General features: G+C 68.5%; 50 protein-coding genes and 1 riboswitch (2 of these 51 only partly in view). Of the genes, 19 read left to right on the top strand and 31 right to left on the bottom strand.

Going from position 1 to position 56,460, the window contains the following annotated elements:
- From ACZ6DL_RS08830 to ACZ6DL_RS08855, 6 genes are all read right to left on the bottom strand, one after another.
- A protein-coding gene (locus tag ACZ6DL_RS08830; RefSeq protein WP_466050009.1) for a fumarate reductase/succinate dehydrogenase flavoprotein subunit crosses the window boundary here: on the bottom strand, positions 1-230 show its start. The gene continues 1,711 nt to the left of window position 1, outside the view; 230 of the gene's 1,941 nt are visible here — the first part of the coding sequence; the start codon lies at positions 228-230; the stop codon falls past the left edge of the window.
- Between the two features lie 25 nt (positions 231-255).
- Positions 256-1,086 carry a hypothetical protein gene (locus ACZ6DL_RS08835; RefSeq protein ID WP_393231756.1) on the bottom strand — a complete coding sequence of 277 codons (831 nt, stop codon included), beginning with the start codon at positions 1,084-1,086 and terminating at the stop codon, positions 256-258.
- Between the two features lie 1,127 nt (positions 1,087-2,213).
- Positions 2,214-2,501, bottom strand: a complete 288-nt coding sequence (locus ACZ6DL_RS08840; RefSeq protein ID WP_040871251.1) for a hypothetical protein — start codon at positions 2,499-2,501, stop codon at positions 2,214-2,216.
- A 197-nt stretch (positions 2,502-2,698) separates the two neighbouring features.
- The gene (locus ACZ6DL_RS08845) at positions 2,699-3,661 is read right to left on the bottom strand and encodes an alpha/beta fold hydrolase (RefSeq protein WP_466050010.1); all 963 of its coding nucleotides are present in this window, start codon (positions 3,659-3,661) and stop codon (positions 2,699-2,701) included.
- 336 nt (positions 3,662-3,997) lie between these two features.
- Positions 3,998-5,953 (bottom strand): acyl-CoA dehydrogenase family protein, encoded by a 1,956-nt coding sequence (locus ACZ6DL_RS08850; protein WP_466050011.1) that lies wholly within the window; start codon positions 5,951-5,953, stop codon positions 3,998-4,000.
- A gap of 149 nt (positions 5,954-6,102) precedes the next feature.
- Entirely contained in the window at positions 6,103-7,284 is a 1,182-nt protein-coding gene (locus ACZ6DL_RS08855; protein WP_466050012.1) for an AAA family ATPase, read from the bottom strand.
- Positions 7,285-7,453: 169 nt separating this feature from the next.
- Between ACZ6DL_RS08855 and ACZ6DL_RS08860 the strand changes: the two genes are divergently transcribed.
- The 3 genes from ACZ6DL_RS08860 (at position 7,454) to ACZ6DL_RS08870 (ending at position 9,176) form a co-directional block, all read left to right on the top strand.
- On the top strand, positions 7,454-7,711 hold the full coding sequence (locus ACZ6DL_RS08860) for a hypothetical protein (RefSeq protein WP_466050013.1): 258 nt from the start codon (positions 7,454-7,456) through the stop codon (positions 7,709-7,711).
- 218 nt (positions 7,712-7,929) lie between these two features.
- Positions 7,930-8,099: riboswitch (cyclic di-AMP (ydaO/yuaA leader) on the top strand.
- A 78-nt stretch (positions 8,100-8,177) separates the two neighbouring features.
- A complete protein-coding gene (locus ACZ6DL_RS08865; RefSeq protein ID WP_040871243.1) occupies positions 8,178-8,768 on the top strand; it encodes a C40 family peptidase in 591 nt (196 codons plus the stop codon).
- Between the two features lie 3 nt (positions 8,769-8,771).
- Complete coding sequence (locus ACZ6DL_RS08870; RefSeq protein WP_245549225.1) at positions 8,772-9,176, top strand: RNA-binding S4 domain-containing protein; 405 nt, start codon at positions 8,772-8,774, stop codon at positions 9,174-9,176.
- A 49-nt stretch (positions 9,177-9,225) separates the two neighbouring features.
- Here the strand turns inward: ACZ6DL_RS08870 and ACZ6DL_RS08875 are convergent, their stop codons facing one another.
- From ACZ6DL_RS08875 to ACZ6DL_RS08885, 3 genes are read right to left on the bottom strand one after another with little or no spacing between them, the layout of a single operon-like run.
- Positions 9,226-11,106, bottom strand: coding sequence for a fatty acyl-AMP ligase (locus tag ACZ6DL_RS08875; protein ID WP_466050014.1), 1,881 nt, complete (start codon positions 11,104-11,106; stop codon positions 9,226-9,228).
- Complete coding sequence (locus ACZ6DL_RS08880; protein ID WP_466050015.1) at positions 11,103-16,175, bottom strand: SDR family NAD(P)-dependent oxidoreductase; 5,073 nt, start codon at positions 16,173-16,175, stop codon at positions 11,103-11,105. Before ACZ6DL_RS08880 ends, ACZ6DL_RS08875 begins: the two co-directional genes overlap by 4 nt.
- The gene (locus ACZ6DL_RS08885) at positions 16,172-16,468 is read right to left on the bottom strand and encodes an acyl carrier protein (protein ID WP_051175699.1); all 297 of its coding nucleotides are present in this window, start codon (positions 16,466-16,468) and stop codon (positions 16,172-16,174) included. Before ACZ6DL_RS08885 ends, ACZ6DL_RS08880 begins: the two co-directional genes overlap by 4 nt.
- A gap of 152 nt (positions 16,469-16,620) precedes the next feature.
- Here ACZ6DL_RS08885 and ACZ6DL_RS08890 point away from each other — a divergent pair, with 152 nt between their 5' ends.
- Positions 16,621-17,592, top strand: a complete 972-nt coding sequence (locus ACZ6DL_RS08890) for an MBL fold metallo-hydrolase (RefSeq protein ID WP_466050016.1) — start codon at positions 16,621-16,623, stop codon at positions 17,590-17,592.
- A 6-nt stretch (positions 17,593-17,598) separates the two neighbouring features.
- On the opposite strand, the gene ACZ6DL_RS08895 is transcribed toward ACZ6DL_RS08890, so the two are convergent.
- The gene (locus ACZ6DL_RS08895) at positions 17,599-18,576 is read right to left on the bottom strand and encodes an NAD(P)H-dependent flavin oxidoreductase (protein WP_466050017.1); all 978 of its coding nucleotides are present in this window, start codon (positions 18,574-18,576) and stop codon (positions 17,599-17,601) included.
- A 342-nt stretch (positions 18,577-18,918) separates the two neighbouring features.
- On the opposite strand from ACZ6DL_RS08895, the gene fadD5 reads away from it, so the two are divergent.
- Complete coding sequence (fadD5, locus tag ACZ6DL_RS08900; protein ID WP_466050018.1) at positions 18,919-20,490, top strand: fatty-acid--CoA ligase FadD5; 1,572 nt, start codon at positions 18,919-18,921, stop codon at positions 20,488-20,490.
- A 67-nt stretch (positions 20,491-20,557) separates the two neighbouring features.
- Positions 20,558-21,160, top strand: a complete 603-nt coding sequence (locus ACZ6DL_RS08905; RefSeq protein ID WP_466050019.1) for a cysteine hydrolase family protein — start codon at positions 20,558-20,560, stop codon at positions 21,158-21,160.
- A gap of 201 nt (positions 21,161-21,361) precedes the next feature.
- Here the strand turns inward: ACZ6DL_RS08905 and ACZ6DL_RS08910 are convergent, their stop codons facing one another.
- Complete coding sequence (locus tag ACZ6DL_RS08910; protein WP_466050020.1) at positions 21,362-21,937, bottom strand: TetR/AcrR family transcriptional regulator; 576 nt, start codon at positions 21,935-21,937, stop codon at positions 21,362-21,364.
- Positions 21,938-22,036: 99 nt separating this feature from the next.
- On the opposite strand from ACZ6DL_RS08910, the gene ACZ6DL_RS08915 reads away from it, so the two are divergent.
- Entirely contained in the window at positions 22,037-22,720 is a 684-nt protein-coding gene (locus ACZ6DL_RS08915; protein ID WP_466050021.1) for a class I SAM-dependent methyltransferase, read from the top strand.
- 27 nt (positions 22,721-22,747) lie between these two features.
- Here ACZ6DL_RS08915 and ACZ6DL_RS08920 read toward each other — a convergent pair whose 3' ends face one another.
- Positions 22,748-25,120 (bottom strand): lysylphosphatidylglycerol synthase transmembrane domain-containing protein, encoded by a 2,373-nt coding sequence (locus tag ACZ6DL_RS08920; RefSeq protein ID WP_466050022.1) that lies wholly within the window; start codon positions 25,118-25,120, stop codon positions 22,748-22,750.
- A gap of 276 nt (positions 25,121-25,396) precedes the next feature.
- Between ACZ6DL_RS08920 and ACZ6DL_RS08925 the strand changes: the two genes are divergently transcribed.
- The gene (locus ACZ6DL_RS08925; RefSeq protein ID WP_466050023.1) at positions 25,397-26,296 is read left to right on the top strand and encodes a polysaccharide deacetylase family protein; all 900 of its coding nucleotides are present in this window, start codon (positions 25,397-25,399) and stop codon (positions 26,294-26,296) included.
- A 20-nt stretch (positions 26,297-26,316) separates the two neighbouring features.
- The gene (locus ACZ6DL_RS08930; RefSeq protein ID WP_466050024.1) at positions 26,317-27,186 is read left to right on the top strand and encodes an SDR family NAD(P)-dependent oxidoreductase; all 870 of its coding nucleotides are present in this window, start codon (positions 26,317-26,319) and stop codon (positions 27,184-27,186) included.
- A gap of 8 nt (positions 27,187-27,194) precedes the next feature.
- On the opposite strand, the gene ACZ6DL_RS08935 is transcribed toward ACZ6DL_RS08930, so the two are convergent.
- Together ACZ6DL_RS08935 and ACZ6DL_RS08940 are read right to left on the bottom strand one after the other, a co-directional pair.
- Positions 27,195-27,965 carry an SDR family NAD(P)-dependent oxidoreductase gene (locus ACZ6DL_RS08935; protein ID WP_466050025.1) on the bottom strand — a complete coding sequence of 257 codons (771 nt, stop codon included), beginning with the start codon at positions 27,963-27,965 and terminating at the stop codon, positions 27,195-27,197.
- Positions 27,952-28,746: a 2OG-Fe(II) oxygenase family protein gene (locus ACZ6DL_RS08940; RefSeq protein WP_466050026.1), complete on the bottom strand. Its 795-nt coding sequence runs from the start codon at positions 28,744-28,746 to the stop codon at positions 27,952-27,954. The genes ACZ6DL_RS08935 and ACZ6DL_RS08940 overlap by 14 nt, the downstream gene beginning before the upstream one ends.
- Before the next feature lie 84 nt (positions 28,747-28,830).
- Here ACZ6DL_RS08940 and ACZ6DL_RS08945 point away from each other — a divergent pair, with 84 nt between their 5' ends.
- Entirely contained in the window at positions 28,831-29,430 is a 600-nt protein-coding gene (locus tag ACZ6DL_RS08945) for a DUF459 domain-containing protein (RefSeq protein ID WP_466050027.1), read from the top strand.
- Between the two features lie 95 nt (positions 29,431-29,525).
- Here the strand turns inward: ACZ6DL_RS08945 and ACZ6DL_RS08950 are convergent, their stop codons facing one another.
- Positions 29,526-31,016: an ABC1 kinase family protein gene (locus ACZ6DL_RS08950; protein ID WP_466050028.1), complete on the bottom strand. Its 1,491-nt coding sequence runs from the start codon at positions 31,014-31,016 to the stop codon at positions 29,526-29,528.
- 105 nt (positions 31,017-31,121) lie between these two features.
- Here ACZ6DL_RS08950 and ACZ6DL_RS08955 point away from each other — a divergent pair, with 105 nt between their 5' ends.
- Positions 31,122-31,898 (top strand): GntR family transcriptional regulator, encoded by a 777-nt coding sequence (locus ACZ6DL_RS08955; protein WP_466050029.1) that lies wholly within the window; start codon positions 31,122-31,124, stop codon positions 31,896-31,898.
- Between the two features lie 418 nt (positions 31,899-32,316).
- On the opposite strand, the gene ACZ6DL_RS08960 is transcribed toward ACZ6DL_RS08955, so the two are convergent.
- From ACZ6DL_RS08960 to ACZ6DL_RS08980, 5 genes are all read right to left on the bottom strand, one after another.
- Positions 32,317-33,441, bottom strand: a complete 1,125-nt coding sequence (locus ACZ6DL_RS08960; protein WP_466050030.1) for an NAD(P)H-dependent flavin oxidoreductase — start codon at positions 33,439-33,441, stop codon at positions 32,317-32,319.
- Between the two features lie 216 nt (positions 33,442-33,657).
- Positions 33,658-35,001 carry a WS/DGAT/MGAT family O-acyltransferase gene (locus ACZ6DL_RS08965; protein ID WP_466050031.1) on the bottom strand — a complete coding sequence of 448 codons (1,344 nt, stop codon included), beginning with the start codon at positions 34,999-35,001 and terminating at the stop codon, positions 33,658-33,660.
- Positions 35,002-35,135: 134 nt separating this feature from the next.
- On the bottom strand, positions 35,136-35,801 hold the full coding sequence (locus tag ACZ6DL_RS08970) for a class I SAM-dependent DNA methyltransferase (RefSeq protein ID WP_466050032.1): 666 nt from the start codon (positions 35,799-35,801) through the stop codon (positions 35,136-35,138).
- Positions 35,802-35,814: 13 nt separating this feature from the next.
- Complete coding sequence (locus tag ACZ6DL_RS08975; protein ID WP_466050033.1) at positions 35,815-36,261, bottom strand: nuclear transport factor 2 family protein; 447 nt, start codon at positions 36,259-36,261, stop codon at positions 35,815-35,817.
- 76 nt (positions 36,262-36,337) lie between these two features.
- Entirely contained in the window at positions 36,338-37,255 is a 918-nt protein-coding gene (locus ACZ6DL_RS08980; protein ID WP_391461232.1) for a DMT family transporter, read from the bottom strand.
- Positions 37,256-37,503: 248 nt separating this feature from the next.
- On the opposite strand from ACZ6DL_RS08980, the gene ACZ6DL_RS08985 reads away from it, so the two are divergent.
- Both ACZ6DL_RS08985 and ACZ6DL_RS08990 read left to right on the top strand, forming a co-directional pair.
- Positions 37,504-38,736 carry a phthiocerol/phthiodiolone dimycocerosyl transferase family protein gene (locus ACZ6DL_RS08985; protein ID WP_466050034.1) on the top strand — a complete coding sequence of 411 codons (1,233 nt, stop codon included), beginning with the start codon at positions 37,504-37,506 and terminating at the stop codon, positions 38,734-38,736.
- Positions 38,737-38,951: 215 nt separating this feature from the next.
- The gene (locus tag ACZ6DL_RS08990; RefSeq protein ID WP_466050035.1) at positions 38,952-39,701 is read left to right on the top strand and encodes an SDR family oxidoreductase; all 750 of its coding nucleotides are present in this window, start codon (positions 38,952-38,954) and stop codon (positions 39,699-39,701) included.
- A 57-nt stretch (positions 39,702-39,758) separates the two neighbouring features.
- Here the strand turns inward: ACZ6DL_RS08990 and ACZ6DL_RS08995 are convergent, their stop codons facing one another.
- Both ACZ6DL_RS08995 and ACZ6DL_RS09000 read right to left on the bottom strand, forming a co-directional pair.
- A complete protein-coding gene (locus ACZ6DL_RS08995) occupies positions 39,759-41,426 on the bottom strand; it encodes a cutinase family protein (RefSeq protein ID WP_466050036.1) in 1,668 nt (555 codons plus the stop codon).
- A gap of 273 nt (positions 41,427-41,699) precedes the next feature.
- Positions 41,700-42,434, bottom strand: a complete 735-nt coding sequence (locus ACZ6DL_RS09000; protein ID WP_466050037.1) for a TetR/AcrR family transcriptional regulator — start codon at positions 42,432-42,434, stop codon at positions 41,700-41,702.
- 120 nt (positions 42,435-42,554) lie between these two features.
- Here ACZ6DL_RS09000 and ACZ6DL_RS09005 point away from each other — a divergent pair, with 120 nt between their 5' ends.
- Positions 42,555-43,820 (top strand): serine hydrolase domain-containing protein, encoded by a 1,266-nt coding sequence (locus ACZ6DL_RS09005; protein ID WP_466050038.1) that lies wholly within the window; start codon positions 42,555-42,557, stop codon positions 43,818-43,820.
- Between the two features lie 158 nt (positions 43,821-43,978).
- Here the strand turns inward: ACZ6DL_RS09005 and dnaB are convergent, their stop codons facing one another.
- The 5 genes from dnaB to rpsF all read right to left on the bottom strand — a co-directional run bounded on the left by dnaB (position 43,979) and on the right by rpsF (position 47,681).
- Positions 43,979-45,361 (bottom strand): replicative DNA helicase, encoded by a 1,383-nt coding sequence (gene dnaB / locus ACZ6DL_RS09010; protein ID WP_084466690.1) that lies wholly within the window; start codon positions 45,359-45,361, stop codon positions 43,979-43,981.
- A gap of 627 nt (positions 45,362-45,988) precedes the next feature.
- Positions 45,989-46,441 (bottom strand): 50S ribosomal protein L9, encoded by a 453-nt coding sequence (gene rplI / locus ACZ6DL_RS09015; protein WP_040871222.1) that lies wholly within the window; start codon positions 46,439-46,441, stop codon positions 45,989-45,991.
- A gap of 17 nt (positions 46,442-46,458) precedes the next feature.
- Positions 46,459-46,710 carry a 30S ribosomal protein S18 gene (gene rpsR, locus ACZ6DL_RS09020; RefSeq protein WP_040871322.1) on the bottom strand — a complete coding sequence of 84 codons (252 nt, stop codon included), beginning with the start codon at positions 46,708-46,710 and terminating at the stop codon, positions 46,459-46,461.
- Between the two features lie 58 nt (positions 46,711-46,768).
- Complete coding sequence (locus ACZ6DL_RS09025; RefSeq protein WP_040871221.1) at positions 46,769-47,305, bottom strand: single-stranded DNA-binding protein; 537 nt, start codon at positions 47,303-47,305, stop codon at positions 46,769-46,771.
- Positions 47,306-47,393: 88 nt separating this feature from the next.
- Positions 47,394-47,681 (bottom strand): 30S ribosomal protein S6, encoded by a 288-nt coding sequence (rpsF, locus tag ACZ6DL_RS09030; protein ID WP_040871220.1) that lies wholly within the window; start codon positions 47,679-47,681, stop codon positions 47,394-47,396.
- 214 nt (positions 47,682-47,895) lie between these two features.
- On the opposite strand from rpsF, the gene ACZ6DL_RS09035 reads away from it, so the two are divergent.
- The gene (locus tag ACZ6DL_RS09035; RefSeq protein ID WP_466050039.1) at positions 47,896-49,287 is read left to right on the top strand and encodes a hypothetical protein; all 1,392 of its coding nucleotides are present in this window, start codon (positions 47,896-47,898) and stop codon (positions 49,285-49,287) included.
- Here ACZ6DL_RS09035 and ACZ6DL_RS09040 read toward each other — a convergent pair.
- Positions 49,284-49,817 (bottom strand): CGNR zinc finger domain-containing protein, encoded by a 534-nt coding sequence (locus ACZ6DL_RS09040; RefSeq protein ID WP_466050040.1) that lies wholly within the window; start codon positions 49,815-49,817, stop codon positions 49,284-49,286. The genes ACZ6DL_RS09035 and ACZ6DL_RS09040 overlap by 4 nt on opposite strands.
- Positions 49,818-49,902: 85 nt before the next feature.
- Between ACZ6DL_RS09040 and ACZ6DL_RS09045 the strand changes: the two genes are divergently transcribed.
- Positions 49,903-50,802: a DMT family transporter gene (locus tag ACZ6DL_RS09045; RefSeq protein ID WP_466050041.1), complete on the top strand. Its 900-nt coding sequence runs from the start codon at positions 49,903-49,905 to the stop codon at positions 50,800-50,802.
- 1 nt (position 50,803) lies between these two features.
- Here the strand turns inward: ACZ6DL_RS09045 and ACZ6DL_RS09050 are convergent, their stop codons facing one another.
- The 3 genes from ACZ6DL_RS09050 to ACZ6DL_RS09060 form a co-directional block, all read right to left on the bottom strand.
- Positions 50,804-51,427, bottom strand: coding sequence for a TerD family protein (locus tag ACZ6DL_RS09050; protein WP_062966718.1), 624 nt, complete (start codon positions 51,425-51,427; stop codon positions 50,804-50,806).
- Between the two features lie 94 nt (positions 51,428-51,521).
- Positions 51,522-52,622, bottom strand: coding sequence for a DUF475 domain-containing protein (locus ACZ6DL_RS09055; RefSeq protein ID WP_466050042.1), 1,101 nt, complete (start codon positions 52,620-52,622; stop codon positions 51,522-51,524).
- Between the two features lie 158 nt (positions 52,623-52,780).
- On the bottom strand, positions 52,781-53,356 hold the full coding sequence (locus ACZ6DL_RS09060) for a TerD family protein (RefSeq protein WP_040871215.1): 576 nt from the start codon (positions 53,354-53,356) through the stop codon (positions 52,781-52,783).
- A 145-nt stretch (positions 53,357-53,501) separates the two neighbouring features.
- On the opposite strand from ACZ6DL_RS09060, the gene ACZ6DL_RS09065 reads away from it, so the two are divergent.
- From ACZ6DL_RS09065 to ACZ6DL_RS09075, 3 genes are all read left to right on the top strand, one after another.
- On the top strand, positions 53,502-54,719 hold the full coding sequence (locus ACZ6DL_RS09065; RefSeq protein WP_466050043.1) for a hypothetical protein: 1,218 nt from the start codon (positions 53,502-53,504) through the stop codon (positions 54,717-54,719).
- Between the two features lie 13 nt (positions 54,720-54,732).
- Positions 54,733-55,947, top strand: coding sequence for an HpcH/HpaI aldolase/citrate lyase family protein (locus ACZ6DL_RS09070; protein WP_466050044.1), 1,215 nt, complete (start codon positions 54,733-54,735; stop codon positions 55,945-55,947).
- An 80-nt stretch (positions 55,948-56,027) separates the two neighbouring features.
- Positions 56,028-56,460, top strand: partial view of a phosphoribosyltransferase domain-containing protein gene (locus tag ACZ6DL_RS09075; RefSeq protein WP_466050045.1) — the beginning only. The gene runs 953 nt beyond the window's last position; the window shows 433 of its 1,386 coding nt (coding positions 1-433); it begins with the start codon at positions 56,028-56,030; the stop codon falls past the right edge of the window.

Consider the following 56,460-nt stretch of genomic DNA (forward strand, 5'->3'; position numbering starts at 1 on the left):
CCGCGCATCGTGTCCCGGAAATGGACCTGCCAATTGTCCTTTTCGTTGGCGTTGCCCATCGAAGCCGCGCAGCCGCCTTCGGCCATCACGGTGTGGGCCTTGCCGAACAGCGATTTGCACACCACCGCGACCGACAGCCCGTGCTCTCTGGCTTCGATGACCGCTCGCAATCCGGCGCCGCCCGCTCCGATCACGACGACGTCGTAGTTGTGCCGTTCCACTTCTGCCATGCAGAAAAACTCCTCGATGAGGCGGTCAGTCGATGAACCGCAGATCCGAAATCGTTTGGCTGGCAACCAACATGACGTAGAAGTCGGTCAGCACGAGCGTGCCGAGAGTGGTCCAGGCCAGCGCCATGTGCCGGGTGTTCAACTTGGAGACCTGCGTCCAGAACCAGTAGCGCACCGGATGGCCGGAGAAGTGCTTGAGCCGTCCGCCCGCGATATGCCTGCACGAGTGACACGACAGCGTGTACGCCCAGAGCAGGATCACGTTGACCAGCAGCACGATATTGCCGAGGCCGAAACCGAAGCCGCCGGATTTGCCGTGGAACGCGACGATGGCGTCATAGGTATTGATCACCGAAACGATCAGGGCCACATAGAAGAAGTAGCGGTGCGCGTTCTGGATGATCAGCGGCAGCCTGGTCTCGCCGGTGTACTTGGCGTGCGGCTCGGCCACAGCGCAGGCGGGCGGCGAGAACCACACCGACCGGTAGTAGGCCTTGCGGTAGTAGTAGCAGGTCAGGCGGAAGCCGAGCAGGAAGGGCAGCACCACGAAGCCCAGCGGCAACAACACCGGCAGTTCGCCGAACGGGGTGCCGAAATGGCTGGAACCCTCGACGCAGGAAGTGCTCAGGCACGGTGAGTAGAACGGGGTCAGATAGTGGTAGTCCGGAACCCAATACGCCGTGCGCACATACGATCTGACCGTCGCGTAGATGACGAACGCGGCGAGTCCGAGCACCGTGACGAGTGGGGGGATCCACCATCGGTCGGTGCGCAATGTGCGTTCCGAGATCCGGGCCCTTGTTCTGCTGAAAACGCCGGTGCCCGCTTCCGGGGCGGCGGTCGGTGCGGCACTCACAGGTGGATGCCTCGCTGATCTTGTGTGCGGGTGGTCATCGTTACCTCCGCAATCGAATGTGATGCTGAGCACCATACGACACGTGCGCTATGGATCGAGCGGGGTCTCGACAAACCAAGCGCGCCGTCAACCGTATGATTTGCGCCACATTCCGCGTGCCGCTTGATTGCTTACGCCGCGTAGCGGGCTAACCGGACTTTTCGAACTCGACTCGCGCGAAACAAGTTTCGGGCGAGGTGGTCGCCGATACCGGATGGGGTGATCGCGCCGGGCGCTTCGAGCTCGCGGCAACGATGCGGGTCGGCTGTGGTATCGGCTCCGATCGAGGAACTCGCCCTCACCGATTTGCGACCCGGTCGGCGGCGCGGGTGATTCCAGTGCCTGCGGCCCTGGGCGTCGCGTCCGCCGTCTCGATTGCCGGTCGAACCGGCCCGGCATAAATTTGCCGGTCGAACCGGCGCCGCACCTTGGTTACCCGTCGAACCGGCGGAGCGCTCGATTGGCCTGTTGAAGCGGGCTCGCGCTGGTCGAACTGGGTCGCGCTGGGTGGCCGTTCGAACCGGCCCGGCATAAATTTGCCGGTCGAACCGGCGCCGCACCTTGGTTGCCGGTCGAACCGGCGGCGCGCTCGATTGCCCCGTTGAAGCGGGGTCGCGCTGGGTAGCTGGTTGAAGCGCGGTTGCGCTGGGTGGCTGGCTGAAGCGCGGTTGCGCTGGGTGGGTGGTTGAACCAGCGTCGCGCTTGATGGCCCCATTCAACCGGCTTGGCACTCGGTGACCCGGATCTACGCAGGCCGTGCGGGGGAAGTGCCGCCTCAGGCCATCGGTATGACATTCGACCCCGGGATCGATGTGAGCGGCGATGGTGAGTCGAGCGGTCACGGGACACACGCCGGTCGAGCGGGTGTCAACGACGGCGGTCGATCGCGCTCGAGAGCGGCCCAGCCCCCGCAACGTGCCGATGTCGTGCCCGAGCTATGGCGCACGCAGACACCGCGCACCGAGGGCCGTGGATTTCGGCCATGATCGGCGCCCTGTTCGAACGCGGCCCCCGCTGACACGCGGGGCCCGGCCGCCGCCGGGCCGCAACGCACCGTGCTGGGCGGCGTCGCGCCGCCCAGCACGGGATTACTTCGTCCGCGGACGGGAGTGGAAGCCGAGCCCCTCGTCCTGCGCGCCCATCCAGGCGGCCTCGTCGGACTTGCTGTCCGGCACGTAGATGACGTCCTGGGCGCTGCGCCGCACCTCCGGCGGCGGTGACTTCTCGAACTCGTCGGCGTCGATGACGAGCCGCTCGAGGTCGTTCTCCAGCCTGCGTACCGTGCTGGCGTCGCCGTACTGGTTGCGCAGTACGCCGATGGATTGCCGGAGCTGGCCGACCGCGTAGCGTAGTTCCGCAAGTTCGCTGCGTGTCATCGAGACCTCCTGAATTCCCTGGCGGATATGCGAACTCGATGCCGTGGTGCACGGTTGCCCCTTTGCCTCGGACCGCGCGACATCGAGTTGTGTGACCCACCACACAACGTGATCTACAACACAGTACAGAAAGATTTTGTTCCTGGCTCGTGCTGGGCCGAAATCAGATGATTGCCCCTCGGTTGCCATAGGTCATGTCAGCAGGCGGCGGCGTACCCGGTGGCCGAGCATGCCGCGGCGAAGGCTCGTTCCACGAGTCCGGCGATGGACAGTGCGACTTCTTCGGCCCGTTCGAGCATCACGCTGTGGCCGGCGCCCTCCAGGCGGACCAGCTCGGCGCCGGCCAGTTGAGAGGCCAGTGCCACCGAGTGCGCGAAGGGGAAGATGATGTCCGCAGACCCTGCCAGCACCAGCGCGGGGATGACACCGAGGCGGTGCAGGGTCGCGGTCTCGTCGAAGGTGATCAGCGAGTGCAGGAACCCGGCCATGGTCAGCAGCGGCGTTTCGTTCAGCATCGCGGTGGCCAGCGCGGTCATGCGCGGACTCGCCTTCTTGGTGCCGAATTCCGCCTCGCGCAGGATCGGCGTGCACAGGCGACGAGTCAGGCGCCTGGACGCCTGCATCACGCGGGGGGCGCGGGTGACGGCCACTTGCAGCGAGTTCACCGCCCGCCGGTTCAAAAGGCGCGCCAGCCCGACCTCGGTGATTCCGGCGGCCGCGGCCGCGAGCAGTCCGACGCCGGTGATCCGCGTGCCGATGGCCTCGGGATGAAGCCGGGCGTAGGCGAGCACCACCATGGCGCCCATCGAATGGCCGACCAGTATCACCGGCCCGGTCGGCGCGACCGCGCGCAGCACGGCGTCCAGGTCGTGGCCGAGCTGCTCGATGGTGTAGGTCGATGGGTGCGCCGCCCCGGATTCGCCGTGGCCGCGGTGGTCGTAGAACACCATCCTGGTGTCGCTCCCCCACTGGCGCAGCAGCAGATCACGCAGGTAGGACCAGGATTCGGTGCGCAAGCAGTGGCCGTGGACGAAGACGACGGTGGCGGTGGCGTCGTCGGCGCCGAAGACGCGGACCGCGAGGGGAATGCCGTCATCGGCCGACACCATGACGCGGTGGCCGTCGTGATCGGCGGCGCTGCGGGCGATGCTCGTGGACATGGCACTCTCCTGTGAGCGAGGCGCATGATCGGCGCTCCTGCCCAGTTGTCGGACTGGATTTCCGCGCCGTTAGCGGCCCACACCTGCCGTTACGCACACGTTGCGCAATTGAGGCTGCCGGTCGATCGGGCAGCCGTCAGGCGGGCTCACAGGAAAATCTACGAATCAATAGCTCAGAAACTAGATTCCTTTAGATTGTGCTGCGCACCTGCGGGCTTCCGCGGCGAGCGGCAAGGGGAATCTGCGTCTTTCTAGGAGAAATCCGAGACTTGCGAATATTGGGCGAGCGACCGCCCGCCGCGGCCCACGTCGGGCGCCGCGACGGGCGGTCGGCGATCAGGACCCCGCGCGGGGGCGCGTAGACGGCAGGAACGGGCGCAGGAGGTTTTCCTCCGTCGACGGACCCATCTGCCACTCCGCGATCCACGGTCCGGTTCCCTCGCTCGGGTCCAGCACGCCCTCCTCCAGCCACTCGTAGCGGCCGTCGAGCACGCCGCGGGTGAGGGTGCGGTCGTCATCGTCGGTGTTCTCCCACAGCGAGTCGAACAGCCTGCGCACGCGCACACGGGACTGCCTGCAGAAGGCGTCCGCCAGTTCTTCGGCCGCCTTGCTCTCCGGCGCGTCGGCGGCGCGCAGTGCCTCGGCCCGTACGCAGGCCGCCGACATGGCGAACAGCTCGGCGCCGATGTCGACGATCCGGCCGAGGAAGTTCTGCCGGTATTCCAGGCCCGCCTGCCAGCGGCCCATCGCGTACATCAGCGACCTCGCCTGCTTGCGCGCACTGCGCTCGACGAACCGCAGGTGCCGGGCCAGTACGCCGAATTCGGTGTACGCCGCGGGCACCGTCCCCGCTCCGACCGCCAGCTGCGGGAACCACTTGGCGTAGAAACCCGTCGCTCCGACCGCCGCCTTCGCCTTGTCCTTGAGCTCGGCCTTGCGGTCGACCAGCGCGCCCGCGGCGGCCATGTGCGCGTCGGCCATCTCCCTGGCGATCAGCAGTCGCATGATCTCGCTGGAGCCCTCGAAGATGCGGTTGATCCGCAGATCGCGCACCAATTGCTCGGCCGGAACGGCCCGCTCGCCCCGCGCGGCGAGCGAAGCCGCCGTCTCGTAGCCGCGTCCGCCGCGGATCTGCACCAGTTCGTCGGCGATCTGACAGCTCATCTCGCTGGCCCACAGCTTGGCCAGCGCGGCCTCGATCCGGATGTCGTTGCGGCCCTCGTCGGACATGGTCGCCGACAGATCCAGCGCCGCCTCCAACGCGAACGTGGTGGCCGCGATGAAGGCGATCTTCTGCCCCACGGCCGCGTGCTCGCCGACCGGCCTGCCCCACTGCACGCGCTGGGTGCTCCACTCGCGCGCGATCTTCAACGACCACTTGGCGGCGGCGGTGCACAGGGCGGGGATGGCGAGCCTGCCCGCGTTCAGCGTGGTGAGCGCGATCTTCAGGCCGTCGCCCTCCCGGCCGATCAGGTTGCGCTTGGGTACCCGGACGTTGTGCATCCGGGTCAAGCCGTTCTCGATGCCGCGCAAGCCCATGAAGGAGTTGCGCCGCTCCACGGTGATGCCCGGTGAGTCGGCCTCGACCACGAAGGCCGAGATGCCGCCGCGATGCCCCTCGCTCTTGGGCACCCGGGCCATCACCACCAGCAGTTCGGCGACCACGCCGTTGGTGGTCCACAGCTTCACGCCGTTGAGCACGTAGGCCTCGCCGTCTTCGGTCGGCGTCGCGGTGCTGGCCATCCTGGCCGGGTCGGAGCCCACATCGGGCTCGGTGAGCAGGAACGCGCTGACCGCCCCGGCCGCGCAGCGGGGCAGGAATTCGGCCTTCTGCTCGTCGGTGCCCGCCAGCTTGAGCGGCTCGGGCACACCGATGGACTGGTGCGCCGAGAGCAGGACGCCGAGACTCGGGTGCGTCGAGCCGACCAGCATCAGCGCGCGGTTGTAGCCGAGTTGGGAAAGACCCTGGCCGCCATACGATTGTGGAATCTTCAGACCGAAGCAGCCGAGCTCGGCCAGGCCCTTGACGTACTCGTCCGGGATCCGGCTCTCCGCTTCGATCACCGATCCGTCGATGGACTCGCACAGCGTGCGCAGCCGGGACAGGAACGCCTCCGTGCGCTCGGCGTCCTCGGGGCCGGGCTGCGGATACGGGTGGATCAGGTCGAGCCGGAACCGTCCCAGGAACATCTCCTTGGCGAACGACGGCTTGGCCCAGCTCGTTTCGCGGGACTCCTCGACCAGTGCGCGGGCCTGTTCTTCGGTGGCGTCGACTTTCGCGGCTGTCGCCATGATGTCCTCCCTCGGACGTGATCAGGATCACATCCGAGTGTAGGAGGGTTTGTTACCCATCGGTAGGGCTGCTGGTCGAGATAAATCTACGAATATCTATTGATCTTGGAAGATATGGCCATAGTCGGCAATGCGCCGCCGGACGACCCTCAGACCGAGCGCAGGTACCGGCCGAAGTGCGGGACCGTGAAGCCGATCGTGCCGCGTTCGGCGGAGTAGATCAGCCCTTTCTTGATCAGGCCGTCGCGGGCGGGGGAAAGGGAAGCCGGTTTGCGGCCGAGTTCGTTGGCCACCGCCGCGGTCGCCACCGGGCCGTCGTCGCCGGCCAGGTCGGCCATAGCGCGCATGTATTCGCGTTCGGCTGGTGTAGCCCGCTCGTAACGGGACCCGAAGAACCCGACCGCCAGCTCCTCCTCGGCGGCGGGTGAGGCCACCTCGACGTCCTCGGCCGTGATCGGACTCTCGGGCGCCTGATCCCAGGCGGCCTTCCCGTAGGCCTGCACGAAATACGGGTAGCCATCGGCCTTGCGGTACAACGCGTCCAGCGCTTCGTCGGTGAACTTCACGTCTTCGCGCTGGGCCGGCGCGATCAGCGCTTGGTCGGCGGATTCCCGGTCCAAGCGGTCGATGCGGTGGTAGCTGAACAGTCGCTCCGAGTAGCTCTTCGAGGCGGAGAGCACTGCGGGCAAGTGTGGCAGGCCCGCGCCGACCACGATCAGCGGCGCGGCGTCCTGGCTCAGTTCGTGGCACGCGCCGCAGATCGCGGAGACGTCCGCGGGCCCCAGATCCTGCATCTCGTCGATGAAGATCGCGATGCCGACGCCGATGTCGCCGGCCAGCGCCGCCGCCTCGACCAGCAGTTCCACCAGATCGATCTCGATGTCGCCGGAATCGGCCCGACCGCTGACCGCCGGTACGTCGATGCCGGGTTGCCAGCGTTCCCGCATGCCCTTGTCCGCGGTGGCCCGCAACGCGAAAGCCTTGAGGATGCCGAGGAAGTCGTCCACCCGCTCCGGATTCCGGTGCGACGTGGCGATCGCTCGCGCCGCCATGTGCAGCGCCGAGGACAGCGGGCGGCGCAGTTCCTGGTCCGGTCGCGCCTCGATCTTGCCGGTGCCCCAGCCGCGGGATATCGCCGCGGAGCGAAGCTGGTTGAGCAGCACCGTCTTTCCGACCCCGCGCAAGCCGGTGAGCACCACGCTGCGTTCCGGGCGCCCACGCGCGACGCGTTCGAGCACGATGTCGAAAGCAGTGAGTTGCTTGTCGCGCCCGGCTAATTCGGGTGGGCGCTGTCCCGCTCCGGGGGCATACGGATTCCGCACGGGGTCCATGCCCTGACACCGTAGCGCGTTTCGTCCGGATAATCTGGGCGCGTCTACGGCGTGTCCTAGAGAGCCCTAGCGGTCCGTATTGCACTATTGCTCTCGTCGCCGGTTCCCTAGGCTGGTGGCGGTTCGCCAGAATGGTCGCGCGGTATCGACGCGCGGGAACGGAGGGGGCATGTCCGACGAACCGAACCCGCCCGGCCTCGCCGAAGTGGTCAGGTCCTGGAATGTTCCGGCGGGGGCCACGGTGGCCCAGCGCATCCGGTCCAACATCCTCGTCGCGATCGAACGCGGCTACGACGATCCCCAACTGGTCGCCGATCTCGCGGTCGGGCCGCTGGTCATGGCGCTCGGCGGGCTCGAGGTCGAACTGGCCGAGGCGCGCCGCAGGATCGACGAGCTCGAGCGCGCGGTGCACGGCTCGCGGTCCTGACCCGGTGCCCGTACGGGGCGAGGTTGTCCTTTCGGTGACCGGCCCCGCCCACCGAGATCCGGTCGTGACCCGAGTCCCTATGGCCGTTTTCCGCCTATGGTGTCGCGGCCCCGGCGGTGATGGAAAAGTCGCAGCTCTGTGCGCTGGACAACATCGCGTCCGCACCGTAATCTTCTCGTGACTTAGTGGAACAAGTCGCTTCGTAAGTGAAACGGCGCCACTAGTTACCGCCTTAACGGCTGTCGGGGCCAACTGGTCTCGGCTGTCGTGCCGGGGACCCACAGGTTCGTCTGGGGTGAATCCTTGCGGCCATTTTCGGTTGCGAGGTAGGGCCGCTCTCCCGGTCCGAACCCGTCAGCTAACCCGGTCGGCGGGAGAGCAGCAAGATCGGAGACGTAGCTCGGTGGGTAAACACAGCTTGCAACGGGATTCTCGGGTTCCGAATTCCGTCAAGGGTGCGATTGTCATGGGTGCGGTGGCCGCGACCGGCGCCATGCCCGCGATTCCGGCCATGGCCGCGACCATCAACGTTCCCGGTGTCGGCAATTTCGACGTTCCGCAAGAATGGGAACAGCCGGTCCAGCAGCTCAATCAGCAGATCCAGCAGGCGCTCGCGGCTGCCCCCGCCGCTCCCCAGGCGCAGCAGCAGGTCGCTCCGCAGGCTCCCAATTTCGCGCCGATGCTGCCGGGCCTGTTCGGCCAGCAGCAGAACTCCCCGGGCGATATCGCCCTCGACGCCGCCAAGACCAAGGTCGGCGCCCAGTACTCCTGGGGCGCCGCGGGTCCCAGGGCCTTCGACTGCTCCGGCCTCGTCCAGTGGGCGTTCCGCCAGGCGGGCGTCGAACTGCCCCGCACCAGCTTCGAGCAGTCGCACGTCGGCGCACCGGTCGCCTACCACGACCTGCAGCCGGGCGACATCGTCATCACCAACGGCGGCGGTCACGTCGGCATCTATGCGGGCGACAACAAGCTGCTGAACGCGGTGCAGTCGGGTACGCCGGTGTCCTACACACCGCTGCGCCCCGACATGGTGGTCACCGCACGCCGTATCGTCTGACGAGTGGCCCGCGCCGAATCCGGCATCCAGAGCACTGCGACCCAGGCCCGCGTCGACTCGTGGACCTGGGCGGTGCGCCTGTTCAAAACCAGATCCGCTGCCGCGGAGGCATGTCGCGGTGGGCACGTCCGGGTGAACGGCGCGACGGCCAAGCCCGCCCAACCCGTACGCCCCGGTGACGAGGTCCGCATCCGGGCCGGCGGCATCGAACGCATCGTCATCGTGGAGCGGATCGTCACCAAGCGTGTCGGCGCTCCGATCGCCGCGCAATGCTTGATCGATCGCAGTCCGCCTCCTCCTCCGCGCGAGATCGTGGCGAGCCTGCCCCGTCGCGACCGCGGCGCTGGGCGGCCCACGAAGCGTGAGCGGCGCGAGACCGATCGCCTCATGGGCCGAGCCGATTCCTGAACGAGCGCGTCCTCGTCAGGACCGTTCGCTCCGCGGAGATTCGCTGGCTTCAGATCATGGCGACCGGCTGCAGCCGGCCCGCGAGGTAGCGGGCCCTGCACTCGCCGCGGCGGAGCTTGCCGCTGCTGGTCTTGGGAATCCGTCCCGGCTCCACGAGCAGCACCGCACCGGGCATCACCTCGTGGATGGACGCGACCGCGGTGCGGATGCGCCGGGCCAAGGCGAACAGTTCGATGGTCTCGCAGCCGCCGAGCGTGACGAGTTCGGCGACCACGACCAGGTCTTCGCGAAGCCCGTCGTCGTGCCCGAACGCCGTCACGTGGCCCGGCCGGACCTCCCGGGCGCATGCCTGCACCGTCGCCTCGATATCGGCGGGATAGTGATTTCGACCGTCGACCACGATGACATCTTTGCGGCGGCCCGCGATGTAGAGCTGCCCCTCGTGCTGGAATCCGAGGTCGCCGGTGCGCAGCCAGCGGGCGGCGCTCCCCGGCACGGTGGCGCGGAAGGTCTCCTCGGTGGCATCCGGCCTGCCGAAATACCCGTCGCACACATTGTCTCCGGCTACCCAGATCTCGCCGACGCGCCCGGCCGGCAGCACGGTCCCGGCCACCGGATCGACGATTCGCAGCTCCTGCCCGACGGGTGCGCCGCACCCGACCAGCGGCACGCCGTCCCGGTATCCCGGCGCTGCCTCGGGTAGCGCGACCACGTGTCCTTCGGCCAGCGCGGCACGGTCGAAGTGCTGCCACACCGGGTCCGCGTGCTGGTCGCAGACGGTGACCGTGAGGGTGGCTTCGGCCAACCCGAAGCCAGGGGTGTGCGCGTGATGGCGGAAGCCGTATGGGCCGAAGGTCTCGGTGAATTCGGTGAGCGCGTCGGCGCGGACCGGTTCCGATCCGTTGAGCACGAGGTCGAGCCCGGACAGATCCAGCCCGGCCCGCTCGGCGGGGGTAGTGCCCGAGACCGCGAGCTTCAGGCCGAAATTGGGACACCCCGTGGTACCGGCGCGGTAGTCGGAGATCGCGCGCAGCCAGCGGACGGGGCGCTTCACGAACTCCGCGGGCGCAAGCGTGATGCCGTGCACGCCCAGGAACAGCGGCAGCGAAAGGCCGAGAATCAACCCCATGTCGTGGAAGAACGGCAGCCAGGACACGACAGGCCGATCGTCCGCGACCGACACGGCATGCCCGAGCTGCGTCAACGCCGTGGCGAGGTTCTCGTGGGTGACCCGGACACCGGCGGGAGACTTGGTCGAGCCGGAGGTGTACTGCAAGTAAGCGAGTTCGTCGCCCACCGGGTCGATGACGGGCGCGGCCGCGAAGTCCACCGCGGCCGAACCCGTGATCGAAGCGGCTGCACGCATGCCCGGCGTACCGGAAGGTGCCTGCGCTGATTCCGTCTGCCGCGCGACCGCATCCGCCGTCGCGAGCACCGGATGGGTGCTCGACTGAATCTGATCGGCCGGATCCCACTCCGCTACCGAGAGGGTCGCGGGCAAGGTGAGTATCCGGCCCAGCGCGGGACCGAGGATCGGCGCGGTGATCTCGTCCCGCGCCGAGAGCAGGCTGAGTGCGGGCCGGGCGTCGGCCAGGACGGCGTGCAGGCGGTCGCGGTTGCGCGCGCCCGTGGCCGGGAACAGGGGCACCGCGACTCGATTGCTGTACAGGCAGGCGAGGAACGCCACCGCGTAGTCGATGCCGTGGGCGCAGAGAAGGGCCACTCGGTCGCCGGGCGCGCTCTCCTGCCGTAGTCGTGCGGACAGCGCGCCCGCCGCGGCGTGCAGCCGGGCGTAGGTCAGCGTGAGGGGCACCCGTTCCTGCACGCGGAAGCGCAGTTCGGTGAACGCCGGCTCGTCCGGCCGGATGGCGGCCCACGCGGCCACCGACGTCGCGAGGCCATTGCCTGCCGGGTGCGCGTCGCTGCTCACGAGGCGTCTCCGGTGTGCGTGGCGACACGCTCGAGCAGGGCCGCGCCGAGGGCGGTGATGGTGGGGTGCTTGAACAACTCCGCGGTGGCGATCCGGACGCGCAGCCGCGATTCCAGATTCCGTCGCATCTCGATCGCGAGCAGCGAGCTGAGCCCCAGCTCGTTGAAGTCGGCAGCGGGGTCGATGTGCTCGGCGGACAGATCGAGCGTGCTCGCCAGCACCCGGCGGATGATCGTGGTCAGCGGTTCGGTCGGCTCCGCGGGCGCGGGCTCGGTCGCGGTGTGCCGGGCGGAAACGATGCTCGAATCCGGCGTCGGCGCCAGCAAATTCGCCAAGCGCACCGCGACCGGGGACGCGTCGGTCGTCGGGGTGTACTCCAGGGCGAGCAGGTACGGGCCGTCGTAGCGCAGGGCCTGGGACAGTACGGCGCTTCCGCGCCGCAGGTCGAACGCCCCGATGCCCGCGCGCCGCAGATGGGCCGCCCCGCCGGCGGCCGCGGCGAGGCCGGAATCCCACAGCCCCCAGCCGACGCTCAGAATCCCCCTGCCCGGATCACGCTGTGCCAGGGCGTCCATCGCCGCGTTGGCGGCGGCGTAGGCGGCTTGCCCCGGCGCCCCGAGCGCACCGGTGGCCGAGGAGAACAACAGGACGAAATCCGTGGCGTCGGGCGCGGTGAGCTCGATCAGATTGCCCGCCGCGGTGGATTTGGGCAGGAACGTCCTGGCCACCTGGCCGGTGGTGACCGCGTCGAATCCGGCGTCCTCCAGCACGCCCGCCGCGTGCACGACGCCGCGAATCGCGGAGTCGGAGGCCCGGATATCGCTGAGCGCGTTAGCCAGATCGTCCCGGTCTGCGGCGTCGCAACGCACCACGACGATGCGGTCCTCCAAGCCGTCGAGCAGCGCGGGCACCGGGCGGGGCGCGCGGGTCAGCACCACCACGTCGCGCGCGCCTGCGTCGAGCAACCAGCGCACGGCGACCGAACCGAGCGTGCCGAGCCCGCCGGTGACGACGTAGGTTCCGTTCGCGTCGATGCCGGCGACCGGCAGGGCGCGCGCTCGCGCGGGCGCGAAGCACCGTACCGCGACCTCGCCCGCCGACAGGCGCAGCTCGCCGGGAATCGCGCTGCCGGTAGCCGTCACCAGACGGGTGAGCGGCGGCAAGTTCCTGAGGTCGGGGTCGGCCCAGATCAGCCGTACCGTCCGGCCCGTCTCGAGTTGGAGCGAGCGAACCAGCCCGGCGATCGCGGCGGGGACGATCGAGATCGGCGCGCCGGGCTCGTCGGGCCGCGAGAGTGCGCGCGCCGCCTCCAGCAGCGGCAGTACGACCGTCACGGACGCGGTAGCGGCGTGGGCGCAAACCAGTTGCAGCAGTTCGAGGACGCGACTCGTCGCCGCGGCGGCGTCCTGGTCCTCGCTCCCGCCGGAGTCCGCGGGCCAGACGGCCACTACGGCGTGGCCGCCGCCGCGCCCGGTGAGAACCGCGGCGACGAGCGGGCACGCGTCGTCCGGTTCGCGTGCGATCCGCTCGGTCGGCAGTTCGGCGTCCAACGCGTGGGCGAGCCGTACCGCGAGATCCGAAGCGCCCACCACCACCGCGCGCCGCACGAGGCTCTCGGCCGCGTCGCCGATCCCGAGCGAGCCGGGATCGCGAGCTTGCCAAACCTCGTGACGGAAGGGCGCGATCTGCGTTTCGTCGGCACGTACCGTGCGAAGTGGGTCGAGCCCCTCCTCCGTACCGGGGTCGGCGTAACGGATGCGCACGCCCGAGAAGGCGAGACAGGGCACGCCGTGCTGGTCGGTCGCGATGACGTCCCCGACCAGTCCGGTGTCGCCGCGCTCCCGCACCAGCGCGTGCACCTCGAGCACGTGGCGATTCGGCTCGTGCGACAGCCAGGCCGAGTCGATGCCGATCGGCAGCGGAATCGATGCGGTGGGCAACTCGTCGAACACCGTCGCGGCGAGCACGTGCAAGCAGCCGTCCAGCGTTGCGGTGCGATGCAATTCAGCGGCGTCGAACAGGCCGAGCGCGCGTCCGGTACCCGCCGCGATACCGCGCAGCGTGCGAAACCGGGGACCGTACTCCAGCCGCCTGCGGCGCAATTCCTGGTAGAAAGCGCCGGTGGTGATGACGCGCATGTGGTGCCGGGCGGCCCGGTTTGCGTCGACCACCCGCATCCATGCGACGATATCCGCGGGTGTGGGGTCACCGGCGGGCCGGGCCGAAGCCAGCGTCCCGGTGCCCGTGACCTCCGCCCGCACGCTTTCCTCCGCTCCCGGCCCGCGGTAGACGACCTCGGCCAGCACGGCCGGATCGGTTCGCTCGTGCACGGCGAAGTCGGCCAGGGCGGCCGTCCCGGCGGTGTCCCGGGCGAGTCGCAGCAGCCTGCGCAGCCAGAAGACGGCGGGGACGATGCCCTCGCCCTGCACCACGTGATGAGCGAGATCCTCGGCGGCGAACGCGGATTCGGGAACGTGCGCGCTCGCCGGCCCGGCCACCAGCAGCGGGAACTTCCGCTTGCGCCACTGCCGCGGTGCGAGCGGGCCGAAGGGGCCGAGCGCGGACCAATCGACCGGCCGCCCCTCCAGGTACAGCCGCGCCAAGCCGGTGAGAAAGCCGCTCGCCTCGTCATCGCGCAGCGCCACGGCATGCGTGCCGTCGCGGAAGTCCGGATACTCCCGCACCGCGGGAAGCAGCAACGGATGCGGGCCGATCTCGACCACGGTCGAGATGCCGTCGCCCGCCGCGCGTTCCAAGGCGGCCGCCAATTCCACCGTGCCCGCCGCGTTCTCGGACCAGTAGTCGCGGTCCATCGCCGCCGTGGTGAGTTTCATGCCGCGCCGCGCCGTCGAGTACACCGGTACGCGCGGTGTCCGGGCGGTGATCTCGGTCAACGCCGCGACGAAAGGCGCGAGCACGGTAACGACCTGCGGGCTGTGCGCGGCGAAGTCGACCGCGAGCTTGCGCGCGAACATGTTGCGGCGCGTGGCCCGCCGCACCAGTGTGTCGACATAGCGTGGCGTGCCGGACACGACCACCGATCTCGGGCCGTTGACCGCGGCGATGGCCACCTCCGCCCGCATCGGCTCCACGAGTTTGGCCGCTTCGTCCGGGTGCGCCTCCAGCACCGCCATCGCGCCGTGCCCGTCCAGATGCGCCAGGGTCGCGCTGCGCAGCACCACCACGCGCGCCGCGTCCGCGACCGACAGCGCACCGCTCACCGCCGCCGCCGCGATCTCACCCAGGCTGTGCCCCGCCACCGCGTCGGGCCGAACTCCCCACGCCGCCAGCAGCTTCACCAGCGCCATCTGGAACACGAACAACGCGGGCTGCACGAGATCCGTGGCTTGCGTCTCGCCCGAGGAGGCGAAACCGTGGCGCGGTGTCCACACTCGCGGCCCGCCCGCCGCCACGATAGCGTCGGTCGTCTCGGCGAGCGCGGCGGCGAAGACCGGATACCGCGCCGCCAGCGCGCGGCCCATCTTCGGATGCTGGCCGCCTTGTCCGGAGAACAGGAACAACAGCCCGCCGCGGCGGCGGTTCGCCACGGGGCCGAGCGCCGCGCCTGCGTCGCCGCCTCCGAAAGCGCGCAGCCGGTGCACCGCGTCGGCGTGATCGTGCGCGAGGACCGCTGCCCGGGCCTGCTCGGGAAGCGATCGCGCCGCCGCCGAGGCGAACTCGCGCAGCGGCGGCCGCGCCTCGTCCAGTTCGACGGCCAGCCGCTGTGCGCGTTCGCGCAATTCCTCCTCGTCGCGTGCGGTGAGCGTCAGCAGAATCGGGAAGTGCTCGGCACGGTCGGACCGGGCCGGGTCGACGCCGCGGAGCACGATGTGCGCGATCGTGCCGCCGAATCCGAACGAGCTGACGCCCGCCACGCGCTCCGGAGCGGCCACCCGGCTCCAGTCCACCGGCTCGGTCGGCACACGCAGGCCGCGCTCGGCCAAGTGCAGCAGTGGGTGTTCGGTGTTGACGTTGATCGTCGGGGCGATCATCCCGTGGTGGATGGACAGTGTGGTCTTCACCATCCCGGTCACTCCGGCGGCGGCCTCCAGATGCCCGATGTTCGACTTCACCGAACCGATCCAGATCGGCTCCCCGGCGCTGTCGCCGAGCGCGGCGGCGAGCGCGCCGACTTCCACCGCGTCGCCCAACGGAGTACCGGTGCCGTGACATTCGATGTAGCCGGCGCGGCTCGGCGCGCTCCCGGCCCGCGACCAGGCGGTACGCAACGTCTCCTGCTGCGCACGGCCGTTCGGCGCGTACAGGCCGTTCGAGCGCCCGTCCGACCCGACAGCGCTTCCGACGATCTCCGCGTAGACCCGGTTGCCCTCGCGTACCGCGTCCGAACTGCGTTGCAGCACCACCACGGCGCAGCCGTCGCCGCGGGTGTAGCCGTCGGCGGTGACGTCGAACGGCGCCGACCGCCCGCCGGGTGACAGGAACCCGCCCTCGGCCAGGTAGTTCGAGGTGTGCTCCAGCAAGACGAGATTGACGCCGCCCACGATGGCGAACGGGACCGTGCCGTCGGCGAGCAGCCGGACGGCGAGGTCCACCGCGGCGAGCGAGGACGAGCAGGCGCTGTCGAGCACCAGGCTCGGCCCGTGCAGATCGAGCACGTACGACAGCCGGTTGGCGATGATGCTGAGCGCGGACCCGGTCACCGCGTAGGGCGCGTCGTGGCCCGGGCGGCCGAGTACCGCGATGCCGTGGTCGTATCCCGAAGCGCCGAAGACGACGGCTGCCCCGGAACCCCGTACGCGATAGCCGATCCCGGCGTCGTCGAGCGCCTCGACCGCGACCTCCAGCGCGAGCCGCTGCTGCGGGTCCATGAGCGCGGCCTCGCGGTCGGAGATGGCGAACCAGTCGTTGTCGAAGGACTCGACGTCGTCGAGGTACCCGCCGTGGCGGGAGCCGAGCCGCCCGGCGGGCGGGGTGGACGTGGCGTCCCGGCCCTCGATCAGCAGCTGCCAGAACTCGGCGGCGCTCGCCGCTCCGGGCAGTCGGCAGCCGATGCCGATGACGGAGACGGGTGGATGCGAGCAGGCGGGGTCGGTGGGCGCGCCGCTCATCGCATCGCGAGATACTCGACAAGCTGTTCGATGTCCGGATGGTCGTAGATCGCGGTCAGCGGAACCTCGACTCCCATGGCGTCTTCGAGATGGGCGGTCAGCCTCGCGAGTTGACTGGAACCGAGGCCGAGATCGGTGAAGGGCGAACTGGTCGACACCGCGGCGGCGTCGACGCCTAGTAGATCCGCGACAGCCAGGACGGCGGCGCACGTGAGCGCGGTGCGCCGGCTATAGCCGAGCGAACCCTCGTTCTCCTGTGCGCCACTGTGCCCGTCCGGAAGACTGGGCCGCATCGCGTCCTCCCTCCCCGTCTCCCCGGCTGCTGTTACCCACTCGAGATCGGTACCCCCGCGATTATGCCGGAGAAATCGTCCTGAGCAAGGTCGCATATCCGCTGCCAGCCCGGCTCTTTCGCGAACCGGCGGTGATCGCATACCGTGGCATCGTGACCGAACCGGACAGCGGTGCCGCCACCCGCGCCGAGCGCACACCGACTCTGCCCGTCCTGCTGCGCTGCTGCGCCGCGCTGGCGGCCACGCCGGGCCGGTTGTTGCGGCCGCGCCGCCCCGACACCACCCTGCTGGCGAACCTCGAGGTGCTGCCGCCGCCCCCCGCGAGCGCCACGGTCGAGCTGACCGTGCTGACCCAGGCCACCATGTCCGCGCCGACCACCATCGTGGCCGAGGGCGTGCGCAGCCTGCGGGAGATGCGGCTGTCCATGGCGGCGTTCCTGGTCGAGCATCCGAAGGCGCGTTTCCTGGTCGATCCGGCCCTGTGCGCGGGCGTGCACGAACGCGTGCTGCCCGAACTTCCCTTCCCGGTGCCGCTGCTCGTCGCGCCGGACAAGCCGGTGCTCGGTCTGGCCGACGCGCTCGCCGCGCACGACGTGGCGGGCGAGGACATCGATTTCGTGGTGCCGACCCACCTGCACTGGGACCATGTCTCGGGCCTGCTCGAGTTGCCCGCATCGGTCGAGATCCGGTTGCCGGGAGCCGAGTACGACTGGGCTATGGGCGGCCCGCACGCGCCTGCCGGTGTGGCGCGCGGCCCGCTGCGTGGACGCGGCTTCGATCGCTTCGACCTCGACGGCCCGCCGGTGCTGACCTTCCCGCGCAGCAAGGACCTGTTCGGCGACGGTTCGGTGCTATTGGTCGATCTCGCGGGCCACACGCCGGGCAGCATCGGTGTGCTGCTGGCGGTGGACGACGGCAGCAGGGTGCTGCTCGCGGGCGACGCCGTCTGGAGCAAATTGCAGGTCGATCTGCTGCGGGAGAAGGCGCCGATGCCCGGCAAGCTGTTCGACGCCGACCGGGACGCCGCCTTCGCCACCATCCACCGCCTGCACGCGCTGCCCGACGGCATCGAACTCGTCGCGAGCCACGACTACGCGGCCGTCACCGCCCGCGCGGCCAGGTAACTCCGGTCAGCCGACCACCACGGTTTCGGCGAGGCGCGCGGTGATCAGCTGCTCGGCCTCGGTGACCATCCGGCCGATCAGTTCGGCGCAGGTCGGTATGTCGTGGATCAAGCCCTGGCACAGGCCGACCGACCAGATGCCCGCGTCCAGATCGCCCTCTTCGAACACCCGGCGGCCGCGCGCTCCCGCGACCAGATCCCGCACGTCGTCGAAGGTGCCGCCGGACTTCTCGATCTCGACGACCTTGCGGCTGATCTCGTTGTCCGCGACCCGCGCCGTGTTGCGCATGGTGCGGAAGATGAGCTGGGTGTCGCGCTCGGAGTTCGCGACGATCTTCTCCTTGACCTTCTGATCGATCGAGGACTCCCGCGTGCACAGGAACCGGGTGCCCATGTTGACGCCGTCCGCGCCGAGGGCGAGCGCGGCGACCAGGCCGCGGGCGTCGGCGATCCCGCCGGAGGCGATCATCGGGATGGTCAGTTCGCGGGCGGCGGCGGGGATGAGCACGAGGCCGGGAACGTCGTCCTCGCCGGGATGGCCCGCGCACTCGAAGCCGTCGATGCTCACCCCGTCCACACCGATCCGCTCGGCCTTCAGCGCGTGCCGCACGCTGGTGCACTTGTGCAGCACCTTGATGCCCGCGTCCTTGTAGTAGGGCAGGAACGGCTCCGGGTTGCTGCCCGCCGTCTCGACGATCTTGATGCCGCTGTCGATGATCGCCTGCACGTATTCCGCGTACGGCGGCGGGTTGATCGACGGCAGGATGGTGACGTTCACGCCGAACGGTTTGTCGGTCAGCTCCTTGGTGCGCGCGATCTCGCGGCGCAGGTCGTCGGGGGTCGGCTGGGTCAGGGCCGTGATGAAGCCGAGCCCGCCCGCGTTGGCGACCGCCGCGACGAGTTCGGCCCGCCCCACCCACATCATGCCGCCCTGCACGATCGGGTGCTCCACTCCGAACTTCTCGGTGAACCTGGTCCGCAGCATTGCGCTTCTCCTATACCTCGCGCGGGCGTGCCGGTTCGCCCGTTGGGGTCGATGGTGACACGAGGATCGCCTCGCATTCAACTCATAAGTGAGCCGAGGTTCGCATATTTGATGATCTTTCCCGGCATTGTCCGCACGGTGTCACGACTTGCGATGAGTCCGTATAGCCTGCTAGAAGGCGTGCCGCCGGGCTCGAACCCCGAACCGGTCTGATTAACCCAGATTCATCCCGCTATCCCTTGCCGGTCGTTTAAGTTAGTTGCTATTCTGCACGCGATTCAGCCCGTCGCCGCCGTCGGACAACCCGGCGGGCCGATGACGGTCCGAGAGGAGTTCGTGGCAATGACCACCGGGGCAGCAGCGCTCGACGAACCGATCAGGTCGCGGCGCAACCACTGGAACAACCAGCTCGCCGTGCACGCGCAGATGCGCCCGGACGCGGTCGCGCTGCGATTCCGTGGCGTGGACACCACCTGGCGGCAGTTGCACGAGCGGTCACTGAAGTTCGCCGACGGATTGGCCCGCCGGGGCGTCGGGTTCGGCGACCGAGTGCTGATCCTGGCGCTGAACTACCCGGAGTACCTCGAAGCCGTGTTCGGCATCAACGCGCTCGGCGCGATCGCGGTGCCGGTCAACTTCCGCCTGACGCCGCCGGAGGTCGCCTACATCGTCAGCGACAGTGGAGCCAAGGCGGTCGTCACCGACACCGTGTTGCAGCCGCTGGCCACCGCCGTGCAGGCGCAGGCGCCCGCGCTGGAGACCTGCGTGGTGATCGGCGGCGCGTCCGGCGACGGTGTGATCGGCTTCGACGACCTGCTCGCCGAGCCGGGTGAGCCGCACACCCCGCTGGACATCCTCGAGGACACCCCCAGCCTCATCATGTACACCTCGGGCACCACCGGAAGCCCGAAAGGCGCGGTGCTGACCCACGCGAACATGAACGCCCAGGCGCTGACCTGCATCCGGGCGCTGGCGATGCAACCGGAGTCGATCGGGCTGTGCACCTCGCCGCTGTTCCACATCGCGGGCCTCGGCAGTCTCGCCCCGGCTTTCCTGCTCGGCGCGAAGACGGTGCTGCATCCGCTCGGCGCCTTCGACGCCGGTGAGTTCCTGGACGCGCTGGAGCAGGAGCAGGCCACCTCCGCCTTCTGCGTGCCCGCCCAGTGGCAGCTGGTCTGCGACCACCCGACGGTGAAGGATCGCAAGCTCGCGCTGGAGGCGCTCAGCTGGGGCGCGGCGCCGGCCTCGGACACCGTGCTGCGCGCGATGGCGGAGTGCTTCCCGAACGCGTTCAACGTCGCGGTGTTCGGGCAGACGGAGATGTCGCCGATCACCTGCGTGCTGGAGGGCAAGGACGCGATCCGCAAGCTCGGCTCGGTCGGCAAGCCCATCCCGACCATTCAGGCGCGCATCGTCGACGACGAGATGAACGACGTCGCACCCGGTGAGGTCGGCGAGATCGTCTACCGCGGCCCGACGCTCATGCAGGGTTACTGGAACAAGCCGGAGGCCACCGCCGAGGCGTTCGCTGGCGGCTGGTTCCACTCCGGTGACCTGGTCCGTCAGGACGAAGAGGGCTTCATCTACGTGGTCGACCGTAAGAAGGACATGATCATCTCCGGCGGAGAGAACATCTACTGCGCAGAGGTGGAGAACGTCCTGTTCGCGCACCCGAAGATCCGTGAGGCGGCGGTGGTCGGCCGCACGCACGAGAAGTGGGGCGAGGTGCCGGTCGCGGTGGTCGCGCTGCACAACCCGGACGACGAGTTGACCCTGGCCGAGCTGGAGCCGTTCCTCAACGAGAACCTGGCGCGCTACAAGCACCCCAAGGACCTGGTGCTGCTGGCCGAGCTGCCGCGCAACGCGAGCGGCAAGGTGGTGAAAGTCCAGCTGCGCAAGGAGTATTCGTCCTGAGCGCGCGGTGCGTTCGTTTCACGTGAATCGGACGATTTACCCGGGCGCGGATGCGTAAGGTCGTCGTATGGCGACCCGACGCATCCGCGCCGCCGTGCTGGCGCTGCACTGGCAGGTGAATGTCATTCGGCCGGAAGGCTTTTTCGGTCCGATGCTGGCCGCGCCCGTGGCAACCTCGGGTGTGGTGGCGCGGGCGGCGAACTTCCACACCGCGGCGCTGGCGGCGCGAATACCGGTGATCTTCACCCGGTTCACCATCCCGGTCGGGGAAGGCGAGCTGGTGCGCAACACCGGATTCATGCGCTCGGTCGGCGCGGCGCAGACCGAGTTCCGGCCGGATTCTCCTGGCGCGGCGATCATTCCGGAGATGGCGGCGCAGCCGACGGAAGTCTTCGACAACCAGAAGCTGTCCGGTCTCGCGGGCAGCAAACTGCCGGAGTGGCTGGCGGATCAGGGTATCGAGACGCTCTTCGTCACGGGCGTCGCGACCAATCTCACCGTCGAGCAGACCGCGCGTCACGGCACTGATCTGGGGTTCACCGTGTACCCGGTGGCCGACTGCGTGGCCGCCGCTTCCCCGGAAGCGCACGAAGCCGCGCTGGCCAACCTCGAACTCGTCACCGCGGGCAGCGTGCGGGCCGCGGAGGCGCTGGAACGGGTCGGCCGGTGAGGCGACCGGCGTCGCACCGGACGTAAGCTCTCCGGCCGTGAGCCGGAAATCGACGAACTCGGTGCGCGATAGCCACCGTCGTGATTTCGCCGCTTGCCGCGCTGGCTGTGATCGCGCAGTGGGCCCACGGACATAAGGATCGCCGGTACCGAAGGCGACCCGAACTCGGCGACGGATCGTGTGACCCGGTGCGAAACCCGCTCACTCGTGGGCGCGCTCGGTCAACCCGTGCCCGACCAGGCTGATCACCCGTCGGTACGCGTCCTCGGCCGAGAGCGGTGGGTGCCCCTCCGCGATGGCGCCGAGCAGGCCGACGACGCCCCAGGACAGGAACGTCACGGTGGTCGCGAACTCGTCCTCCGGCATCGCCAGCCGGTCGCGCAGCCGCTCGGCGACGATCTGCGCGACCATCACCCGGGCGGTGCGCAGCAGCACGGTACCGCTCTTGCGACCGAGCAGAGCCCGGTAGATCTCCGGATGACCCGCGGCCAGTTCGAACAGAGTACGGACCGGCGCCAGCAGGTCGGGCGCATCGGCGTCCGTCTCGGCCGCCGCCAGGGCCGCGCGCAGGTAATCGGTGCTGCTGCGCAACAGCAGATCGTCTTTGTCCCGGTAGTGCGCGTAGAACGTCGACCGCCCGACGTCCGCGCGAGCCAGGATGTCGCGGACGGTGATCCGGTCGTAAGCGCGCTCGACCATGAGCTCGATCAGCGCCCGATGCAGCAGGGCTCTGGTGCGCCGGACCCGGCGATCGGCGCTGTCCTGTTCTTCCGGCACGATGCCTCCCGCACAAATGTCTCGTATGCGTCCGGTTCCGGACGGATCCCGGGGCATTGCCCCTGGTCGGCGGGTGCGTGCTGGGCCGATCCTGAACTCATGTCCGGAAACGAACCCCAGTCTGCCATCACTTCGCACGCCGACGTCGGCGTCCTGCTCACCCAACCGCGCCGCTACCGCGCGTTCAAGGCCGCTTTCCTGCTCGACCGGGGAGATCGCCTGAACGGCCGCCTCGCCGAACTGGCCCGCCCGGCGCCCGGCGCGCACGTCATCGATATCGGTTGCGGCCCGGGCGACCTCGCCCTTGTGCTGGCGCGCCGCACCGGGCAAGTCACCGGCGTCGACCCATCGCCGCAGATGATCGACTACGCCACCGCGCGCTCCCGCGACCTGGCGAACTGCCGATTCGAACTCGGTACGGCGCAGGCGCTCCCCTTGCCCGACGCGTCCGCGGATCTGGTGACCTCGACCTTCGCGATGCACCACATCCCCGCCCCGCGCCGAAGCGACGCCGTCGCGCAGATGTTCCGAGTGCTGCGACCCGGGGGCCGGCTCTTGCTCGCCGACACCTATCCGACCGACCCGTTGCGCTCCGCCGCCGTGCGCGTCATGGCGCGGTTCGCGGCCCACCGCACCCACGACACCGGCCACGACCACGGTGATCCCATGGCCGGAGTAGATATCCGCCGATACCGGGACATGTTGCGCGCGAATGGGTTCGAGGACGTCGAGTTCGTCACGGTGCGCCCCGCGACCGGCGTCCTGCTGGCCACCAAGCCGTAGGAAGTCCGTCCGTGGGCGAATGTAGGCCTAGATCAAGTCCTGCTTCGCCAGCCAGCGCATGGTGGCCCAGCCGCAGAACACCGGAAGCCAGCAGGTGAGCACGCGGTAGAGCAGCACCGAGGGCACCGCGATGTCGGCGGGCAGGCCGAACGCGGCCAGACCACCGATCAGCGCGGCCTCGACCGCGCCGACACCGCCCGGGGTCGGCGCGGCCGAGGCCAGCGTGCCGCCGATCATGGTGACGATGGTGACTGTGATGAACGTGGTGCCGCCGCCGAACGCCTCGACGCTGGCCCAGAGCGCACCGGCGAGGCCGAGGGTGATCGCCGCGCAGCCGAGGACGATCACCGCCGAGCGCCTGGGGTCGCGGGCGAGTACGGCCAGCTCGCCGAGCACTTCCTGTAGTTGCGGGCGCACCGCGTTGTTCAGCCACCGGCGCAGTTTGGGCACGAACATGAACGTGCCGACGATGCCGACGCCGACACCGGCGAGCAGATACAGCACCGTCGCGTCCGGGACGAAGTGCGAGAGATCCGTCGAGGTACCCGCCAAGATGCTGAACGCGAGCAGCAGGCTGACGTGCGTCATCACCTGCACCGCCTGTTGCAGCGCCACCGCGGCGGTGGCGCGCACCGCGCCGACGCCACCCTTTTGCAGGAAGCGGACGCTCAGCGCGAGCCCACCGACCCGCGCGGGCGTGGTCGTCGCGGCGAAAGTGTTGGCGATCTGCATGATCACCAGATTGCGAAAGCTCACCGCGCCGGACGCGCAAGCCCACAGCGCCGCCGCCGCGCCGACATAGGTCAGCGCCGAGACCGCGAGCCCCAGCAGCGCCCACCACCAGTTCGCCGTCCGCAGCTGGGTGAAGAAGGTGGGCACGGCGCTGATGAACGGATAGGCGACGTACACGAGCGCGATCAGCAGTACCAGCTGGATGATCTGGTTACGGGAGAACCGGGTGATCTGCTCGGCTTCGATCCGATTCTGCCCGGTTTGTTTGCGCACCTCGTCGCGGGCGGCGGACAGCACGGCCTTCCAATCCGGCACCGCCTTGCGGATCCCGGGCGGTACGGCGGATTTGGTCAACCGGCTGGCCGCGGCGAGCACCCGCGCTTCGCCGAGGGTGTCGATCGCCGCGCACACCGCGGGCTCCTTGCCGAAAATCGCGGTGGTGGTCACCAGCAACTGGGCGATATCGGATTGCAATTGCGCGTCCGACGCTCCGTACTCGGCGTTGCCGAACCCGCCGAACAACGTGACGCCGTCGTCTACGCGGATGTCGATCGGCCGCAGGTCGCCGTGCGAGATCCGCTTCTGATGCAAGGTGTCGAGGGCTCGCCACACCCCGGGCAGCGCGTCGGCGGACCGATCGGTGATCGGCACGCCCCGGGGCCGGGTGTGCGCGTACAACATCCAGCCGCGGGAGAGCGCGGCGACCGCGACGGGCGTACTGCTGCCCAATCCCAGGTCGCCAACGGCGATCGTCATGAGGGCGCGATGCTCGACCACGCGGTGCATGGAACCGTGGATGGCCGCGGTCTCGCTGGAGCGGAATGTCAACCAGCGCCACAACTGCCGCAGCGCGCCGAAGCTGCGCTGATTCTTGCCGAACATCTCGATGGCCAGTTCGCGTTCCGGCCCTTCGACGGCGGCGGCGAGCATCAACGGCCCCCGGCCCGCCGGATGCACCACGGTGAATCCGGTGACGGTATGACCGCGTCCGGCGAGCACCCGGACGGCCGCGTCGAGGGGGACCTCCAGCGCGGGAGTGCCCACCACGAGCACGATCACCGCGCCGACCAGCCAGCCGACCGCCAGCCCGAACATCGCCCGCGCGGGCACCACGGTGCTGACCACGAGATGGATCGGCGCGAACGCCAGCAGCAGGAACCACAGCCAGCGCCGCGGCCGGACGGGCAGCCACGGGCTGGCGACGGTGAGCATCGCGGCGATCATCGCGATCCAGCGCGGATCGTCCAGGAACTGGGACAAGAAGGTGTCCAACCGGTCCGGAACCTGCAGATGCCATTTCGGCGCGGACAGCCCGGTCCCGGTGATCGACAGCAGCAGTCCGGCGACCGCACCGGCCGCCGCGTAACCGGCGAGCAGCTTCCACTGCCTGCCGATGATCAGTTCGATCAGGATCGCGAACGGCAGTGCGAGAATCGCCATGCCGTAGACCAGATACACCAGGTTCGACTGGTCCGGATTGAGGAAACCGACGATGTTGGAGACCGAGCGTTCCAGCGCCAGCCATTCCGGGCGGGTGATCAGCGATGCCGCGATCACGACCGCCACCCACAGCGCCGCGAGAACGACGCGAATGATGTCGCTCGTCCGCCGGATCAGCGGTTGTAGCAGGTTGCCCGTGACGGGGATCTCCCGCCCGTCCACTCGCATGCTGTTCCGCCTCTCCGGGTCTTCAGGCCGTACTGTTCAGCTGGCGCAGGATTTGCGTGCAGGTCCTGCGTGGGGTGCCACTCCTGTTCTGTGCGTGCCCGGCGAGTTACCCATGTGCGTACGAAATCAGTTGCCGCGTTCGCTGCACGATACCGGCCGATGCGCGGCGTGAACTCGGCGAACCCAGCCGCTGTCGGGATCGATGAGGCGCTGTGCCGGACATCACTCGAGATCGAGGTTGATCCTCACACTAGTGTCAAGTTCGAGCATGAGGGCATGGACAACGAACTCTTCGGCTACAGCCCGATCGTCGACCGCCCGCCGCTGCGCTGGCCCGGCAATGCCCGGGTCGCGTTCTATCTCGGGCTCAATGTCGAGCACTACCAGGTGGACCGCCCGTCCACGAGCATCTTCCCCGGCACCGCCGGGCTCGCGCCCGACCCGCTGAACTACGGGTGGCGCGATTACGGGCCGCGCGTCGGCATCTGGCGGGTGATCGAGGTGCTCGACCGGCACGGCATCCGGGCCAGCGCGTTGCTCAACTCGGATGTGGCCGAACGCTATCCCCAGATCGTGGCGGCAGGGGTGCGGCGGAACTGGGCGTGGCTCGCGCACGGGAAGAACAACTCGATCCTCCAGGCCGACCTTCCGCCGGACGAGGAGCGCGCCTACCTCGCCGACGTGGTCACGACCATCGAACGAGCGACCGGGCGCAGGCCGCGTGGCTGGATGGGACCGGCGCTCACCGAGTCGTTCCTGACCCCGTCGCTGTTGGCCGAACTCGGCCTCGGCTACGTGCTCGACTGGACCAACGACGACCAGCCTTATCCCCTGTCGGTGCCCGGCCTGCTCAGCGTCCCCTACTCGGTGGAACTCAACGACAACACGCTGTTCCTGGGCAAGGCCACCAGCGGACCGGACTTCGTGCGGATCGTGCGCGATCAGCTCGACCAGCTCTACGCGGAGTCGGCAGGCAGCGGGCGTGTCATGGCGCTGGCCCTGCACCCGTTCGTGATCGGGCAGGCGTTCCGGATCAAGTACCTGGATCAAGCGCTCGACTACGTGGCCGACCACCCGGGGGTGTGGCTGACCACCAGCGACGAGATCGCCGAGCACTACGCGGGCGCGTCGATGCTTGCCGAATACGCGCGAGCCGAAGACGATCGGGTCACGTAAACGAGGCTCGGGAGGCAGCGATGACAGCGCAGGACGAGGTACACGACAAGGACCTCACCGGAAAGACGGTGGTGGTGACCGGCGCGAGCTCCGGTATCGGCGCCGCCGCGGCACAGGTGCTCGCCGCGCGCGGCGCAAGCGTCGCGGTGGTCGGCCGATCACCGGAGCGGACCGCCGAGGTGGCGGCGAAGGCAGGGGCGGAGCCGTTCGTCGCCGACTTCGCCCAGCTCGACGACGTGCGCAAGCTGGCCGACCAACTGCTCGACCGGTATCCCAGGATCGACGTGCTGGCCAACAACGCGGGCGGCGCGTGGCCCAAGCGGACGGTGACCGACGACGGCAACGAACTCACCTTCCAGGTCAATCACCTGGCGCCGTTCCTGCTCACCAACCTGCTGCTGGAGCGCTTGGCCCACTCGCAGGCCCGGGTGGTGAACACCGCGAGCATGACCTACCGGATGGCCAAGCTGGACCTGGACACGGCCAACGCGGCGACGGGCTCGTTCAACCAGCTCGGCGCGTACGGCACGTCGAAACTGGCGAATATCCTGTTCACCCGGGAACTGGCCCGCCGTAGCGAGGGCACCGGGATCACCACCGCGGCCTTCCATCCCGGCGCGGTCGCCACCCACGTCTACGACAACGCCCCGTTCGGCCTCGGCTGGTTCATCCGGTCCCCGCTGGCGCGCCCGTTCTTCATCCAACCGGACAAGGGCGCGCAGCCGCTGGTGCACCTCGCCACCACCGCCGACGGCGCGGCGATCAACGGGCAGTACTTCCACCGGTTCGAGCTGGAGCCGCCGAGCAACAAGCAGGCGGTCGACGCCGATCTCGCGCGACGACTGTGGACGCTGTCCGAGCAGGCCACCGGGCTGACGCCGAGCGAATAGGGCCGCCCTTACGGCGAGGCGTCGGTGAGCCGCAGGGACAGGCGGTCCACCGGCTCCGGCTCGACGCCGACCCCGTACACCCCACCGGACCGGTCGCTCGCGTCAAGCTCGACGATGGCCCGCGCGACTTGCTCGGTGGGGACCAGGACGGGAAAAGTGTTGGGCGCGATGGCATTCACCCGCACGCCGAACTCGGCGAACTCGGCGGCGAGATTGCGGGTCAGCTGGTTGAGCGCGGCTTTCGACGCGGAGTACAAGGTCTGTCCCGGGTAGACCTCCGAGCCGGAGATGCTCGAGACGTTGACGATGTTCCGGTTGCGCGCGCGATTCTCGGGTCCCGCGTGCAGCCAGCACCGCTGCGCCAGCCGCGCCGAAAGACGCAGTGGTACGGCGACGTTCAATGCGAAGTGGGCATCGAAGTCGTCCAGCGCCGCATCGCCGTCGACGATGCCGCGCGGGTGCAGCCGGACGTGCGCGGCGTTGTTCACCAGCAGGTCGACCCGGCCGAACCGGGCCAGCGCCAGGTCCACCACTCGTTCCACCTCGCCCGGCTGGGTCAGGTCGGATCGGACCACGAACACGCGTGAATCGTTCTCCGGCACCGCGGCGTCCGGTGCCAGCGGATCGACGTACCACTCCAGCTGTGACGGCACCGCGGGAGTGCGGGTGCGGCACACGGCGAGGATGTCGTAGTCGCGATGGTAGGCCTGGCAGAAGGCGTCGCCCAGCGTTCCGCTCGCACCGGTGAGCAGGCAGACGCGGCGTTCACCGGTGGACAATCTTGTCTCCTCCCCAGCACCGTTCGGCGTCCGCCTTGGTGCGATGCACCCACATCACCACACTGTTGCGGTCTCTGATGTTGTTGCCCGCGAACGTGTGCCAGCTGCGCGGAGTCACCTCGAACAGCACGAGCGAATTGTCCAGCGGCGGCACGAGGGCCACCGACGGTAGCTCGGCTCCGTCGCCGAGGTGTTCGTACAGTGCGGTTTCGCCCCCGTCGCCCGGCTCCCACCCCGGATTGCCCAGATAGAACAGCACCGCTACGGCGCGCACGGTCTCGCGCGCGACGACGCCTGGATCGCGCGCTCCGGTCTTGGTGTGGACGGCGCTGTCGGGCAGGCGCACTTCGTCGGGACCCGGTGGCGGCCCGGGGAACCAGGCCGGGTCGAGGTCGTTGTGCGGCCAGCCGAACGGGCTACCCGGTCCGTGATGGTGAATCGACCCTTCGACGTCGCCGGTGGCCTCGACGCCGCCGAGCCGGGCGACCAAGTCGTGCCACTCGCGCGAGGCGAACACCGCGAGCGGTCCGCCGCGCAGGTCGGAGAACCGGATTCGGTCGGCGCTGTAACCATCGGCGACGGTCGTGAACAGGCCGGGGCGCTCCCCGCGAAGCCGCTCGAACTCGTCGGCCATCCGCCGGTAGAACTCGGGAACGAAGACGTCGCGGGCGTAGACGTGCGGGAACGGGAGACTGCGCCGGACCCAGCGCCGGTGGGCGAACAACTTCGCGAACCACTGCGGAACCGGCGGTGTCGCAAGCTCCGGCTCGGTTGTCACCATTACTCCCTCCCGGTCGAACCTCCGTGATCATATTGCCCGCACCCGGCATTCGCGGGCCGGTCTCCGCGCTGCCAGGATCAGGTGGTGAGCCGTGATCTGCGTGTGTGTTTCGTCGGGGATTCGTTCGTCGCCGGTGTCGGCGACCCGGCTTGCCTGGGCTGGGCGGGCAGGCTCGCGTCCGATGCGCACGCGCAGGGCGTCGCGCTGACCGCCTACAACCTAGGGGTCCGCAGGGAAACTTCGGCCGCGATCCTGCGGCGCTTCCGAGCCGAATGCGCGCCCCGCCTGCCGGAGGGCGCGGACGCCAGGGTGGTGCTGTCGTTCGGCGTGAACGACGCCATGCACGAGAACGGCGGTCCGCAGGTGCACCCTGACGAGTCGGTGGCCAATCTGGGCGAACTGCTCGCGCAGGCGGCCGAGCGGCGGTGGCCGGTGCTGATGGTCGCCCCGCCGCCGATCGCGGACGACGAGCACAATGCCCGCACCGCCGCGCTGGACGAGCGATTCGCGCAGGTCTGCGCCCGATCGGAGGTGCCGTACGTACGCGTGCACCAGCCGCTGCGCGTCAATGCGGTGTGGGCCGCCGAGGTCCGCGCGGGCGATGGGGCGCATCCGGGGGCCGCGGGCTACGACGAACTCGCGGCACTCGTCGCCCCGCGGTGGCGCGCGTGGTTGGCGCGGTGAGTCGGCTGTCTGAGACAAAAGGCGGCACGACGGCGGGATCGGACCATATGCGCTGATAGATCAGCGAATCCGCCTGCTGGTCAGCAGAACCGGGTTCACGCGATCGGCATGCCGCGCCTGCTCTTCTCGGCCCGGCGCCTTCGCGCGGTGCCCAGGTCCACCGTGGACGCGATGACCTCCGTGTTCTCTTCCGGGATGAACGCCTCGCTCAATTCCGGTACCCAGCGCACGATTTCGTCGCGATAGGGACCTTCCGTCTCCAGCTGGCCGAGCACGCCCACCAGCGTGAGGAAGGAGCGGGCGAACGGCGTGAAGTAGGCGGGCATGGTCATCTGCCGTACCACATTGCTCAACCGAAGATTGATGGTGCGCAACACTTGTCGGCGCAACCAGCGTGCGGTCAGGCGGTACGTCTCGTGGCGGAAGGGTTCGCCGCACGGGGTTATCGCGGCGTAGAGCGCCTCGCTGTCGATGGCTTGCCCGTTCTCCACGAAACCGTGCCTGCGCGTAGCCGCCGCCAGTTCTCCCGGTCCGCCCCGGAAGATCGCCTTGCAGCAGTCGAGCGTCAGCTCGCCGAAACCCGCGGGCGGCCAAGCGCAGCACGCGCCGAAATCCATGACGCCCAGCCTGCCGTCGGGCAGCACCCGGAAGTTGCCCGGATGCGGATCGGCGTACAGCAATCCGTGACGGCCCCAGCCGGAGGTCACGAAGCGGACCATGAGCATGCCGACCCGGTCGCGCTCGGCCTGCGTGCCGGAGGCGACGACGCGTGGTACCGGCGTGCCTTCGATCCATTCGCTGATCAGCACATCACCGTGCTGCGCAATGACATTCGGTACGTAGAAGTCCGGATCGCCGGCATAGGCCGCGGCGATAGCTGTCTGGTGGGCGGCCTCCGCCGCGTAGTCCAGTTCCCCGGCGACCGACGCGCAGAGCGCTTCGGTCACCGCTTTCACGTCCGCGCCGGGCAGGAACACCGTTGCGAGATAGGAGATCCTGCGCAGGTGGTCCAGATCGCGCGCCACCGCTTGCCTGCCGCCCGGGTACATCACCTTGACCGCGACCGTCCTGCCGTCGTGCCAGACCGCGCGGTGCACCTGCCCGAGCGAGGCGGCCGCGGCGCGGCGGTCGTCGAATTCGCGGAAGCGCGAAAGCCAGTCCGCGCCCATGCTTTCGGCCATGGCGGCGTGCACCGTGTGCGGCAGCATCGCGGGCGCGGCATCCTGGAGCCTGCTGAGCGCGATCCGATACGGTTCGGCCACCTCCCGCGGCAGCGCCAGCTCGTAGATGGCCAGCAGTTGCCCCAGCTTCGCGGCGCAGCCCTTCAGCTCACCGAGCACCTCGAAGATGTGCTGCGCGGTGCGCAGCTGGATGTCGCGATTGACTTCTTCGGCCGATCTGCCCAGCGCCCGCTTGCCCAGGCCCGCGGCCTGTCGTCCGGCGAACGCCATCGGAAGCGCGGCGAGCTTGGCGCCACGGACAGCGCCGTGAACAGGAGGTTTACCATCGGGCCGCGACGCGAAAAGGCGGGATCGCTTGCCCGTGGACCCCGCCTCGGGACGCTCTCCGATGGGCCGGATGGTCATGCCTCACCTCACAGTCGCGCGCACAAGTGTTACACAGGTGCAGTACCGGACAGTAGGGCTTAGACTGTCTGGGACGTGTTCGAAAGTAGTCGAAAGGTGACTTCGATGGGATCCCAGACGGTGGTCGCCGACGTTGCCGACGAGCTGGCGCGCCGGGTTGCCGCGGGGGAATATCAGCCGGGGGATCTCATGCCGTCGGTGCGTCAGGTCGCCGAGGAATTCGAGATGAATCGCGCTACCGCGCAGCTGACCCTGGGTCGGCTGGAGTCGTACGGCTTCGTCGAAGCGAGGCGCGGCAAGGGATTCACGATCCGCGACGTCCGGGAGTCCGGTGGAGTGGACGTGTACCGCCAGCTGTTCCGGTTCTCGATTCCCATGCCGGACATCGCGATAGAGATGTTCCGCGATATCGTCGACGTCGAGCGCAATCTCGTACTCGAGGCGCTGCTCACCTATACGGGTGGCGAACATCGGATCGATTCGGCCGAACTGAAGAACGCGATCGACGAACTGGAATCGATAGCGCGCCAGTCCGATCCGGACTTACGGCAGCTCCTCGCACTCGAGGTCGCGCTGGTGCGCAGGCTGTTGACCGTGCTCGGACTCCCTATGCAGCGCGCGATTTTGAACTCGATCGGCGAGATGGTGCTCGAGGTGCCGGAGGCGGTCGAGTCGTACTTCGCGGGTGCGGCGGACCTGCACGTCCTGGTCTGGCGGGCGCTGGCCGCGGTGTGGGATTCCGGCTCCGGGCCGAGCGAGGCGCAGCTGGCGCTGTTCGAGGATCTGTTCGGTATGTACCACGAGAAGGTCATCGCGCGCTTCGCGGAATTGGTGGCCGGGGTCGTGGACGAGGCCGACAAGTCCCACGCTGCCACCGCCTGATTTTCGTACGCCGCACAAACCGTCTGGGACGGATCGAGGAGGCCAGGGCGGATTCGTCCGCTCGGTACGCCCAGATCCGCCTGTCCGTTGAGTTCGGTGAACAGCCTTGTCTCAGACAAAGTGAAGCAACGGTATGGGTCCCGGCCGCTGAGCCGCTCGCGGGCGGTTCGGGTCCGCAGGGCTCTGCCAGTCGCGACGAAATCATCTCGAGCGACAGAACATCAGTGCTCCGGCCGCGCGCCGAAGAGGCGGCTCGGTGCCGTCCTGAACCGCTCGGGCGCGGCCGAGCGGATGTCACATGGCAGTACCGAAGCCGCCGCGGCAGCAGCGACCAATCGGTACCCGCACTCGAATGTTGCCGCGGGATGCCGCACGGGAAATTCCGCGCGGCATCGCGGCCGGGAACCGGCGCCCGAACTCAGACCCCGCCGTTGAGCTTGTTGAGGCGCTCGCACGCCTCGACGTACTCCTGGATCAGCCGGTTTACCACGTCGGCGGAGCGCTCCACGCGGTTCATCATGCCGACGATCTGGCCGACCGGATTGAAGTTGACGTCCTTGGCGGCCTCCGGATAGCGGTGGCCACGCTTGACGCCGTCCAGCGCGACCATCATCTGCAGCGGCATCGGCAGCGGGTCGGGGGTCTCGGCCCGCTCCCACGCCTCGGTCCAGTCGTTGCGCAGCATGCGGGCGGGCTTGCCGGTCCATGCGCGCGAACGCACGGTGTCGTGGCTGGTCGCGTCGATGTAGGTCTGCATCTGAGCCGGCGGCACATTGGCTTCCTCGACGGTCAGCCACACCGAACCGGTCCACGCGCCCGCGGCGCCCATCGCCATCGCGGCCGCCACCTGGCGGCCGTTGCCGATGCCGCCCGCGGCCAGCACCGGCAGGTCGCCGACGGCGTCGATGACCTGCGGCCACAGCACCATCGAGGAGACCTCGCCGCAGTGGCCGCCGCCCTCGGTGCCCTGGCAGACCACGAAGTCCAGGCCCGCGCGCTTGTGGTTGAGCGCGTGCTTGACCGAACCGCACAGCGCGCCGATCAGCCTGCCGGAGTCCTGCACCTGCTTGATCACGTCCTCCGGCGGGGTGCCGAGGGCGTTGGCCACCAGCTTCGCCTTCGGATGCCGCAGAATCACCTCCACCTGCGGTCCCGCGGTGGTGGCCGTCCAGCCGAGCAACTGGTTGTGGTGCTCGTTCTCCGGCAGCTTCGGCACGCCGTGGTCGGCGAGGATCTTCTCGGCGAAGTCGCGGTGCCCCTGCGGGACGAGTTCGGCCAGCTTGGCTTCCAGCTCCTCGGGGCTCAGATCGTCGATGCCCTTGCCCTCGTACTTGGACGGGATCACCAGGTCGACGCCATATACGCCCTGTACGTGCTCGTCCAGCCAGGCCAGCTCGACCTCGAGCTGCTCGGCGGTGAAGCCGACGGCGCCGAGCACGCCGAGTCCGCCCGCGTTGCTGACCGCGGCCGCCACGTCGCGGCAGTGGGTGAAGGCGAAGATGGGGAATTCGATCCCGAGCCGTTCGCAGATTTCGGTACGCATGGCGTGCTGGTCTCCCTAACTGCTCCGCCGCGAACGGCGCGGCGCAGGTGTACTAGAACGAGTTGCATAAGTGGCGCGCCGTGCGGCCGGGCCGCCGCGCATCGAGTCCACCGCGAGCCGCGCATATCGCCATGAAGCGGCTGCGGCTTCCTCGACCGGCCGTTGCACCATGCATCGACAGTAACACGTTCTAGTTTTCCGGGGAATGCGCTGCCGTCAAGCGGTGGCCCGCTCCAGTTCGGCGAGCGACTCCTCCAAGTGATCGAGCAGGCGAGGCAACTGCGGCACACTGCGGCGGCAGCCGACCACGCCGAAATCGAGGTTGCCCGCGTTGGAGGTGAGCGTGATGTTCACCGCCTGGCCGTCGAACGGGATCGACAACGGATAGCTCGCGTCCAGCCGCGCACCGTTCCAGTACATGGGCTCCCGTGGCCCCGGCACGTTCGAGATCACGATGTTGAAGGTCGGATTGGTCAACGAGATCAGCGCGGGCACGAGATTGAGGGCGAGCGGGCTGAGCATCAGCGCCGACAGCGCCATCGTCTGGTTGCACGAGAGCATGCTGTAGACGTCCTTGCCGTCGCGCATCGACCCGGCGACCACCCGCAGGCGGTCGAGCGGATCGGCGATGTCGGTGCCGAGATTGCACAGCACCGCCCCGACCTTCACCCCGTTGGTCTCGTCGTCGTCCTCGGCGCGCAGCGACATCGGCACCATCGCGATCAACGGCTTGTCCGGCAGCGCGTCCCGTTCGATCAGGTACCGCCGCAGCGCGCCAGCCGACATGGTGAGCACCACATCGTTGAGTGTCGAACCGGACGCTTTCTTCACCTGCTGCAGCCGCTCCAGTGGCCAGGACCGGACCACCGCACGGCGCGCCCCGCCGATCGGTACGTTGAACATGGTGCGCGGGGCCGCGAACGGCAGGGTCAGCTGCTGCCGCGTGAGGGCGGTGCGCGCGGCGCGCAGCACCGACGCGCCGGAGGCGGCCGCGGAGACCAGGTTTCGCGCCGGACCGGCCGCGCCGGACCCCCTGCTGCGCCTACCCCGGGGCAGATGCCACGGCACTCGCGTGGTGCTGGAGGACGGATCGCTGGTCAGCGTGCGCCGCAGCAGGCGTTGGGCCGAGACGCCGTCGATCAACCCGTGATGCATCTTCGAATACAGCGCGAACCTGCCGTCGGCGAGTCCCTCGATCAGATGGAACTCCCACAGCGGGCGATGCCGGTCCAGCAGGCTGCTGTGCAGGCCGGAGGCCAGCTCCACGAGCTGGTCCATGCGGCCCGGCGCGGGCACGGCCAGTCGCCGCACGTGATAGTCGAGTTCCACGTGGTCGGCATGCGTCCACGCCATCTGCGGCGACCCGAAGATGGTTGCGGGATGCTTGCGGAAGGTCGGATCGACGTCGGTGCTTCGGAGTAGTTCGGCGTGGACCCGAGCGGCGAAGTCCGCGCCCGCGTCCTCCGGTGGCTCGAATAATTGCAGCGAACCGACGTGCATCGGCTGTTCCCGGGACTCGGCGAGCAAGAAGACGGCATCGACCGGCGCGATGAATTCCATGATGAGTCGCCCCCTGACGACATGGTGAAAAGGTTCGGAGTTCAGATCGACCACGTTGTCGGCGGGCCCGCGCAGCCATGAAACCGCCGCGACACAACAAACTTACCCGGACGGGATGGACCGCGTTCGGTGAATCACCGAACCCTCGATGCCAGCAGGTAGGCCTGCCCGAACCGCTCCTCGGGACCCGGTTCGCGCACCACGCGTGCGATCATGGCGAACCCGGCGGCGCCGAGTAGACGCGCGAGGCGTTTCGGCGCCCACCGGTAGGCGCGAATCACCTTGTGGTCGAAGGCTTCCACCGCGTCGGGCCGGTCCGCCGTCTGGAAAGCCAGCAGCACGTGCCCTTTGCTCGCGAGTACCCGATTGCACTCGCTCAACACGTGCGGCACGCGATCCGGTGGCGTGTGGATCAACGAATACCAAGCCACTATGCCGCCGAGCGTGTCGTTGCCAAACGGTAGCTGTTCTATCGAACCCTGTGCGAAGGGCAGGTGCGGGTATTCCGCATGGGCCAGCGCCACCATGCGAGGGGCGAGATCGATGCCGAACACCCGCGCACCCAGCGTCGCGAGATGAGCCGTCACATGCCCCGGCCCGCAGCCGAGATCGGCGATCGGCCCGGAACCGTTGCCCGCCACCGCTTCCGCGAACACCGCCAGCATCGCCCGGTCGAGCGGCTGGCGCTCGAGCCGGTGCCGGACATCGTCGGCGTAGCGGTCGGCGACCTCGTCGTACGCCTTGCGGGTGGCGATCGGATCGGGACGCTCGCCGGCGAAGTCTTCGGTGGAATTCAGCACCCGTAGCAGCGTATTACGCGCTCGCTCCCCCGGGGTCGAATGCCTGAGCGACGGCGAGACTGTCCTCGTAGACGTGGTGCCGGGTGATCAGCCCGCCGCGCACCGTGATGTGCAGCGCGAAACGCGCGCGATAGGGGCGGCCGGTGCCACGGGCGGTCTGCCGGATCTCGCCGAGCACCACGGCGTCGTCACCGTCGACGAGCACCCGATCGACCCGCGTAGCCGCCTCCTCCGGCACATGGTGCTCGGCGATCGAGCGGAAATGCGCCGCGGCGTCGGCGCGGGTGGACCGGTGCCGGATCCAGGGCGTCGCCACCCTTCCGTGTTCCGCTTCCGGCCAGTCGAGCTGCCAATCCGTGTGTTCGGCGTACAGCTCGGCGACGGCATCGGGATCACCGGAACCGATTCGGCGCAACAACTCTTCGACCACCGATCGAGTGGACGGCGCGGAGACAGACACGACGGATCCTTTCGCTGGGGTGCCGCGTGAACGTGCGGCGCCTTGCCATTCTCGGCAGGCGCGCGCTCGATGGCGATTACCTCTCGGGTAATCGGGCGGCCGCCTCGGGCGCGGCGGGCGCGGGCAGGTCCGCCCGGGCCGCCTCGTCGCGACCGCGTGCGGTTCCGAGCACCGAACCGAGGATGACCAGCGGGAATCCGATCGCCATGCCCGCGGTCAGCGGCTCGTCGAGCGCCGTGACGCCGAGCAGGATCGCCACCGCGGGATTGATGTAGGTGATCACCGTCGCACGGGCGGGGCCGGTCTCGGCGATCAGCGCGAAGAAGAACAGGAACGCCGCGGCCGTGCAGATCACCGCGAGACCCAGCACCGACCAGGCCGCGTCGGCGGTGATGCGCGACGGCCACAGCCAACCCGCGAACGGCGCGTAGATCGCCGCCGCCAGCAGCAGCGACCCGGTCACCACGCCCAACGGAGGCAGATCGGCCAGTGCGCGATCGATGACGATCGGCCCCACCGCGTATCCGATCGTGGTCAGGCCGATCGCGGCGAGCGCCGCCGGATTCCCCAGATCGACGTCGAGGCCGACGAGCGCGGCGACGCCGGCGAACCCGGCGAGCAGACCGATCACCCGGCGCGCGTCGAACCGGTCGTGGCCGAGCACCGTCACGATCACCACGGCGATCAGCGGCACCGCCGCGATCAGCAAGCCGACGGTCGAACTGTTCAGCGTGGTCTCGGCGTACCCGATCAGGAACCACGGCCCGGTGATTTCAACCAAGGTGTAGAGCAGCAGCGGCCGCCACCGTCGCAGCACCGGCGCCAGCGCGCGAGCGTACAGCGCGACCGGCAGCAACAGCAGGCCACCGATGAGGGTGCGGCCGAACGCGACCACGATCGGGTCGAGATCCCGCACCGCCACGCGGATCATCGCGTACGGCACGCCCCAGATCAGGCCCATCGCCAGGAACAGCGTCCACCCGCGGCGCGTCATCGCGCGCCTGCTGTTCGACACGCACGGACGGCGACCGGTTCGGTGACGGATGGAATCGGCTCGATTCGGGACATACTCCGCTCGCTTTCGACCGTTCGGAGCCTATTCAAATGAGCCGATCATCCGACAGATCCCGTTCCCGCTTGTGACAAGAGGCCCCCCGCCTGTCCTTTTCGTCCGATTCGAGCGAATGATCCGCGCGTGCAGGGTGTTCGGGCTAGTCTCGCCGGGAGCGAAGGGAATGCATTGTGGTCGACGTGATCCGCCGGCTTGCCCCGAGCGAGGAAATGTTCGCCGCGGGCGAGGTCTTCATCGGTTACGCGGCACGAGTGTCCGGGCGGTTGGACCTGCCTGCGCTGACGGCCGCCTTCGAGGCCGTCGCGAGGGCGCATCCGATCCTGCGCGCCCGCATCGAGGCGACCGAAGCGGGCGGCCATGCCTTCGCGCTGACCGATGCCACGCCCGAGATCTTCGTCGCCGACGCGAACCCCGAATCCCCCCTCACCGGCGCGAAATTCGATCAGCGGGCGGGCGTTTGCGCCCTGTGCGTGGTGCGCGACGACGCTACCGCGAGCGTCACGCTGATGCTCCATCACAGCGTCGCCGACGCCTTCCACGCGTTCGCCATCGTCACCGAACTCTGGACCGGATATCGCGACGCGGTCGGTGAAGGGACGTCCGAGCTGCCGGTGCACCCATTCCCCGAACCGGTCGAGCACCTGCTCGCGGCGCGAGGCATCGAGAAGATGGCGCTGCCCGGGTCCGGCCCCGCCGGTACGGGCTCCTCCACGCCCACGGAGGTCGCGCGACCGCGCGACGACGAATACCCGGCGTTGCACACCACCCGGTGCCTGCTCACCGAGGAGGAAACCGCGGCGCTGGTCGCGGTCGGGCATCGCGCGAACGTCACGGTGCACGGCCTGGTGTCGGCGGCGCTGCTGCGGACCGAGGCCGAGATCCGCGAACTGCCGCTCACCGGACTGCTCTACCTGTACTCCGTCGACCTGCGGACCAGAGTGAGCCCCGCGATCGACGCCACCGAAGGGACGAACGTCCTCGGTTTCGCCACCTACCTCTCCCCCGCATCCGACGTGACGCTGGTGGAATCGGCCCGAGGGATCAGCGAGTCTCTGCATGCGGGCCTGGCCGCGGGCATCGTGCAACGCACGCCCCTGAGCATTCCCGACATGGCGGCCGCACCGAGGCCCGCCCTGCCCGGCGTGGTCATCGCCACCAACTGGGGCACCATCCCGCCGCTACCCGAGCAGGACGGGCTGCGCATCGAGGACTTCCACTCCACCATGCTCGCCAAGCCGGACCTGACCGGCCGCCGTCCGCAGCAGCCGGGTGGCGGCACCTGCGTCATCAGCACTTTCGCCGGGCGGCTGAGCGTGGAGATACACCATCCGGAGGAATTCACCGAACTCCAGCACCACCGCATCGGCGTGCTGGCCCGTAACCTCCGCGCCGTCATCTCCTGACAGCATCGTCGGCGCGCGGGGGCGTCCGGCCACCGATGCTCGTTGCGCCACTCGCCGGTGCGATGACCGGCGAATTCGGCCGGCTGCGCTGTTATGGTTGGCCCCTTCTGGTGAACCGACGCCGCTGGTCCACGGCGTATCGCTCACCCGCACCGTGACCGGGCGCCGTCGAACAGCTCCGGAATCACGCCGACGAACGGAAGGAACAGCATCCGGTGGCAACCACAAACGGCGGGCCCGCGCGGGTCGCGGTGGTGACGGGCGGTTCTCGCGGCATCGGCCGCGCGTGCGCCGAACGTCTGGCAGGCGACGGGTTCGCCGTGGTGCTGAACTTCGCTTCGAATGCCGCCGAAGCCGACAGCACCGCGGAAGCTATTCGCGCCGCAGGGGGCGTGGCGGTGATCGCCCGGGGTGACGTCGCCGACGAGTCCGCGATGGCGGCCGTATTCGATCGAGCGGAAAGCGAGTTCGGCGGTGTCGACGTGGTGGTGCACGCCGCGGGCCGGATGCAGCTCGCACCGCTGGTCGAACTGGATCTGACGGTGCTGGACAGCACCTACCGGACCAATATTCGCGGCACCTTCGTCGTGGACCAACAGGCGGCCCGGCGGCTGCGACCGGGCGGGGCGATCGTCAATTTCTCCACGTCGGTCGTCGGTACCGCGTTTGCGGAATACGGCGCCTACGCCGCCGGCAAGGGCGCGGTGGAGGTGCTGACCAGGATCCTGGCCCGTGAACTGCGCGGCCGGGACGTGACCGTCAACGCGGTGGCGCCGGGGCCCACCGCCACCGACCTCTTCCTGCGCGGAAAAGACGACGCCACCATCCAGCGACTCGCCGACGCCGTGCCGCTGCAACGACTCGGCGCACCCGACGATATCGCCGCTGTGGTGGCGTTTCTGGCCGGCCCGGACGGCCGCTGGGTCAACGGTCAGGTGATTCGCGCCAACGGCGGCCTGGTCTGAGCGAAGCGCCGTCGGCTCGCGATCGCGCCGAGTGGCGATCACGAGCCGACGGGTTGGTCAATTCGACGCTTGCGCGGTCGTACTCGTGGTCGGCGCCGCGGATTGCGTTGTGGTCGTGGTCGTTTCGGTGGTGGTCGGCTTCGCCGTCTCGACCGGAGCCGCGACCGGGGACGGAGCGGGCGTCGTGGTGACCGCCGGCGTCGAGGTCGTGCTCGTCGGCGCGACCGTAGTCGTCGAACTGCCCGTGGTGGTGGTGGTGGTCGTCGTCGGGGCGGCGCTGGTCGATGACGTGGTCGAAGTCTTGGCGGGTTCGGTCGTCGGCGTCGCCGAGGTGGTCTCCGCCGCCTTGTACACGGCGGCGAGGTCCGCCTCTTGCGGCTTGGACGTCGTGTCCACCTGCTTGCCCGCCTGTGCCTGCTTCGCCAGATGGGTGAGCCAGGCGGCGGCGTACTCGGCGGAGGTCAGCGGCTTGCCCGCGCCGGGGTCGGCGTCGTCCCAGTAGTCGAAGTGATGACCGGTGTGGTTCGGGCCGAGCGTGAGGTTGTACGGGTCGCTCATGATCACGGGAATCGTGTTCTGATTCGTCACGATCAGACCGATGATCTCGTTGAACACCTTCTGCGGCAGGTAGGCCAGCGGCGACATGTCATCGGCCGCGATCGCGTCCGCCTTCGCAGGAGCCTTCGGCTGCTCACCCGGCTTGTACGCAGGATCCGACACCCTCAGCAGCACTTGCAGGAAGGTCTCGTCGCTCTGCATCCAGTTCGGCTGCGACTGGATGTCGGCGAACGCCGCCAGCGCAATCCTGCCGAGCACCACCGCGACGTCCTGCCCGGTCGCGGGCGTGAGCCCGTCGCGTTCGAGCGCGTCGACGTTCAGCTGCCTGCCGACGTTGACCACCAACTGCAGCAGTGAGATGTTCTGCGGGGCCGAGCAGGTGAGATCGCCGTCCGAGCAGAACGACGCGATCTTGCCGTTCAGCGCACCGAAGTCACCGCTGGTTCCCTGCACCGCGCCCTGACCGGGCACCGGGTTCGTGCCGTTCTGATACTGCTGGTCGAAGCCGTCCGGGTTGCCGAACGGGTCCTTCGATCCGGGGAACGGCCCGTCTCCGGCCGAGCGACCCGAGTCCGCGAGGATGACGACACCGACGACGTCGTCGGGATCCACGATCCCGTAGGCGCCGTCCTGGCCGGGCTCCTGGTGACCGATCTTCATCGCGACGCGGCGCACGACGTCGGCGCCCTCGCTGTAGCCGACGATCGAGAACTTGGTGTCCGGGCACGCCGCGGAGATCTCCCGCATCACCTGTTCGGTGTTCGCGACACCCGCGTTGACGGCATCCTCGTATGTGGACATGTCCGCCGGATACGCGATGTAGACCGCGGCGTACGCGCCGGGATCGACGTCATCGGCCGGCGCGTTGACGACCGGGTCGACCCACTCACTGCTGTGATCACCGGACAGGGCCGCAGGCAACGGGTTGCCGTCGGCGTCCACCAGCATCTTGGTGGTGCCCTCCCGCGGAGTGTCATTGCGACCGGCCACCGAGATGGTGACCATGTCGTGGCATTCCGTGACCGACGACGTGAGCTGCGTATCCCTGGTTTCCGGCGTCGAGGTCAGTGCCAACGAGGCGGCGACGACCGCCGCCACCCCCAGTACAGCCGGCGCGGCAGCGGCCGAAGCGATGCGATGCCGCGCGAAGAACTCGCGAAGAGCCATGTCCTGATTCCCATTCCATACACCGACAAAGTGGACGGACAAGCCCCCCGACGGGCCATACGTCACCGAGGACGTCGTGGTTGGGGACCCCGGCGTTACGGGTCTGCGACCCCGGCAACACCGCCGCACCCAGTCGGATCATGCGGCCGGACAGTGTGCGCCCGCGGTTTCATCGGGTCGACGAGCCAGACGCGCGGCCCGCCGTGGTGGTCGCGTAGGGCTGACCGGATACAGTGCCGCGCTTATCTCCGTCGCCGGCGGACCGGCGTGGATTCAGTCCGTGGAGGGGAGCGCCGCCGCGAGACCGTCGAGGACACGGTCCAGACCGTAAGAGAAATTCTCGTCGCGCAGGCGGGCGGGATCGGCGTCGCGCCGAGCGGCGTAGCCCTCGCTCAGGAGCGGATGCTCCCGTGCGGCCTCTTCCGCGGTCGGTCGCAGGCTCTCGGCCCACTCCTGTTCGGTCTGGCCGCTGCGGGCCAGCAGGGAGAGGTACGCCGCCTCGCTGGTGGCCATGCCGATGACGTAGGCGATGAGCGTGCTCATGGCCCGGTCGGCCTCGCCAGGGGCGAACCCCGCCGCATGGAAGAGGGCGAGTATGCGTTCGGACTGCCGCATCATGTTGGGCCCGAATTCCGAGAGCCCCACCTGGCCGAGGACGGAGACGACCCAAGGGTGGCGCAGCGCCATCGCGCGCATGCTGTGCGCGCACGTGGCGACGGCGTCCCGCCACGTGTCGGGGGCGTCCGCGTCGGGGACGCTGATCTGGCCGTAGACCTCGTCCACGACCAACTCGATCAGCTCGTCCTTGTTGGCGACGTGCCGGTAGATCGAGGTGGCTCCAGCGTTGAGCCGGGTTCCGAGAGTACGCATGCTCAGGGCCTCGATGCCCTCCTCGTCCAGCAGGCGCACAGCCTCGGAGACGATGCGTTCCCGGGTGAGGACCGGTTGTCGCCGGGCGGGGCGCTGACGGGCCCAAACCGAGGGCACGGGCGGCTTGTCGGTTGGCATGGGTCTCCTCTTCGGGGTCGACGGCCACGATAGCGCACAGTGTTCGCACTTGCGCACGGCTCAATCTGTGAGTACAGTGTTCGCATATCGCGAACACTGTACGCATCTCGAGGAGAGGCTATGTCGACGACCGTGAGCTGGGACGCACAGGGCAATTGGAAGGCGCGGTGCCGCCGGGACGACGAGGGCGCACGGCGCGGTGGACTGTCGCGGCCGGGGCTGCGGCGGATGCACGAGGTGCTGGCCGGGCATGTGGCAGCCGGAGCCGCGCCCGGACTGGTCGCGCTGGTCAGCCGGGGCGACGACGTCCACGTCGAGACGCTGGGAACGATGCACGAGGGCGGCGGCGAGCCGATCCGGCGCGACACGATCTTCCGGATGGCGTCGCTGACCAAGCCGATCACCGCCGCGGCGGTGATGGTCCTGGTCGAGGAGTGCCGCCTGCGGCTGGACGATCCGGTCGACACGTGGTTGCCCGAACTAGCGAACCGGCGGGTGCTCAGAAACATCGACGCCCCACTGGAGGACACCGTCCCCGCCCTGCGGCCGATCACGGTACGGGACCTGCTGACTTTCACGTTCGGGTTCGGCGCCGTGCTGGCCGCGCCGGGCACTTACCCCATCCAGGACGCGATGGGCGAACTGGGCCTGGACGTGCCGCCGTCGGTCGCGCCGGACGAGTGGATCCGGCGCCTGGGCACCCTTCCGCTCATGCATCAGCCGGGAGAGCTGTGGCGGTATCACACCGGCTCCGACGTCCTCAGCGTGCTCATCCCGAGAGTCACCGGCCAGACGTTCGAGTCGTTCCTGCGCGAACGGATCCTCGACCCGCTCGGTATGAGGGACACCGGCTTCCACGTGCCCGAGGACCGGATCCATCGGCTGCCGACCAGCTACGCCCACGACCCCGAGACGGGCGCCCCGGTGGTGTGGGACGAGGCGAGGGGCGGCAAGTACAGTCGGCCGCCGGAGTTCCAGGCCGGTGGCGACGGGATGGTGTCGACCGTCGACGACTATCACGCGTTCTACCGCATGCTGTTGAACAAGGGCAGCCTGGGCGGCGAGCGCGTCCTGTCACGCGCCTCGGTCGAGCTGATGACGATAGATCATCTGACGCCGGAGCAGAAGGTCGAGAAGGACGCCTTCGGCGACCACTTCGGTAGGCACGGCGGCTACGGGTTCGGAATGGCCGTGCGGACCCATCGCCGCGACCTGGCCCCGGTGGGTCAGTTCGGGTGGGACGGTGGGCTGGGGACGACTGCCTACTCCGACCCGGTCGAAGGACTCACCGGGATTCTGCTGACGCAGTCGGCGATGGATACCCCGGCCACCGCGCACCTGCACCGGGACTTCTGGACCACGGCCTACCAGGCGATCGACGACTGAAAGGACGTCAAGAGGAAAGCTTGTCGTGCCGCGCCCGCGGAATGGTCACTGGAAGGACGGCGACCGCGACGAAGCTCGTCGAGGCGGCGCCGGTTACGGCAGGCGGGCTACCTCCCCCCCGGGGACGTTGCAGCACGGGCGGTTGCACGGGCCGTAACTCAGCCGCGGGCCATGTCCACGAAGCGCGACAAATGCAATTGGTGGGCGACGGTGATCGTCGCGGTGGGACCATTACGGTGCTTGCCGAGAATGAGATCCGCCTCGCCGCCGCGCGGGTCGTCCCGCTCGAAAGCGTCGGGACGATGCAGCAGGATGACCATATCGGCGTCCTGCTCGAGGCTCCCCGACTCGCGGAGATCGGACACCATCGGGCGCTTATCGGTTCGCTGTTCGGGGCCGCGGTTCAGCTGGCTGATCGCCACCACCGGCACTTCGAGTTCCTTGGCCAGTAGTTTCAGATTTCGGGAGAAGTCCGAGACTTCCTGCTGGCGGGATTCGACTTTCTTACCGGAGGTCATCAGCTGCAGGTAGTCCACCACAACGAGTTTCAAATCGTGGCGTTGCTTGAGCCGCCGCGCTTTGGCGCGAATCTCCATCATGGTCAGGTTCGGCGAGTCGTCCACGAACAGCGGCGCCTCGCTGATCTCGCTCATCCGCCGCGCCAATTTCGTCCAGTCGTCATCGCTCATCCGCCCGGACCGCATATCCCCGAGCTTGATCTTCGCCTCCGCCGACAACAACCGCATGACAATTTCGGTCCGGCTCATCTCCAAGGAAAAGATAACGCTCGCCAAGCCATGCTTGATCGAGCAACTGCGCATGAAATCCATTCCCAGCGTCGATTTGCCAACGCCAGGCCTGGCCGCGACGATGATCATCTGGCCCGGGTGCAGGCCGTTGGTGACCTCGTCGAGTTCGGTGAAACCGGTAGGGACGCCGAGGGAGATGCCGCCGCGGCTGGCGATGGAGTCGATCTCGTCCATCGTCGGCTGGAGCAATTCCTCGAGGGGCAGGAAGTCTTCGCTGGTGCGGCGTTCGGTGACCTCGTAGACCTCGGCTTGGGCGCGGTCGACGACCTCGGCGATGTCCTGGCCGTCGGCGCCCGCGTAGCCGTACTGGACGATGCGGGTGCCCGCCTCCACGAGGCGGCGCAGAATGGCCTTCTCCGCGACGATTTCGGCGTAGTAGCTGGCGTTCGCCGCGGTCGGCACGGTCTGGGTGAGCGTGACCAGATAGGGCGCGCCGCCGATGCGTTTGAGTTCGCCACGGCGGTCGAGGCCCGCGGCGACGGTCACCGGGTCGGCGGGTTCCCCGCGCCCGTAGAGATCGAGAATCGTGTCGTAGACGGCCTGATGAGCGGGACGGTAGAAATCGCCGGGACGAATCACCTCGACGACGTCGGCGATGGCGTCCTTGCTCAGCAACATGCCGCCGAGCACCGACTGCTCGGCCGCCATGTCGTGTGGAGGCTGTCGGCCGAAGTCTTCGCCGGGAGGTTCGGGCGGAAAATCCCTGCGCCCGCGGTCATCGGTGGCTGTCACCAGACTCGACCGTCCTCTCTACCCCACGACCGGGTTGCACCCTGTCGACTCGTTGTACTCCCGGGCACCGACACGTACATCAAAGCCGTTGACCAGGGCTCCAGCTACCGCTGCGGCACCCGTCCGTGCCCGCGATCGGGAGCGTTCCGCGCGCAGCGATGCGACGAACCTAGCGACCCGAGCGGCGTGGACCAAACCGTGCTGTGCACACAGCTGTGGATAACTTGGGGAAAGTTCACCCAACCGTGTGCAGCCCCTGTGGACAACTTGGGGAAAACCCAGGTCGCCGGGGTTAAATACGCAGATAGATAGAGATTTCCGCGTTTTCCCAGGTGTGGATTAAAGAAGTACCGGCGTGTCGGCCGAGTTGAACAGCCGGGCGTGTTGGGTTAACAGCACGCGAGCTGCATATGACTTGAATCACATTGCGAGCGGTCGGTTTTACCGGTAATCCACAGGCTGGGTGAGCGGAGCGCTTGTATAGGTGGAGTGACGCCCCGTTTGTCCCGAATAACGCTCGGCGCCACTCGGCAAATAGCTAGCTATTAAGCAGGCTCGGATGACCGGGCACAGCCGAGGACCACTCCCGTTCAACAGAGGGGAGCGGTCCTCGACGCAATGCCTGAATCAGGCGGCGGTGACCGTGAGGTCGAACTTCGCCACCACATCCGGGTGCAGGTGCACCACGATGCCGTGCTTGCCGGTCGACTTGATGTGCGACTTCGGCAGTTCGATGCTGCGCTTGTCGACGACGGGGCCACCCGCCGCCTTGACGGCCGCCGCGACGTCCGACTGGGTCACCGAGCCGAACAGCTTGCCGGTGCCCGCGGTCTTGACCGCCAGCGAGACCGAGTCCAAGGCCTCGATGGCCTGCTTCAGCTCGTTGGCGTGGTCCAGGTCGCGGACCCGGCGGGCTTCCTGCGCCCGGCGGATGCCCTCGACCTGCTTCTGCGCACCGCGGCTGGCCGCGATCGCCAGGCCGCGCGGCAGCAGGTAGTTGCGGCCGTAGCCGTCCTTGACCTCCACGGTATCGCCGGGGGCACCGAGGTTGTCCACATCAGCAGTCAGAATCAACTTCATTTGTGTGCCTCCCTTTCTCAGCGAGCCGTCGACACGTAAGGCAGCAGCGCCACCTCACGCGAGTTCTTGACCGCAACCGCGATATCGCGCTGGTGCTGCACGCAGTTGCCGGTGACGCGGCGGGCGCGGATCTTCCCGCGGTCGCTGACGTACTTGCGCAGCAACGCCGTGTCCTTGTAATCGATGTTGACGGTGCCGGTCTTGCTCTCCTTGCAGAACGCGCAGGCCTTTTTCTTGAGCACCTTTTCGCGCGCGGGCGCTTTAGGCATGGTCTTGTACTCCGTAATCAGTGATGGCCCGAATTCCTGCGGGCCGTTGTGGCCGTTCTCAGAACGGCGGTTCGTCATCCATGCGGCCGCCGCCCCCGAAGGAGCCGGCCGCGGGCGCACTGCCCCAAGGGTCGTCCTCGGCACCGCCGGAACGCCCACCGCTACTACCGGAGGAGGCGTAGTTGCCACCGCCGCCGGAGCCGGACCCGAAGCCGCCGCCACCGCTGCCGCGGCTGGTCTTGTTGACCTTCGCGGTGGCGTAGCGCAGCGAGGGACCGACCTCGTCGACCTCGAGCTCGACGACCGTGCGCTTCTCACCCTCGCGGGTTTCGTAGGAGCGCTGCTTGAGCCGTCCGCTCACGATGACACGGGAACCTCTGGTCAGGCTTTCGGCGACATTCTCCGCGGCCTCGCGCCAGATATTGCAGCGCAGGAACAGCGCTTCGCCGTCTTTCCATTCGTTCGAATTACGGTCGAACACACGGGGAGTCGACGCGACGGTGAAATTCGCCACCGCCGCTCCAGCCGGTGTGAATCGAAGCTCCGGGTCGGCCGTCAGATTGCCGATGACGGTGATGACCGTGTCGCCTGCCATGTGGTTCCTCCTGCTCGGTGTGCAGTCCGCGTCTCGCTGTTGCGCTAGAGCCTAGGCACAGGCTCCGACGCAAACGAGAGTTGCCGGACTACTTGTCGTGGCGCAGAACCTTGGTGCGCAGCACCGTCTCGTTCAGACCGAGCTGGCGGTCGAGCTCGCTCACGGTGGCGGGCTCGGCGGTCAGATCGACCACGGCGTAGATGCCCTCGGCGTGCTTGGCGATCTCGTAGGCGAGCCGGCGACGGCCCCAGATGTCGACCTTGTCGATCTTGCCGCCTTCGGTGCGAACGACACTGAGCAGGTTGTCCAGCGACGGACCAACAGTGCGCTCGTCCAGGCTCGGATCGAGGATGACCATCACTTCGTAATGACGCACGGACCAATCACCTCCTGTGGACTAGGGAACGGCCACGGACGGTCCGTGGCAGGAGGGTCGTTGCGTCAGCAACCCGAACAGGCTACATGAGCGGGGCGTGAGCAGTGAAATCGCCCCGCCGAGCCGCCCGGCGAGCATGGGATCGGTCCGCGCGTTCACCTTCGCGGGGAGGGGAACGGCGGCGCGGCCCGGACCGTCCGCTTAGGGTGGATCCATGCCGACCGCACTCGCCGCCAGCGACCTGCCCGCGGGTGGTGTGCGACGCCGCGCGGCGTTGGCCGTGGTGGTGGTGGTGCTCTGCGGTCTCGTCCTCGGGCTGGCGTACGCGAACAAGGCGCGCTGCGCGGGGGCGCCGTTCAACGAGGACGGACGCAGCGCGGTTTTCGACGTCATCAAGGATTCGGACGTCTGCTATTCGGACATCCAATTCCTCTGGCTGGGCCGAGACATCAACGAGCACGTCTTTCCCTATGTGAGCGGCGGCATCACCGACGGCGGGGCCCTGGTCGGCGGCGCGGTGGAGTACCCGGTGCTCAGCGGTGTGCTGATGTGGCTCGGCGCCGTCGGCGCGCACAACGACGCCGATTTCCTGCGGCACTCCGCGCTACTGCTCGCGCCGTTCGCGCTGCTGACCGCGTGGATGCTGGCTCGCCTGGCCGGAGGCGCCGCCCTGCTCTGGGCGGCCGGACCGCCGCTGGTGCTCTATGCCTTCCACAACTGGGAGCTCCCGGTGGTCTGCACGGCGGTGGCGGCCGTCTACGTGATGGCGACGTTGACCCGATACTCCGTGCGCACCAGGGGAGTTCTGGCCGCGGTGCTGCTCGGCCTGGGGTTCTGCCTCAAGCTGTACCCGGGGATCTTCGTATTGCCGCTGCTGGCGTACGTGCTGACCGGCGGCGTCGACCGTGCCCCGGAGGATCGCGAGCGCGGACTCGACCTGGGCGGCGCGCTGCTGACCGCCGCCGCGGCGATCGGCACCGTCGTCGCGGTGAACCTGCCGTTCGCGCTGGTGGGGTACGAGGGCTGGCGCGCGTCGATCACCTTCCAGCAATTGCGTCAGGCCGACATCACCACGAACTCGGTCTGGTACTGGGGACTGCGGCCGATGTTCGGTCCGGACGCGCGCAGCGAGGTGGCATTCCAGCAGGTCGTCACCATCGCCTCGCCGCTGCTGGTGCTCGCGGCGTTCGCGCTGGCGATGTGGCTCGGCTGGAAGCGTTACCTGACGGTCGGCGTTTTCCCGTGGGTGGGCGTGAGCGGGGCGATGCTGTGTGGATTCCTGTTGTTCCACAAGGTGCATTCGCCGCAGTACACCCTGTGGCTGGTGCCGTTCCTCGTGCTGCTCGAGGTGCCCTGGTGGCTTATCGGCAGCTATCTCGTCGCCGACGCGGCCATCGGGATCGGGGTGTTCCGCTACTTCTACTCGATGGGTGCGGGCACCTCGGTCGAGCAGATGGAGAACGTCGTTCAATTCGGTGTGTGGGGGCGCGCGAGCCTGCTGGTCGTGTTGTTCTTCGTGTTCGTGTGGGCGATGCCCCGAGGGCGCCGTTCGACGCCGCCCCCGGTGGCACACTCCGACCCCCGCAATCTGGTCCCGGTGGTCTAAGGCCCGCCGTGCCGGGCGCGGAAGGCGGCGCTTTTGGCGCGGTTGCCGCACAACGTCATGTCACACCAACGGCGGGAGCCGCCCCGGGAAGTATCCACATAGAGCCGGGTGCATACGGTCCGGCCGCACTCCTTGACGAGTGCCCCGCCACCCAGTAGCTCGATCGCGGAACGGGCGATGGCGGCCAAGGCGGCATCCGCGTCACCGGAACGGACGACCGCGCCGTCGGTGCCCAGGCTGATCGAGGGCGGTGCTGTCACGGCGAATTCGTTGAGCGTGCGGCGGTCGGCGTCGTCGAGGGAGTGTCCGCGAGCGACGGCCAGTGCCGACCGATAAGCCGCCTCGCGCAGGCACACCGCACGTGCGAGGGTGCCCGCGTCGCTGGGCGGGGGGTCGTCGAGCAGGTTCGCGGCGACGATCCAGTCGGCGAGCGCGGCGGGTGTGGTGAGGGCGTCCTCGAACGTGGTCGACCGCGCCTTGACGGTCCCGGCGAAGTCCAAGGCGAGATTTCCGCTCACGAAGGTGAACACGCCCTCATGGTAACCGCCTTGACAGGTTAGTCCGCAGGATGTCACGGTGATAACCACCCAAGGTGGTTATTTTTCGGGAGGTCCCGTGCAGAGTCGGTTCGCGATGGTGGCCGCGCAGCCGCTGTTCGTCCTGTTGTGGAGCAGCGCGTTCATCGCCGGTGTGATCGGGGTCGGCGCCGCGCCACCGCTGCTGGTGCTGTTCGTGCGCTTCGCCGTCGCCGGAATTCTGCTCGTCGCGTACGCGCTGCTCGCGCGAGTCGAGTGGCCGCGCGGAAGTCGATTGCGCCATGTGCTCGTCGCCGGATTGCTGATGCAGATGGTCCAGTTCGGCGCGTTCTACACGGCGATGGCCGAACACGTCTCGGCGGCGGTGATCGCGCTGGTGCAGGGCCTCAATCCGGTGGTCATCGCCCTGTGCGCGGGACTGATCGGCGAAGTCGTCACGCTGCGGCAGTGGTTCGGCTTCGGTGTCGGGGGGGTCGGAGTCGCGCTGGCCGTGTTCGACCAGTCCCACTTCTCGGTGACCGGATTGACGTTGTGCGTGGTGGGGTTGCTCGGGCTGAGCCTGGGCACCGTGTACCAGAAACGGTTCGTGCCCGCCGTCGATCCAAGGGCCGCCACGGCGCTGCACGTGGTGGTGAGTGCGCCGATCGCGGGGGCGCTGGCCTGGCTGTCGGGCCAGACGCACGTGTCGGACGCGGGTCGCTTCGCCGGGTCGCTCACCTGGATGGTGCTGGTGAACTCCATGGCCGCGTTCCTGCTGTTCAACGCCATGCTGCGCCGCTGGGACGCGACCAGGGTGGGCAAGCTGTTCTTCGCGACGCCCGCCGTGACCGCGATCCTGGCCTGGCTGCTGATCGATCAGCCGTTGCGACTGCTGACGGTCGCCGGGCTCGGCATCGGCCTGGTCGGTTTGGTGTTCGCCGCGCGCACGCCGACCGGCTCGGCGGTCGTGGCGCGGCAGCCCGTGCCCGCGGCGCGGTGACCTACTTGCGCCCCGCCTGCCATTGCATGCCCCACTGATAGGCCTGGTCGAGTTCGCGCTGGGCGCCGTTGACGTAATGCACTTCGCGGTGCACGGTGATCCCGGCCCCCTGGTTCAGCAGCAGGGCGATGGCGCACGAGCGCGCGCCGTCCACCGGAGAGTCGAGGCGGACCTCGATCTGCGGACCGGACGTGGGGTAGAGCGTGACCACGCCGTCGGCGGCGGCCCAGTTGGGCACGCCCTCGTAGATGAAGGCGAAGATCAGGATGCGCCGGAACAACTCGGGCCGGGCGAGGTCGATGTGCATGTTCTCGCCCGTCGTCGCCGAACCGCTGCGGTCGTCGCCGTCGAGCCGGATGTAGGGCTCGGCCTCCAACGTGCCGAAATTGTTCCCGATCGCCTGGACGACGCCCTTGGCTCCGGTGGACAGTTCGTAGAGGCAGCCGAGGTCCAGGTCGACGGGCTTGGACCGGCGGAAGAAACCCTTGGATCCGCTCGACCAGTTCAGGTTGACCCGCATGGTGCCCTGTTGCTCACCCGGCTTGGTCAGATTGATGCTGGGCGTCGCCTTCGACAGGGTCACCTTGGACAGGTTGACGCCGCCAGGGTTGGCGTTGATCGCCATGGCGCGATCCCCCCTCTGTGGAAACGAGAGCGGCAGCGGCCATCCGCGGGGATGGGGCCGCTGCCGCAACGGGTCTTCGGCTGCTTGCCGGGAATCAGCCTACCGGCGTGGGTTCCCGTTCGCTGTCCAGTTCCTCCTCGTCCGCTCGGCCGTTGCGGACGATGCTGGTGAGGAAGGCCGCGCCGATGAACGCGACGCCGACCAGGCCGGTGACGATCTCGTTGATGTGCACGCCGATCGAGACCAGCAGGATGACCGCGAGCGCGCCGATCGCCCAGTGCGCGCCGTGCTCCAGGTAGACGTACTCCGACAGGGTGCCCTTGCGGACCAGGTACACCGTGATCGACCGGACGAACATGGCGCCGATCAGGCCGAGGCCGAGCGCGATGATGATCGGGTCGGAGGTGATGGCGAACGCGCCGATCACGCCGTCGAAGGAGAACGACGCGTCGAGCACCTCCAGGTAGAGGAACAGGAAGAAGCCCGCCTTACCGGTGGCCTTCGCCAGCTCGGAGGGGCCGCCTTCGGTGTGCTCCTCGGTGTGGAACATGGAGCCGAGGCCGTCCACCGCGATGTAGGTGATCATGCCGAGCAGGCCCGCCAACAGGACGGTCGAGCGGTGCGCCTCGTCGGCGATGAACTCCGCGGTGAGGATCAGGCCGCCGCCCGCGACCACCACGGAGAGCATGTCCAGCTTGCCCGCCTTGGCCAGCGGCCGTTCCAGCCAGCTCAGCCAGGTGATGTCGCGTTCCTCGAAGATGAAGTTGAGGAACAGCAGCGCCAGGAACATGCCGCCGAACGCCGCGATCTGCGGGTGGGCGTCGGTGAGCAGTTTCTCGTAGCTGGGGCTGCCGTCCGGGAAGGTCAGCGCGTCGTCCGGGGGCGGGTTGAGGGCCAGGTCGAAGGCCCGCACCGGATCCAGCCCGGCCGTGATCCACACGATGGCCAGCGGGAAGACCAGCCGCATACCGAAGACGGCGATCAACACGCCGATGGTGAGGAAGATCCGCTGCCAGAAAGCGCTCATGCGTTCGAGAACGGTGGCGTTGATCACGGCGTTGTCGAACGAGAGGGAGACCTCGAGGATGCCGAGGATCGCGGCGAGCGCGAGGGCGGTCGGTCCGCCGTACACGACCGCAGCGATGAGCGAGAGCACCGTGACGACGAGAGACATGCCGAATATGCGCAGGACCACGCTGGGACCTTTCGTGAGTGGAGACTTGGCGGCGACGTTGCTACCAGCGTGGCTGCTGGATCGCCGGTTGTCCAACGCTGCTCCCAGGGCGCCGGCATGCCTGGGCCGCATGACGAGGGGGCCCGTCGCCGGGCCCCCTGCGAACAGCGAGGTGTTGCTTAGACGTTCACGCCGTAGTCACGGGCGATGCCCGCCAGACCGGAGGCGTAACCCTGGCCGATCGCGCGGAACTTCCACTCCGCGCCGTTGCGGTACAGCTCGCCGAAGACCATGGCGGTCTCGGTCGACGCGTCCTCGGTGAGGTCGTAGCGGGCGAGCTCCTCGCCGTTGCTGCGATCCACGACGCGGATGTAGGCGTTGCGGACCTGGCCGAAGGACTGCGACCGGGAGTCGGCGTCGTAGATCGAGACCGGGAAGAAGATGCTCTCGATCGTGGGCGGGGTGCTTGCCAGGTCGACGTTGATGACCTCGTCGTCGCCCTCGCCCTCGCCGGTCCGGTTGTCGCCCGCGTGCTCGATCGCGCCCTCGGGCGAGCGCAGGTTGTTGAAGAAGACGAAGTGCTGGTCGGACAGGACCTTCTTGTCCGCGCCGGTCGCGATGGCGCTGGCGTCGAGGTCGAAGTCGGTGCCGGTGGTGGTCCGAACATCCCACCCGAGGCCGACTGCAACAGCAGTGAGGTTAGGCGCCGCCTTGGTCAGCGAGACATTGCCGCCCTTGGACAAACTGACACCCATGCGGGATTCCCTTTCAATAGTCCGTCATTGGTTCCCAGCATGTCCGAATCGCCGGGTACGTCATCCGACAGTAGTAGGTTTCCGCGAACTTGCGTAGGAACCGGCGTAACCCCCGGCGAACAGGAAGATCTCCTACCATCGGGGCGTGGCAGGGCGAAGGCGCGGTTGGTTCCGTTCGTCGGGAAACGACGAGTGGATCGAACATGCCCGCGCGACGCTGGCGACAGCGTTCCTCGACATGGACCGGCGGCAGAGCGCGGCCGACGCGGCGGTGCACGCGGCCGATCAGATCTTCCCCGAGCGGCGGACGGGCGCGCGCTGGGAACCGGTGCGCCACAAGTGTTATGGCGCCGCGGAGGTCTATCTGACGCTGAGCGCGGAATTGGAGGCCGCGCAGCAGGGCGGGCCGCCGATCTCGCAGGGTGGGCAACGCGTCGACGCCGCGGTACGGCAACTGACCGACGCGGCGCACGCCGTCGACGAGTTCTATCGCGGCGACCAGGGCAAGCTCGAAGAGGCGGTGGCAGTGCTCGGCGCGGTGCCGCGGTTGGCGCAGCAGGTGAAGGCCGCCGCGGCCGAGGTGCGCGGCCGGGCCGCCGAGTCGGAGTTCGCGAACTATCCGTCGGTGCGCAAGGGTGCCACCGCGGTCGATGAGGCGCTGGTCACACTGGAGGCTTCGGGTTCCGGCGCACCCGCGGGCGCGGTGCGGGAGGCCGCGAACCGGCTGGACACGGCCACCAGGGAGCTGGCGGATGCGTTGGCGCAAGCACCATCTCGGGCCGCGGCCGCGAACACCGCTATCTCCTCGGTGACAACCCGCATTGCCGCCGTCCGGACCAGGGCCGAAGGCGTTCCGCAGGCCTTCTCGGCGCTGCTGCGCGAGTTCAATGCTGCGAGTTCGGCCGATCTGGCTAACAATGAGCGGGAAAGCCAGCGAGCCATCGAGGCCGCGGACGCGGCCTTGGGCAGGGCGCGTACGGCGGCGGCGGAGAACAATCCGGAGTTTGCACTTGATCTGACCACATCCGCGCGCGGGTTCCTAGCCGAGGCCGAGCAGCGAGTCGACGCCGTCACCAAGCGGCTCATCTTGCTGCGTGCGATCCGGTCCGACCCGCAAGAACAGGCCAAGGCCGTACGATTCCGGCTGCGGGACGCGCAGATGCTCGCGGTGAGCCGCGGGCTGGTCGCCGAATGGGGTTCGGTGCTCGACGCGCAAGCGGCACGGATCGACCGAATCAGCGAAACACTGTCGGGGCGTCATCCCGACTACTGGGCCTATGTGACGGAACTGAATGCCGTTACGGAATTCATAGCCGGGGTAGTGGAACGAATGAGAAGACAAGCAGGACCACGACGAGAATGAGGATGGGGCAACGATGACCGCAGGCATCGCCGTCCAGCAGGAGGTTTCCCTGCGGAAGCGAATGCCGCTGCGCCACTTCCGGCAGTTGCACGGCCCAGAGGCGAGGCGACTCTTCCACCGGCAGCCCGAGCCGTTCGGCGACGACCACACCGATCGCGAGTTGCTCGCGATCGGGCTCGGCGCGACGCTGTATGCGCCCGCGACCAGGCCCGATCTCGCGCTGACGATCGGCAGGCGCGCCGAGCACGGGGTGTGTTCGATGGTGATCGACCTCGAGGACGCGGTGGCCGATCACGAGGTGGAGTACGCCAAGCAGCAGACCGTCGCCGCGCTCGATCTGCTCGCGGGCAGCCACGACGCCAACCCCCTGTTGTTCGTCCGGGTGCGCGACGCGGACACGATCACCGAACTCATCGAGCAACTCGGACCGGGCGCCAAGGTGCTGACCGGGTTCGTGTTCCCGAAGTTCGACAGCGTCACCGGACCGAAGTACCTCAACGCCCTGAACGTGGCAGCCCAGCGGGTGGGCCGGCCGCTGTACGGGATGCCGGTGCTGGAGTCGGCGGGGCTGGTGCACCGGGAGACCCGCGATTATGAGCTCACCCAGATCGCGGCGCTGCTGGCCGCGCATCGAGACCGGGTGCTCGCGGTGCGGGTGGGCGCGACCGACATGTGCTCGACGTTCGGCATCCGCCGCGACCGCGACCTGACCATCTACGACGTGCGCGTGGTCGCCGACGTCATCGCCGACATCGTGAATTACCTGGGGCGCGCGGACGGTACCGGGTTCGTCATCACGGGGCCGGTGTGGGAGTACTTCGCCGATCACGAACGGATGTTCCGGCCGCTGCTGCGGACCGCGCCGTTCGAGGAGTCCGACGCGGTGCCGTTCCGGCAATACCTGGTCAGCCGGGATCTGGACGGCTTGCTGCGGGAGATCACACTGGACCGGGCCAACGGCATCCAGGGCAAGACGGTGATCCACCCGTCGCACGTGTCCGCCGTGCACGCGCTGTCTGTGGTGTCGCACGAGGAGTACTCGGACGCGCTGGACATCCTGCGCGAGGACGTCGGCGGCGTGGCGGCCTCCGGTTACCGGAACAAGATGAACGAGATGCGGCCGCATCGCAGTTGGGCGCGACAGACCTTGTTGCGCGCACGGGTGTTCGGCGTGGCGAACAAGGGAGTGTCGTTCGTGGATCTGCTCACCGCGATGGTCACCGTATGAACGGCCGAGCGACCGAACTCGATAGCAGCGAAATCCCTTGGGCAACAAGGACTCTCGGTATATCGCTGCATCACGACCCGATGCGCGAACGTGATTCGGACCGGCTGCGCTCGGCGCGGCTGCCGATCACGGCGCTGGTCCAGCCGGGTGTCCGCCACAACAACCGGCGCCGGGCGCACCTGTTGGTCTCCACCGTGCTCGGCAAGCACCTGCCGACCGATCCGCGGGTGGTGCTCGGCGCGGGCGATCACCTGGGTGATCTGGTGCGCGCGGTGCTCGGTGAACGCGAAGCCGTCGTGCTCGGGTTCGCCGAGACCGCGACGGGACTCGGCCACTGTGTGGCCGCGCGGATCGGCGCGAGCTGTTATCTCCATTCGACCCGGCGCGAGGTGCCGCACGCGCAGACGCTCGCCGGGTTCGAGGAGGGGCATTCGCATGCCACCTCGCACCTGTTGCAACCGGCGCCTGCCGACATCTTCGTCAACGATCTGCCGCTGGTGCTCGTCGACGACG

The organism is Nocardia sp. NPDC041819 (genome assembly GCF_055590505.1).

What these genes read in the sequence shown, in the direction of transcription:
- ACZ6DL_RS08860 (WP_466050013.1), top strand. Translation starts at nt 7,454, where the DNA reads ATGTCCGACGAACCGAACCCGCCCGGCCTCGCCGAAGTGGTCAGGTCC.
- ACZ6DL_RS08840 (WP_040871251.1), bottom strand. Translation starts at nt 2,501, where the DNA reads ATGACACGCAGCGAACTTGCGGAACTACGCTACGCGGTCGGCCAGCTC.
- rplI (WP_040871222.1), bottom strand. Translation starts at nt 46,441, where the DNA reads ATGAAGTTGATTCTGACTGCTGATGTGGACAACCTCGGTGCCCCCGGC.
- ACZ6DL_RS08855 (WP_466050012.1), bottom strand. Translation starts at nt 7,284, where the DNA reads ATGGACCCCGTGCGGAATCCGTATGCCCCCGGAGCGGGACAGCGCCCA.
- ACZ6DL_RS08925 (WP_466050023.1), top strand. Translation starts at nt 25,397, where the DNA reads ATGGACAACGAACTCTTCGGCTACAGCCCGATCGTCGACCGCCCGCCG.
- ACZ6DL_RS08850 (WP_466050011.1), bottom strand. Translation starts at nt 5,953, where the DNA reads ATGGCGACAGCCGCGAAAGTCGACGCCACCGAAGAACAGGCCCGCGCA.
- ACZ6DL_RS09000 (WP_466050037.1), bottom strand. Translation starts at nt 42,434, where the DNA reads ATGCCAACCGACAAGCCGCCCGTGCCCTCGGTTTGGGCCCGTCAGCGC.
- ACZ6DL_RS08955 (WP_466050029.1), top strand. Translation starts at nt 31,122, where the DNA reads ATGGGATCCCAGACGGTGGTCGCCGACGTTGCCGACGAGCTGGCGCGC.
- ACZ6DL_RS08905 (WP_466050019.1), top strand. Translation starts at nt 20,558, where the DNA reads ATGGCGACCCGACGCATCCGCGCCGCCGTGCTGGCGCTGCACTGGCAG.
- ACZ6DL_RS09005 (WP_466050038.1), top strand. Translation starts at nt 42,555, where the DNA reads ATGTCGACGACCGTGAGCTGGGACGCACAGGGCAATTGGAAGGCGCGG.
- fadD5 (WP_466050018.1), top strand. Translation starts at nt 18,919, where the DNA reads ATGACCACCGGGGCAGCAGCGCTCGACGAACCGATCAGGTCGCGGCGC.
- ACZ6DL_RS08895 (WP_466050017.1), bottom strand. Translation starts at nt 18,576, where the DNA reads ATGCTGCGGACCAGGTTCACCGAGAAGTTCGGAGTGGAGCACCCGATC.
- ACZ6DL_RS08965 (WP_466050031.1), bottom strand. Translation starts at nt 35,001, where the DNA reads ATGGAATTCATCGCGCCGGTCGATGCCGTCTTCTTGCTCGCCGAGTCC.
- ACZ6DL_RS08995 (WP_466050036.1), bottom strand. Translation starts at nt 41,426, where the DNA reads ATGGCTCTTCGCGAGTTCTTCGCGCGGCATCGCATCGCTTCGGCCGCT.
- ACZ6DL_RS09035 (WP_466050039.1), top strand. Translation starts at nt 47,896, where the DNA reads ATGCCGACCGCACTCGCCGCCAGCGACCTGCCCGCGGGTGGTGTGCGA.
- ACZ6DL_RS08930 (WP_466050024.1), top strand. Translation starts at nt 26,317, where the DNA reads ATGACAGCGCAGGACGAGGTACACGACAAGGACCTCACCGGAAAGACG.
- ACZ6DL_RS08980 (WP_391461232.1), bottom strand. Translation starts at nt 37,255, where the DNA reads ATGACGCGCCGCGGGTGGACGCTGTTCCTGGCGATGGGCCTGATCTGG.
- ACZ6DL_RS08865 (WP_040871243.1), top strand. Translation starts at nt 8,178, where the DNA reads ATGGGTGCGGTGGCCGCGACCGGCGCCATGCCCGCGATTCCGGCCATG.
- ACZ6DL_RS08915 (WP_466050021.1), top strand. Translation starts at nt 22,037, where the DNA reads ATGTCCGGAAACGAACCCCAGTCTGCCATCACTTCGCACGCCGACGTC.
- ACZ6DL_RS08950 (WP_466050028.1), bottom strand. Translation starts at nt 31,016, where the DNA reads ATGACCATCCGGCCCATCGGAGAGCGTCCCGAGGCGGGGTCCACGGGC.
- ACZ6DL_RS08920 (WP_466050022.1), bottom strand. Translation starts at nt 25,120, where the DNA reads ATGCGAGTGGACGGGCGGGAGATCCCCGTCACGGGCAACCTGCTACAA.
- ACZ6DL_RS09060 (WP_040871215.1), bottom strand. Translation starts at nt 53,356, where the DNA reads ATGGGTGTCAGTTTGTCCAAGGGCGGCAATGTCTCGCTGACCAAGGCG.
- ACZ6DL_RS09070 (WP_466050044.1), top strand. Translation starts at nt 54,733, where the DNA reads ATGACCGCAGGCATCGCCGTCCAGCAGGAGGTTTCCCTGCGGAAGCGA.
- ACZ6DL_RS08940 (WP_466050026.1), bottom strand. Translation starts at nt 28,746, where the DNA reads ATGGTGACAACCGAGCCGGAGCTTGCGACACCGCCGGTTCCGCAGTGG.
- ACZ6DL_RS09050 (WP_062966718.1), bottom strand. Translation starts at nt 51,427, where the DNA reads ATGGCGATCAACGCCAACCCTGGCGGCGTCAACCTGTCCAAGGTGACC.
- ACZ6DL_RS08880 (WP_466050015.1), bottom strand. Translation starts at nt 16,175, where the DNA reads ATGAGCGGCGCGCCCACCGACCCCGCCTGCTCGCATCCACCCGTCTCC.
- ACZ6DL_RS08885 (WP_051175699.1), bottom strand. Translation starts at nt 16,468, where the DNA reads ATGCGGCCCAGTCTTCCGGACGGGCACAGTGGCGCACAGGAGAACGAG.
- ACZ6DL_RS09025 (WP_040871221.1), bottom strand. Translation starts at nt 47,305, where the DNA reads ATGGCAGGCGACACGGTCATCACCGTCATCGGCAATCTGACGGCCGAC.
- ACZ6DL_RS08845 (WP_466050010.1), bottom strand. Translation starts at nt 3,661, where the DNA reads ATGTCCACGAGCATCGCCCGCAGCGCCGCCGATCACGACGGCCACCGC.
- ACZ6DL_RS08960 (WP_466050030.1), bottom strand. Translation starts at nt 33,441, where the DNA reads ATGCGTACCGAAATCTGCGAACGGCTCGGGATCGAATTCCCCATCTTC.
- rpsR (WP_040871322.1), bottom strand. Translation starts at nt 46,710, where the DNA reads ATGCCTAAAGCGCCCGCGCGCGAAAAGGTGCTCAAGAAAAAGGCCTGC.